Consider the following 55017-nt stretch of genomic DNA (forward strand, 5'->3'; position numbering starts at 1 on the left):
GAGCGCGCCCCTCCGGAGACCCGCGCTCACGTCGATGACCCGCGCTCACGCCAGCGCACCGCGCTGGCACCCCACCGAGCCAGGATGGGGGACGCATGGTGGCTACGGGAGCTTGACGAGCAACCCGCCGCGGTGCGCGTCGAACGCGACCATGGTCGCCATGCCGAACGCGTCGCCGTCGAGCTCCAGGTCCTGGGCCTCGTCGACCCGCACGGTCAGGGCCTCAGCACGCAGGTTCGTCACGGTGTTCCCACCCCGGCCCTCGGTGAAACGGATCATCCGTCGCCCCACGGCAGTCCGCCGCAGGACCCGGTTCTCCCACGTGACCTTCCGCCACACGAGCAGCCAGCCGAAGGCACCCTTCGGTTGCAGCACCGCGACGTCGAGGAACCCGTCGTCGAGTTCGGCGTCCGGCATGAGCTGCACCCCGCCCTGCAGCGTGCCGCAGTTCCCGACGAGCACCGAGCTCACGGTCGCCGCATGCTGACGGTGCCCGCGCAACTGGTAGTGGATGCGGAACGGCGCGGCCGTGGCGATCGAGCGGAGACCGGACTCGACATAGGCGAGCCAGCCGAGCGACTTCTTGAGGTCGGGGTTCGCGGTGGCGATCATCATCGCGTCGATGCCCATGCCGGCCATCACGACGAACGCGTGCTCCTCCTCCGACCCGTCGGCACGGGTGATCATGGCGACGCCGATGTCGATCGCGCGCGTGTCGCCCGTGAACGCCGTCCCGATCGCGGCCAGCTGGTCGCCGAGCGGCAGCTTCAGGTTCCTCGCGAGCAGGTTGCCGGTGCCCGAGGGGATGAGGGTCAGTGGCACACCGCTCCCGCGCAGGCCTTCTGCGACGGCCCGCACGGTCCCGTCGCCGCCGGCCACGAGCACCACCTGAGCGCCGTCGAGGACCGCGCGCCTCGCCTGACCGACACCGGGGTCGTCGACACTCGTCTCGTACAGGTGCGGAGCCGCCCATCCCGCCTCCTGCGACCGAGCCTCCAACGCGTTCCGCAGCCTCGTGGCGTCGACCTTCACCGGGTTGTACACGAGCGCGGCGTGCAGGGGAGTCGGCATGGCCCAACGGTACTGTCCCGGGGCCTCGTCACCGACCTCGATCGCTAGACTTGCCGGGTGATCGATCCCGTACTCCTCCGCGAACAGCCAGAAGTCCTCCGAGCGTCGCAGCAGAAGCGAGGGTCCTCCGTCGACCTCGTCGACCAGGCGATCGACGCCGACACCGCACGCCGCGCTGCGATCACCGGGTTCGAGGAACTCCGTGCCGAGCAGAACGCGTTCGGCAAGCAGGTCGCCAAGGCCCCCAAGGAGGAGAAGGCCGCACTCGTCGCCCAGGCGCAGCAGCTCGCCGCCCGCGTCAAGGAGGCCCAGCAGGTCGCGACCGAGGCCGAGGCCTACTTCGCCGACGTCGCCGGTCGCATCCAGAACCCGGTGCTCGAGGGCGTGCCCGCCGGCGGCGAGGCCGACTTCATCACGCTCCGCGAGGTCGGCGAACGCCCCTCGTTCGACTTCACCCCGCGCGACCACCTCGAGCTCGGCGAACTCCTCGGCGCCATCGACATGCAGCGCGGCACCAAGGTCAGCGGCTCGCGCTTCTACTTCCTCCGCGGCATCGGCGCCCGCCTCGAGATCGCCCTCATGAACCTCGCGCTCGACCGCGCGATCGAGGCCGGCTTCGTCCCGCTCATCACGCCGACGCTCGTGCGCCCCGAGATCATGAAGGGCACCGGCTTCCTCGGTGAGCACGCCGACGAGGTCTACCAGATCGCCGGTGAAGACCTCTTCCTCACCGGCACGAGCGAGGTGGCGCTCGCCGGGTACCACTCCGACGAGATCCTCGACCTCGAGGAGGGCGCGCTCCGCTACGCCGGCTGGTCGACCTGCTACCGCAAGGAGGCCGGGTCCTACGGGCGCGACACCCGCGGCATCATCCGGGTGCACCAGTTCAACAAGCTCGAGATGTTCGTGTACACCAAGCCGGAGGACGCCGCCGCCGAGCACGAGCGCCTGCTGTCGTACCAGGAGGCGATGCTGCAGTCGCTCGGTCTCAGCTACCGGGTCATCGACACGGCCGCCGGCGACCTCGGGTCGAGCGCGGCACGCAAGTTCGACGTCGAGGCCTGGGTGCCGACGCAGGACGCGTACCGCGAGCTCACCAGCACCTCGAACTGCACCACCTACCAGGCGCGTCGCCTCGACACCCGGTACCGCGGGGAGTCGGGCAAGACCACGCCGGTCGCGACGCTCAACGGAACGCTCGCGACCACCCGCTGGATCGTCGCGATCCTCGAGACGCACCAGCAGGAGGACGGCAGCGTCGTCATCCCCGAGGTGCTGCGTCCGTACCTGGGCGGCATCGAGGTCGCGAGGCCGATCCGATGACGGACGAGACGACCACCACCGCGACCCCGTTGCTCATCGCCCTCGACATCGACGGCACGGTGCTGCACGAGGACGGTTCGCTCAGCCTGTCGGTCGCCGACGAGGTGCGCCGCGTGGTGTCACTCGGCCACATCGTCACGTTGGCCACCGGTCGCAGCTGGGAGAGCACGCGCCCGGTGCTCGAGGAGCTCGAGCTGACGCCGCAGTACGTCGTCTGCGCGAACGGTGCGCTCATCATGAAGCGCGACGAGTCGAAGCCCGACTCCTATGAGCGCTTCTTCATGGAGACCTTCGACCCGACCGAGGTCCTCGGGCTCATCCAGCCGCACCTCTCCGAGGGCAGCTACATGGTCGAATACCCCGACGGCTTCCGCAAGTACACGGTCGGCATGGAGGACTGGAACCTCGAGAACGCGATCGAGGTGCCGTTCGAGGAGCTCGTCACGAGCCCCGTGACACGCGTCGTCGTCGTATCCCCGAGCCACGACGAGGAGGAGTTCCTCCGCATCGTCGACAAGATCGGGCTCAGCCAGGTGAGCTACGCGATCGGCTGGACGGCATGGCTCGACATCGCGCCGAAAGGCGTCAACAAGGCGACCGCGCTGGAGCGTGTCCGGGAGTGGCTGGGGCTCGAGCGCTCGCAGATGGTCGCCGTCGGCGACGGCCGCAACGACGTCGACATGCTCGGCTGGGCCGCAGCCGGAGGGCGCGGTGTCGCCATGGGCCAGGCGCCCGAGGAGGTCCTCGCGGTCGCGTCGGAGGTCACCGGCACGGTCACCGACGACGGTCTCTCTCAGCTCCTGAGGAGCATTTCGGGTTAGCATCGTCCAAAGCTCCGTGCCGATACGCCGTTTCCCGTGGGCACGGGGCGTCGGTGCGCGCCTGCTCCAGGTGTCGCCGGACGACTCGCCGCAGCCCGGTCTCCTGGGTTCCGGCCACCCCTGTTCCTGAGACGAGAGCGAGATCCATGACCCGCAACGCCGACGCGTCCAAACCGCGCGCCGCCGTCCGTCACGGCAGACTCCGCAAGTCGAACCCGTTCGTCACCGTCGCGAAGATCGTCGCCGCGACGGCCGCCGTCGTCGGCGTGAGTGGCATCGCGGTCGCCGGTGTGGCCGCGCTCGACCTCGCCAACAGCGTCAAGCCCGTCGCCCACCTCGACAACGAGACGCCGGGTGCGCCGCCGCCCAACATCGGCGCGATCGAGGGCGGCGTCAACCTGCTCCTCGTCGGTAGCGACTCCGGCGACGGCAATGCGGCGTACGGCGACCGCGAGGAGAACCTCAACGACGTCACGATCCTCATGCACATCTCGGCAGACCACTCGAGCGCGACCGTGGTCAGCTTCCCGCGCGACATGTACGTGCAGATCGGCGACTGCGCCGACGGCGGCAACGGTCGCGACAAGATGAACACCGCCCTCATGTACGGCGGGGCCGACGGCGGGCTCGCCTGCGCGGTCTCCACGGTCGAGGGCATCACCGGCCTCTCCATCCCGTTCGCCGCGCAGATCGGCTTCGACGGCGTCATCTCGATGTCGAACGCGGTCGGCGGCGTGCCGGTGTGTGTCACCGAGCCCCTCAACGATGCCTGGAGCGGCATCAACCTCGACGTCGGCACCCACGATCTCTCTGGCGCGTCCGCCCTCGCCTTCCTCCGCTCACGTCACGGCGTCGGCGACGGCAGCGACCTCTCGCGGATCTCGAACCAGCAGGTGTTCCTCTCCTCGCTCGTCCGCACGCTGAAGAGCAGCGACACGCTCTCCGACCCGATCAAGCTCTACTCGATCGCCCGTGCCGCGCTGAAGAACGTGACGCTGTCGAGCAGCCTGAACAACATCGACACGATGGTGTCGATCGCCGCAGCGCTCAAAGACATCCCGCTCGACCGCGTCGCGTTCGTCCAGACGCCGACGGCCACGGTCGAGGGCGGAGTCGAGGCGACGTCCGATGCCGACGTCCTGTGGACGGCGCTGCAGAGCGACCAGGCCGTCGCGCTGTCCGCCACCGGCAAGTACGTCGTGACCGACCCGAACGCGCCGGTCACGCCAGACCCGGCGACCACCGACGCGGCTGCCGATCCCGCTGCCACGGCGGACCCGGCAGCGCCCGCGGACCCGTCCGCCGCCGGCCCTGTCGCCCTGCCCGACACGATCACGGGCCAGAACGCGGCGCAGAACACCTGCACGGCCGGTCGTCCGGAGGAAGACCAGTAGTCACCGCGTGATCGGATGGGGCCGCTTCGTCGCTGGCCCCATCCGATACACTCGATCCTGGTCGTCAGCTGCGTCATCGCGGGCGATCGACCATCAGGAGGGCTGTCCGAGCGGCCGATGGAGCCAGTCTTGAAAACTGGTGGGCAGAAATGTCTCGTGGGTTCGAATCCCACGCCCTCCGCACGTTCTTGAGATGGCTGGTTGGGCCTGGCGGCGCAACGCTGGCGCGTTGCGGGGTTCGAATCCCACGCCCTCCGCATTGCTTTCACCGCCCCGAGAGACTCCCGCGCCTCGGAGCCCACGGCTCCGGGCTGTGCGCTTCACATGAACCCGTGGTTGAATCGACGGATGCCCCCGCATTCGACCGACATCGACGAGCCCGCCGGCGACGGCGCGGCGCGCCGAACGGCAGCTCGTGGGCCCCGCCCGAAGAAGCTCGCGACCATCGCCCGCCACGGACGACTCAAGCGGTCGAACCCGATCGCGACCGCCCTGAAGATCGTCGCCTCGACGCTCGCGGTCGCGCTGGTCAGCGGTGGCATCGTCGCCGGCATCGCCCTCTGGGACGTCGCCGCGACCGTGAAACCCGGCGTCGCGCTCGTCGACTCGCAGGGTGAGGCGGTCACCGATCTGCCCGCGATCGGAGCGTATCCCGGTGGTGTCAACCTCCTGATCGTCGGCAGCGACTCGCGCGCCGGTCAGGACCCCGTCTTCGGCGATGCCGAAGAGGAGACCGGCAACCTCAACGACGTCACGATGCTCGTGCACATCTCCGAGGACCACAGCAACGCGACCGTCGTCAGCTTCCCGCGCGACATGTTCGTCCCCATCCCGTCCTGCCCCGACCCGTCCGGCGGCTCGTTCGACTCGATGAGTCGGCAGAAGATCAACACCTCGCTCAGCTACGGCGGGCTCGCCTGCACGGCGTTGACGGTGTCGCAGCTCACCGGCCTCGAGATCCCGTTCGCCGCAGAGGTCCAGTTCAGTGGCGTGATGGCGATGTCGACCGCGCTCGGCGGGGTGACGGTGTGCGTCGCCGACCCGATCGAGGACGAGTACACGAACACCTTCCTCTCGGCTGGTGAACACACGCTCGAGGGGTACGAGGCACTGCAGTTCCTCCGCACCAGGCACGGTGTCGGCGACGGCAGCGACCTCAGTCGCATCAGCAACCAGCAAGTGTTCCTGTCGGCGATGATGCAGCAGGTCAAGAGCGCCGAGACACTGACCAATCCTGGAATCCTGTACTCCCTGGCCAAAGCGGCGGCGAAGAACATGCAGCTGTCCGACAGCCTGACGAGCCTCGACACGATGATCGCGATCGCCATGACGCTGCGTGAGGTCGACCTCGCGAACATCGCCTTCGTGCAGTACCCGAACGCCGCCGTGGAGGGTGGGGTCGAGCCGATCGACGATGCGGCGGCCGCGCTGTTCCAGGCGCTCGGCAACGATCAGCCCATCCAGCTCTCGGGCGCGACGGGCGCCGGTGCGGTGGCGAATCCTGCAGACCCCACCGCGGTCGACCCGGCCGAGGGTGCAGATGCAGGAGCCGACCCGGCCGCGACGGCTCCGCCTGCCGATGCGACCGACCCCTCCGCCGGTGGTGCAGTGGTCCTCCCGTCGTCCGTGACGGGCCAGACCGCCGACCAGCGCACCTGCTCCCGCGGTCGCACCCTCGACGACCAGTAGGCGTCCCGGTACCGCTCCGACGACGGTCTTTCAGCGAGCGCAGAAGTGGCCGCCCCGGTCCCTGCCCTCCGACAGACTCAGGAACCAGAGTCCCGGTCACTGAGCTTGTCGAAGTGTCGAAGGGCGTCTCGGACCCGGGGATTCGTCACCACGCCCATCACCGGTTATGCTGGTCGTCGTGCGTCCGCTTGCGAGCGCACATGGAGACGTCGCATAGTTCGGCCTAGTGCACCACCCTGCTAAGGTGGAGTCCCCGTAAGGGGACCGCGGGTTCAAATCCCGCCGTCTCCGCACTGGATCTCAGTTCGAAACCCTCGCCTCGGCGGGGGTTTCTGCGTTGCACCATGTCTGCCGGAAACGCCAGCGCGGTGCGCTGACGTCACCGCGCCCCGCACACGTGAGCGCGCCCCTACGGAGACCCGCGCCCGCGTCTGTGACCGGCGCTCACGTCAGCGCACCGCGCTGGGGAAACCACCAGGGGTGGTCAGGCGGAGCGACGGAGCTCGCCGTGGTGGCGGAGTTCGCGGAGGATGCTGAACGAGCCGGCGTAGTGCTCTTCGGTGAGCGTGTTGAGCGCGGCGAGCGTCCCGCGGTCGAGTCCGGAACGGACGGCGATCGACTGCAGTTCGCGGCGTGAGATCGGGAAGTCCACGGTCCTGAGGAGGGTCTTCAAGTCGGTGCAGGCCGCTGTTTCTGGCGGCTCCGCTGTGTCGGGGTAAGGTCTGGCATCCATGTCCACATTGTCGGTATCGACCCCCGAAAAGGCGACAGCCGGACTCCGTTCTGGCGCAAGAGGGCGCTAGCCTGACGTGAAATGATGCGAGGGAGCGGCACCGTGCCCGAGGACCGCGACACCGGAACGCCGGCCCCGACTGGCCTCGCGTCCGCAGCCGTCGAGTTGCTGCGCGTCCCCCTCAGCGGCTTCGTGGCGGAGCGCAAACGCCTGGCCGTCGCAGCGCGCGACGACGGGGACGACGACCTGGCGACGGCGATCCTCGCGCTCCGCAAACCGTCGGTCGCCGCCTGGGCGCTCAACGTGTTGACGGCGCACCGCCCGGACCTGCTCAGCGAACTGGAACAACTCGGCTCCGCGCTCGGCGACGCTCAACGCTCCGGCGACGCCACAGCGCTCCGCACGCTCGGCACCGAACGTCGCTCGCTGATCGCGACGCTCGTCACCGCCACCGTCGATGCCGCAGCAGCGGAGGGGGCGTTCCTCTCCGGAGCGGTGATCGAGACCGTCCGCCAGAGTCTGCAAGCGGCGAGTGCCGACGCCGACCTCGCCGCGCAGGTGTCGTCCGGGCGGCTGACCGACGCCCCGACCTCGAGCGGAGCGGGGTGGGGTGGTGTGGTCGGCGGTCCAGGATCCCCCGGTAGGCGCTCCACCGCCGACGGCTCCCTCGGGACGTGGGGCGACGGAGACGGCGACCCTTCCGACGACGACGACGACCGACGCCGACGCCTTCGGGCCCGGCTGGAGGCGGCCGAGCGCGACGAGGAGGCAGCGTCCAGCGCGAGCGAGGAGGCGACCGCCTTCCTGGACGAGTCGGCGGTCCGGCGATCGGGACTGCAGCGTGACCGCGAGGACCTCGCACGGCGGCTCGAGGAGCTCGACGCGGACATCGCCGACGCCGATCGCGAGTGGGCCCGACGCCAACGAGAGGCTGACCGGGCGCAGCGTGCGAGCGACGCAGCACACGAGGACGTCGAGCGTCTGCGGAGCGCGCTCGAGGACTGAGTCACCGAGCCGATCGAGTCACCGCGGTGCCGAAGCCCGCCGCGACGGATCGCTGCTCGAACGTTCCGGCGCACGCACCATGCGGCGCGCGCCTAGACTCACCGTGTGGGTGAAGTGCGACAACCGGAAGCATCGCGGCGGCGACGGACACAGCAGCTGGAAGCGGAGCGTTTCGAAGGCATGCCGATCCTCGCTGACGTCGCGCAGCACGATCGGCTGAGCCTCGTCGCCCCCGATCTCGCGTGCACGATCTGCACCGCGACTCTCGAGCTCGGCGACCGCGTGCTCCGCTGCCCCGCCGGTCACAGCTTCGACATCGCCCGGCAGGGGTATGCCTCGCTCGTCGTCGGCGGTCGGACGCCGAAGACCGGCGACACGCAGGAGATGGTCGCGGCCCGCGCAGCGTTCCTCGAGGCCGAGCACTACGAGCCGATCGCCGACCACGTCGCCACGACCCTGCCGCTCGCGCGCTTCCTCCCGGACGGCTCGGTCGACGACGACAGCGCCCCGCTCGTCGTGGACATCGCTGGCGGGACCGGCTACTACCTGGGCCGGATCCTCGACGCCCGGCCGGCTTGGCGCGGGTTCGGGTTCGACCTGTCGCCGCTCGCTGCTCGTCGCGCCGCCCGCGCGCACGGACGAGCGGCAGCCGCCACGGCCGACGCCTGGGCACCCTTCCCGCTCCGGACCGCCTCGGTCGACCACCTGTTGAGCATCTTCGGCCCACGCAACGGTCCCGAGATGCGTCGGGTGCTCCGCCCGGACGGCCTGCTCACCGTCGTGACGCCGCAACCCGGTCACCTGGCAGAGCTGCGCGACCGGCTCGGCATGATCGGGATCGCCGAGCGCAAGGACGCCCGCCTCGACGCGCAGCTCGACGGGTTCGAGCTCCGCTCCCGCGACACGCTCGACTATGCCGTCGAGTTGATGCCGGAAGAGGTGCGCGACGAGGTCCGCATGGGGCCGAGCGCCCACCACCTCGACGACGACGTCTTCGAGCAGGCGATCGCCGACCTGCCCGGCTACACGACGGTCACGGTCGCCGTCACGCTCAGCGTCTTCGCGCCCGCCTGACGTCACCCGCCTGACGTCACCCGCCCGACGCCGGGCCAGCCCGACACCGGCACCCGCGGGACCGGCGTCGGGGCGTCGGTGGTGCGTCGATACGATGGAGGGCACTCATCGAAAGGCGCTCATGACGATCACCGCTGCCGCAGACGGCTCCGCCCTCGGCAACCCCGGACCCGCCGGCTGGGCCTGGTATGTCGACGACGATTGCTGGGCAGCCGGGGGATGGCCGCACGGCACGAACAACATGGGCGAGCTGCGCGCCGTCCTCGAACTCTTCCGCGCCACCGAGCACCTCGACGAGGACCTCCACATCCTCTGCGACAGCAAATACGTCATCGACTCGATCACGAAGTGGATGCCGGGCTGGAAGAAGAAGGGTTGGAAGAAGGGCGACGGCAAGCCCGTCATGAACCTCGAGCTCATGCAGGAGATCGATGCCGCCATCGCCGGGCGGCGCTACCGGTTCGAGTGGGTGAAGGGGCACGTCGGTCACCGACTCAACGAGGCCGCCGACATAAGGGCCCGCACGGCGGCTGAGGCCTTCCAGCGCAAGACGCCGGTGCCGGAGGGACCCGGTTGGACCGGCGCCGGAGCTGCGGAGACCCCGTCGATCCCCGAGGCTGATGCCGACGCTGAAGACGCTCCCGAGACGACCGAGCCGGAGCTGTTCGCCGACCTCGAGGTCGAGGAGGAACGCACCGCCCCCGTGTTCGACGCGGAGGACGACGGCGCGCTGTTCTCGCTCGACGTCGAACCGACGTGGCACCAGCTCACCCTCGACCTCACGTCCGACGAGCACGAGCGCCTGGTCCGTCGCGCCCGCGAGGCCGGGACGAGCGTCCAGGAGTTCCTCCGCGGCCTCATCTGACGTCGCTTCCGAGTTCACAACTCAGGACGAGCGCGGCGTTTCCCGCGTGACACGCCGCGGAAAGAGGGCGCCGCGCCGAGCGCATCCTGAATTACGAACCGGACGGGGCGCGCGCAGGGGCAGGCGACCGCGTCAGCGGGCGGCGGACTCCGGCGCGTCGTCGTCCTCGGGCACGGCGAAGCCGTAGCTCGCGTCCACGAGGATCGGCAGGTGGTCCGAGATACCGCGGCGGAGCGTCTGCACCCGGTCGATCTTGAGGCCGACGGACGTCGCGAAGTCGAAGTGCCCACGGAACATCTTGTAGCGGGTGTAGGTGCTGCGGTCACTGAGGCTCAGGTCGTAGCCGCTCTCCTGCATCTTGGTGCCGAGACCCTTCTGGAAGAGCGGGTAGTTGTAGTCGCCGACCATGAGCGTCGGGACGTCGCCCATCGCGTGCAGCTGCTCGTGCGCGGCCTTGATCTGGTGCCGACGCAGGGAGTTGAGCGCGGTGAGCGGGGCCGCGTGGAACGAGGCGACGATGAGTTCGCGCCCGGCCTCGACATCGGTGAGGCGAGTGCCGATGAGCCGCTCGTGCGCCGGCGCGAGCACCATGTCGTGCAGCGACTTCTTCAGCGCGAACGTCTGCGTCGACTCGGCGGTGAACCGGTCGCGGCGGTAGTAGATCGCGAGGCCGAGCCGGTTGCGGTGGGTGCTGTCGGCGAGGTGCAGGCCGCCGAGCTCGGCGGGCAGCTGCAGGGTGTCGGCCTCCTGCAACGCGAGGACGTCCGGGCCGAACTCTTCGGTGAGTGCGACGAGCTCGCCGCTGGCCTTGTTCTTGCGGAGGTTGTAGCTGATGACCTTCATCCCAGCCTCACATTCTGTTGGCAGAGCCCAAGCCTACGGTCCTTCCCGTCGCCCGGTGCTCTGGAGGGGTCCGGACGACGGTGCGTCGCCGGTTGCCCACGATCAGCTCGACGAGTCGACGACCGTGAGCCGTTGGGTGGCACGGGTGAGCGCGACGTACCGGAGTGACAGGGCCGCGTGGCCCGTCCCGCCCAGCGCGTCGGGCTGCACGAGGACGACGCTGTCGAACTCGAGGCCCTTGCTCTCACGCGCGGTGCCGGTCCACACCCGCGCGCGATCGGCTCCGGCGTCGGCGAGGAGGATGTCGATCTCCGCCAGGAGCGCGCGGGGTGCGATGACGCCCGCGATACCGGCGTGTGCGGTGATCGCGTCGACGGCGGCGCGGACCGCCGTCGGGGCCAGCGCGGCGGGTTCGACCGTGAGCTGCACGGGCTCCTCCTCGCCGCGTCGGATCGACACGGGCGCCGGGGAGTCCGGGTCGAGTTCGAGCCGGACGGGATCGGCGAGCGCCATGATCTGCTCGGGCGTCCGGTAGTTGACGGTGAGCAGCTCCTCGGTCCAGCGCGGGAGCTGGGGGCCGAGCAGCTCCTGCCAGCTGGAGCGGGTGGCGGAGGTGCTCTGCTGGTTGATGTCGCCGACGAGCGTCATCGAGCGGTTGGGGCCGCGTCGCAGGACGGCCCGCAGCAGCATGGGGGTGAGCTCCTGCGCCTCGTCGATGATGACGTGCCCGTAGACCCAGGTGCGGTCGCTCGCGGCGCGTTCAGCGGGGCTGCGGTCGTCCTCCACGGTCTGGCGGTCGGCGAGGTCCTGGGCGGAACGGAGGTAGTCGTCGTCCTGGGCCTCGTCGTCGATGCTGATGTCACCGATCATCTCGAGCACACTGCGCGCGTACTCGACGTCGTGCCGGCGCTCGTAAGCGGCGCGGCGCTGCCGTTCCAGCTCGGGTCGCTGGTCCTCGCCGATGAGCTCGGCGGCCTCGTCGACGAGGGCGATGTCGCCGGGCGTGAGCCGGGCCGCCCAGTCGGTCTCACCTGCGCCGTCCGTTCCGGCGACGGGTTCGCGGAGCAGGAGGCGACGCTCCTCCTCGGTGTGGTCTGGCGCGACGCGAGCCAGCAGCTCGGGATCGGTGAAGAGGCGGTCGATGATCTCGGCCGGTTCGAGGATCGGCCACATCGTGTCGAGCAGCTCCTCGACCTCGGGCTCTTCGCTCAGCTCCTGTCGACGCTCGTCGGCGTCCTCGCCCGTGCGCGGCTCGAAGCCGTCGCGCTTCGCCTCGAGCCCGATGAGGTGCGTCAGCACGGCGCGGTCGAACCGCAGCTTCGCCTCGTTGTGCGGCGTGCCCGAGCGCTCGATGCCGGCCTTGATCCGGCGCAGGACGCCGGGCGTGACGCGGAGCGGGCCGTCACCGGCGATGCGGATCGTGACCGGCTCGTCGAGCGGCACCTGGCGCTCGCGGACGGCCCGGGCGACGACGTCGGCCATCCGCAGTCGACCCTTGAGTTCGGCGGCCTCGAGCGAGTCCTCCGCGTGTGCGTCGAGTCCGGGCACGAGGGTCGCGGGCGTGACGAGGACGACGGCGGTCTCGCCGAGCGACGGCAGCACGCGGCTGATGTAGTCGAGGAATGTCGAGTTCGGTCCGACGATGAGCACGACACTGCGCATGAGCCGCTCGCGGTGCTCGTACAGGAGGTACGCGGCGCGGTGGAGCGCGACGGCGGTCTTCCCGGTGCCCGGACCGCCTTGGACGAGGAGCGTGCCGGGGAGCGGCGCGCGGATGATCGCGTCCTGCTCAGCTTGGATGGTGTCGACGATGTCCGCCATGTGCTTGGTCCGGGCACGACCGAGGGCCGCCAGCAGCGCACCGGACTCGCCGATGCCGCTCGGCTCGTCGTCGCTGAGCATGGTCGTGTCGAGGACCTCGTCGTGCACTTCCGTGACGCGGCGACCGGCCGTGCCGATGCGGCGGCGCAGCCGGAGGCCTTCGGGGCGGAGTGGCGTCGCGGTGTAGAACGGGCGCGAGGCCGGTGCGCGCCAGTCCAACAGGAGTTGGTCGCCGCTCTCCGGGTCGCGCAGGCCGATGCGCCCGATGTGGTGGCGTTCGTCGGTCTCGCGTTCGAGGAGGCCGAAGAGGAGTCCGTAGCTGGACGAACGCAGCTCGACCATCCGCTGGCGGTGGTGGGCGACCAGGGCGTCGCGTTCCGAGAAGCTCGAGTCGTCGTCGCCGTCGAAGGCGCGGAGGGCGAGTTCGGAGCGTCGTTCCTCGAGGTCCGACTGCGACCGGATCACGTCGTGCAGCCGATCGAGATGGTCCTGTTCCTCGGCGATCGCGTCGTTCTGCACGGTGCTCCTTCTGGGTGTGGCGCGGTCCGTGTTCCGGGTTCACTGCGAGGACCGCACGAATACGGTAGTCGCTTTCCGGGCCCCTCACCGCCCTTGAGCGTGAGCTCCCAGAGAGCTGGAGGCTGCCGTCGGGGCGAGGGGTCGGGCGTCGAGCGCGGGCTGGTCGGTAGGCTGACGGGCATGAGCACACCGGACGGATCCAAGCCGCAGCCCTCTGCGCCGCAGCAGGCGTACTCGCAGCAGTCGGTTCCGCCGCAGTCGTACCCGCAACAGCAGCTCCAGCCGCAGCAGTACGGGGTGCAGCCGTACGCCCAGCAGGCGCCCTACCCGCAGCAGCAGCACTACCCGCCGCAGTACGGCATGCAGCCGTACGCGCAGCCGTATGCGCCCGTGTACCCCGCGCCGTACCCGTACCCGGCGTCACCGCCGAAGGGTCTCAGTATCTCCAGCATGGTCATCGGCCTGGTGTCGCTGTTCTTCGGGTTCACCTTCGTGCTCCCGGTCGTCGGATTCGTCCTCGGCCTCATGGGGCTCCGCCGGGAGCCCGCCGGTCGCGCGATGGCCATCACGGGCGTCGTGCTCAACGGGCTGTTCCTGCTCGGCTGGGCGGCGCTCGTGCTGCTCTGGGTGTTCGTCATGGGTGGCCTGCTCGCCGGCGTCGGCAGCGCGGCCTCCACCGGTATCGCCGCCTAGTCGCCGGTCAACCGCCGAGCCGCCGGTCAGCCGGCCGGGACGACCGTGCTGACCATCGACAGCACCACGGCGCCGTCGACGTCTTCGCGTTCCAGCCAGACGGCGATGTTCGAGAACTCGCCCAATGACGCCACGTGGGTGCCGCCGCAGGCGATGACCGCGGGGCCGCCCGGAAGCTCGCAGTGCCAGCTGCGCCGATCGGTGAGCAGCTCACCCTCGCGATCGATCCGGACGGCGGCGCCGCTGTCCAACCAACCGTCGAGGGTGTTCCGGATGCGTGACCCGAGCGCGTCGAGGTCGTCGAGGGCGGCCGGGTCGAACCCCTTCCGTCGAAGCGACTTGCCGATGCGGTAACGGTCGGTCGACGCGTTCGGAGCGATCCGCGACGACTCGCAGGCGAGCGCGTCGAAATCCGGAGCCCCGAGGGCGTCGGGGACGACCTCCTTGCGCCAGGCGTCGGCGAGCGCGGCGTTCAGGGCGAGTGATGCGAGGTGGCAACCGGTGTGTCCGGCGGAGAGCGCGTGTCGGGTGGACGCGTCCACCTCGACGCGGGCCGTCTCGCCCTCGACAGCGCTCGGGGTCGCCTCGGCGGAGACCAGGTGGGCGACGAGGAAGGCCCACCCCTCGGTGCCCTTCTTCACGGGGATGTCGGCGCCGAGGTACAACTGAGTGCCGTCGGTCGCGGCGACGACGCAGTCGGTCACGGCGACCTCCACGGCACTCGTGCCCGCACCGAAGGTGATGGTCGCCGTGTCGGCGGGCTGGTCGGGCCACGCGGCGTCGACCGGGTGGCAGGCCGTCTCGTCGAGCACGACGGCGAGGTGGTCGCCGGCGGGTTCGACGTGCAGCACCGTGCCCGTCGAAACGAGGGCTCCGGAGGGATAGGTGACGCGCGTGTCCGTGACGGGGAGGCTCATGTCCCCACGCTATCGCGACCGGCCCGGGCGCCCGTCGGCGGCTGTCAACCCCGGGAGACCGTGGAGGATCACGTCGTAGAGTCCGAGGACACGGAGCGCGACGCGTTCCGCGGAGAGGAGTGCATCATGACGGATCAGCAGAACCAGCGTTCAAGCGACGACCTCGCGACCGGTGCGGCCGGAGCGGACCAGGAAGCCTGGGAGGGTGCCGACATCGACACCGCAGAGCTCGTGAGCTCCGACCAGACGACCGCCGGACCGGGCTCGGACGGGTCGAGTCAGACCGTCGACGGCACCGGCTCGGAGGATGCGGCTCCCGACGAGGAGCAGGCGACCGAGGAGGCCGTCGAGACCCCGGAGCCCTCGACCGAGCTCGACGCACCGCTGGCCGAGGGCGAGGGTGGCGACGCCGACGGTTCGGCCGACCACCAGCCCGACTCCGGGCCGGCCTCCGAGGCCACCGACGACGCCCGCGAGGTCTACGACACCGCACCCGACTGAGTCGGACACCACACGACCGACGGGCCGTCCTCCGATCCACTCGGACGACGGCCCGTCGTGCGCTCCGGACACCGTGCTGGGGCGGAGACGGCGGCTCAGATCGGCAGGAGCGACCAGACCACCGCGAGGGCGATCAGGCCAGCGACGCCCGCGATCGCCAGCGCGTTCAGCAGGCGGTGCTCGACCATGATGGCGACGTACTCGCGGAGGAACGCGCTCGGCACGTAGTAGGCCGCCGTCGGGGAGCCGATCACCTGTGCGTCGCTCCCGATCGAACGTGCGAGGAGCGCCGCGCGGAGGACGTGGTAATTGTTCGTCACCACGATCGTCTCGCCGTCCCGCCCGGCCGACTGCTGCAGGTCCCGGGAGAGCAACAGGTTCTCGCGCGTGCTCGTGGACGCGGTCTCCGGGAGCACGTCCGTCGGGTCCGCGCCGTTCGCGACGAGGTACTCGGCCATGGCCGTCCCCTCCGGGCGCGGTTCGTCGTCGCCCTGGCCGCCGGACGGGATCAGGATCGGTCGAGTCGTCCCCGGTGCTGTCGCCCGGTAGATGCGGAGTGCCAGGTCCAGGCGACTGCGCAGTAACGGCGGGACCTCGCCGTGGATGAGGCCGGAACCGAGGACGACGAGGGCGTCGGGCATCTGGGTGTGACGGTAGCGGCTGTAGACGAGTGAGTACACGCCGAAGGCCGCGAAGGTCGCCGCCGCGTAGAAGCACGCGAACCCGAGCAGGAGACCCAGCGCGACGAGGACGATCGTCAGCCAGGAGGGCAGGGACTGCGGGTGCGCTCCGAGGACCAGCAGCACGGCCAGCACGGGCAGGACGAGGATCGCGACCCCGGCGAACAGCGAGAGCAGGTTGCCCAGGCTGCGTCCTTCGAGCCGGAGCATCGTGATGCCGTTGCCGATGAGGAGGACCCCGAGCACGCCCACCAGCAGGACCGTGCCGAACGCGGCGAGGAGCACGGTGAACGGCGTCGTGCGGGACGCCTCCGAGAGGAGCGCCACCAGCCCGCAGGCGATCGCGGAGACCAGGAAGACCCCGTTGCGCAGGCGGCGGGCGTCGCGGCGTCGGCTCGCGACGTAGAGCACCGCGAAGACGGCGGCCGGGAACAACATGATCATGCCCTCATCCTGCCCGACCGATCGTCCTGTACCGGTCGTTCGGATGGGGCATGCGGGCAGCGCGTCCGGGGTGCTATGACCGCGGCGGCTTCGGCGTCATCGCCTTGAGTGTCGCCTCCTCGGCGTCGATCGCCGCCAGGACCGCGGCGACCGCCGGTTCCTGGTAGCGACCCTCGGCGCGCGCCGAGAGGAGCGCCTCGCGTTCCGCCGCGATCATCTGGCGGCGGAGCCGGGCGAACGCGACCGTGCGGAGTTCCGAGCCGTCACCCGTGTACTGCTCGAGGGCGTTGGCCACGAAGCTCGCATTGGTCCGCAGACGGTTGAGCACCTGTTCCTCGTCCGCCTCGGTCGTCAGTTCGTCGAGGCGGTCCAGGCCGGCCGTCTGGACCTCCGCCATGAGCATCAGTTGTTCGACGCGCTCCTGGCTGTGGTTCGGCGGCGGGAGGTGCAGTGCGCGGATGATCCGGGGGAGCGCGAGCCCCGAGAGGAGCGTGCCGACCACGACGACGAACGCCAGGAACTGCAGGAACTCGCGCGACGGGGTGTCCTCGGGCAGCAGGAACACGGCCGCCAGGGTCACCACGCCACGGACGCCGGCTGCGGAGACGGCTATCCCGTTGCCCCACGACCAGCTCCGCTCACGGAGCCGTCTCGGCCCGAGCCGGTAGATCGCCGTGACCGTCATCTCCCACACGAACCGCGAGACGATGAGCGCCGCGAGGACCCCGATGCTGATGAACACGGTCGGCCAGAGCCCAGGACCGGTCTGGATCGCCCCCTCGAGGATGCCGGCCAGGTTGAGCCCGATGAACAGGAAGACGGCGTTCTCGAGGAGGAACTGGATGGTGCGCCAGTTGAGCGACTCGGCGATGCGCGCCTCGGCCGACTGCACGATGGGCGCCCGGTAGCCGAGCAGTAGCCCGGCGGTGACGACCGCGAGCACACCCGAACCGTGGATCGCCTGCGCCAGGAGGAACGCCAGGAACGGGGTGATGAGGGACAGGCAGGTGTCGAGGACTGGGGCGCGCAGGCGTCGGCGGACCTCGGAGAGCACCCAGCCGACCGCGAGACCGACGCCGACGCCGGCGACGACCTCGATGACGAACTCGCCGGCGATCATGACCGGGTTGACGACGCTCGTGATGGCGAGGATCGAGGCGTTGAGTGCCACGAGTGCGGTGGCGTCGTTGAGCAGGCTCTCGCCCTCGAGGATCGTCAGTACGCGGCGCGGGAGCCCGAGTCGTCCGGCGATCGCGCTCACGGCGACGGCGTCGGTCGGCGCGATGACCGCTGCGAACGCGAACGCTGCCGCGAGGGTGATCGACGGGATGAGGAGCCAACTGGCGAACCCGACCGACACGACGGTGAACGCGACCGCTCCCACCGAGAGCAGGATGATGCCGTCGTTACGGGCACGGATGTCGATGAGGGAGATCCGGATCGCCGACGCGAAGAGCAGCGGCGGCAACAGTCCGTAGAGGATGAGGTCGGGTTCGATCTCGACGGTCGGGACGGCGGGGATGAACGACGCGACGCCGCCGACGAGCACCAGGGCCACCGGGGCGGAGACGCCCGCTCGGCCGGACAGGCCGGAGACGATGACGGTGACGACGACGAACACGACGATCCACGAGATGAGCGCGACGGGATCCATGTGGGGATTCTCCCACCTGGCAGGCCGTGGTCGTCCGTACGATCGTCCGAACTCCGGAGCGGCCGGGATCGGCGCCGGTTCCGGCCGCACGACGCCCCCGCATGGTCAAGCCGTGCGGGGGCGTCGGTTGGAACGGCGAGGGAGCTCAGCCGCGACGGTTGGCCGTGCTGCTGGAGCCCCGCTGCTCCGCACCGGTCTCCCGGGTGCGGAGACCGAAGCGGTAGGTGAGCTTCTCGGTGGAGTGACCGCGGCCGTGGACGGCGGTGCCCGCGGAACGGTTGGAGGACGCTGGGGTCCGAGTCTGAGTGATGGACATGGTGGTTCTCGATTCTGGTGTTGCGGATGATGGATGGGCCGGTTCCAGAGGGGGAATGCGATGACGATCGGTGCTGGTCGCATGGATGGAGCGACGAGACCGTCCGGTATGCAGCTGCGCCGAGATTCGGCTGCGCTGGTCGGCTGGGGCCGTCCGGTGGATCGTTCTTCGCCGTTCTGGATGACGGCTGGTGGTGTCGTGTCGGGAGCATCGGCGTATCCGTGGAGGTGTGGACTCTGCACACGGAAGCCGGTTGTGACATCGGCACTCGAGGAACGAACGTACGCGACCAAGCTGAGAACGACCTGGGAATGTCTGGCGTCAGTGCTTGCGCGGGTCGATGCCCGAGGTTGGACCCGAGCATCGACCGGCGGTGTCGCAGAGCTTCGGGCCACCGCGCCTAGGGGAGGGGTGGCCGTATCTCCCGCGCACCCGAAGGGATATCGGGCTCGGGAGGCCGGAGGGTGATCGCGGGGGACGATCGGTTACTGGTGGAGGCGTTGGAAGAACTCCAACACAATATATATTAACAGCTCAGCGTTGCGTGTTGCTGTGGGATTGCTGGGAGTGCTCAGTCGGTCGCAAGGAGGCGCAGGATCCGCGCGGTCTCGGCCGCGACCGCGCTGCGACCGGCCCGGACGTAGGTGCGGGGGTCGACGAGCTTCGGCTGCTCGTCAAGGACGTCGCGCACCGCCCGGGTGAACAGTCCGTTGAGGTGCGTCGAGAGGTTGATCTTCGTCATCCCGGAACGGACCGCCGCGCGGAGCTCGTCGTCGGGGAGCCCGGAGGAACCGTGCAGCACGAGCGGGCCGGGCACCTCGCGGCGGAGCTGTGCGATCAGCGCGTGGTCGACGGCGGCCTCCCGGCTCGTCATCGCGTGCGAGGTGCCGACGGCCACGGCCAGGGCGTCGACGCCGGTCGCAGCGACGAACGCGACGGCCTCTGCGGGCACCGTGCGTGCGCCCGGAGCGTGGACGCCGTCCTTCCCGCCGACCTCGCCGAGCTCCGCTTCGACGGCCACGCCGCGCGCGTGGCAGAAGTCCACGATCTCCTTCGTCGCGCGGACGTTCTCGTCGTACGGCAGGGTCGAGGCGTCGTACATGACGCTGTCCACGCCGAGCTCGACACCCTCGCGCACGAGCTCGGCCGACTCCACGTGGTCGAGGTGGACGAGGACCGGGACCGTCGCTGCACGGGCGATGGCCAGCGAGGCGAGTGTGATGGGGGCGAGCGACCCGTGGTACCGCACGCAGTTCTCGCTGATCTGCAGGATGACCGGCAGCCCGGCCTCCTCGGCGCCGGCGACGATCGCCTCCGCGTGCTCGAGGAGGACCACGTTGCACGCCGCGATGCCGGCGTTCGAGGACGAGGCGTTGGCGAGGAGCGTGGTGAAGTCGAGGGCGGTGGTCATTCGGTTGCTCCAATGGGGTCGGGTGCGTCGGGTGCGTCGAGGAATCGGTGGAAGGCGGCGAGGTCGATCGCGCCGGCGATCGGTTCGAGCACGGCCGCCGCGCCTGCGGCCGCCGCCGTGCGGAGTGCCTCGGGAAGTGTGGCTCCCGCGCGGAGTGCTGCGACCAGGCCGGCCGTGGCGGCATCGCCGGCGCCGGTCGGGTTGCCGCTGACGCCGGGGACGGCCGGGACCTCGTGGGCACCATCGGCGTCTCCGGCGGTGAGGCCGTCGGCCCCACGGGAGATGACGACCGCGCGGGCCCCGAGCGCGAGGAGTGCTGCGCGAGCGGATGCGAGGTCGGCCGCGCCAGTCGCCTCGAGGGCCTCGTCGAGGTTGGGTTTGAGGATCGTCGCACCGGCGCGGGCCGCGGCGAGGAGCGCCGTGCCGCTGACGTCGACGATCACGGGGACGCCGGCGTCGTGGCCGGTTCGGACGAGGGCTTCGACGACGGTGTCGGGCGTGGCCGGCGGGAGCGAGCCCGAGATGACGAGTGCGCTCGCGTCCTGGAGGGCGCGTCGGAGCTCGGTCGTCAGGGTGGTCCACTCCTCGGGCGTCACGACCGGACCGGCCTCGGCGAAGAGGGTCGGATGGTGGATGCCGTCGACGACCGCGACCGTCGAGCGTGTCTCGGCGCGGAGCTCCACGACCCGGGTGGGGAGGTCGTCGGCCGCGAGGGCGTCCGCGAGCCAGGTGCCGGAGGCGCCACCGAGGGGGAGCACCTGCAGGGTCGGGACGCTGAGCGACTCGAGGACGCGAGCGACGTTCACGCCCTTCCCGCCGGCACGCCGCACGACGGACTGGACGCGTTGCGTGACCCCGAGCTGCTGCTCGGCGACCGTGTAGGTGATGTCGACGGCGGGGTTCGGCGTCACGACCACGACGCGACGCGGTGCGGGGGCGGTCGTCATCGGGCTGCCACCAGTCGGCGAGCGAGGATCCCCGCACCGACCGTGGCCGCCTCGTCGCCGTGACGAGCGGGCAGGAGCTGCGGGACGCGGACCACGTCGAGCCGCTCGCGGAGTCCGTGCTCGAGTGGCTCGAAGAGGGCGGCTCCGGCGAGGGCGAGCCCACCGCCGATCACGATGGCGGTGGGTGCGGCGACGACGGTGATGCCGGCGAGGGCCTCGGCGAGTGCATCGACGGCGTCGTTCCAGATGACGATGGCGGCGGCGTCACCGCTGGCGACGGCGTCGGCGACGGTCTTCGCGTCGCGGGTGCCCGCGCGTCGTGCGATGCCGCCCGCCGAGGCGAGTTCCTCGACCCGGAGCCCGCGGTGCGGGCCGTCCTGGATCACGCGCTGGCCGATCTCGCCGGCCCAGCCGCCGCCGGCGAAGGGGATGCCGTCGATGACGAGCGCCGAGGCCAGACCGGTTCCGACCGGTACGAACGCGATCGTGCCCGTGACGTCGGCTGCAGCGCCCGAGACCGCCTCCGCCAGCGCCCCGGCGCGGACGTCCTGCCCGAAGGCGAGCGGCACCTCGAGCGCAGGACGGAGGAGCTCGGGGAAGGCGAGGTCGCGCCAACCGAGGTTGACCGCGTGGATGCAGACGCCGTGCTCCTCGTCGACGACGCCGGGCACGACCACCCCGACGGCCGCTGGGGCTGCGACGCGGCTCGCGGCGCCGACGAGTCCGAGGACGATGTCGAGAGTCAGAACACCCGAGGTGTCGCCCGAAGGCGTCGCCTCGCGCCAGCGCCCGAGGACCGTGCCGTCGGCATCCGTCAATGCGGCTTTGATCCCGGTCCCGCCGACGTCGATGCCGAGGACCGCCCGCTCGGTCACGGCGTCAGGATGACGGAGCGCGTGAGCGAACGGGGGTGGTCGGCGTCGAGGCCGCGGGCCTCAGCCAACGCGACCGCGAAGCGCTGGGCGACGACGAGCCCGGCGATGGGGTCGAGGTCGTGCTGCACGAAGGTCGCTCCGGTGGCCGCGACGTCCTCCGGCAGGCCGACGGGCGTCGGGCCGAGGGACCAGACGAGTCGGCCGGGCTGCGCGATCGCGATAGGACCGTGGCGGTAGTCCATGGCGGGGTAGGACTCCGCCCAGAACTGTGCCGCCTCCCGTGTCTTGAGCGCGGCCTCGAAGGTGAGGCCCACGGCGTGCCCGAGTCCGATGAAAGAGACCTGGTCGGCGGCGAGGTACTCGTCGATCGGGATCTGCAGCGCCCGCTCGGCTTCCACGGCGAGTGCCTCGACGTCGTGGCCGAGCGAGCCGCGGAGGAGCGCGAGCGTCGTCGTGGCGAAGCGGGTCTGGACCACGGAACGCTCGTCGGCGAAGGGGAGGGCGATGACGTGTGCCGCCGGAACGGTCGCGGGGGAGTCGTCGACCGCGGTGATGAGGACGGTGGTGACCGAGTCGCCCACCGCCTCCAGCAGGTGCACGATCTCCGTGGTCGTGCCGGAGCGTGAGATGGCGACGATACGGTCGTAGTCGCGGATGCCGGGGAACTCCGAGCCCGCGAACGCGTCCGTGATGCCGAGCCCCGCCTGTTCGCGCAGCACGGCGTAGCTCATCGCGATGAACCAGCTGGTGCCGCACCCGACCACCGCGACGCGCTCACCTGGCTGCGGCAGTACGGCGGCGGCCTCCGGCACGAGGGCGGCGGCGGTGCGCCAGGATTCGGGCTGCGACGCCAGTTCGGCGGCGACGAAGGTCTCGGGCATGACGTGCCTTTCACGTGAGGGGACGCGATCGCAGCGTGGCGATACGTTGCCGCAACCATAGCGGATCGAATCTGATCGATACCAGTGCAAATCGTCAGAATCAATCAGACAGGCGCTGGCTGAGCGCCCATATGATGGTCACAGTACGCCCGACCCGACCGGAAAAGCAGGACAGATGACGCAGCAACAGCGACTCAACGCCCTGCTCGAGCTCGTGAGCGAACGCGGCAACGTGACGATCGCCGAGATCGGCGAAGCGCTCGGCATCTCCGCGGCCACCGCTCGTCGCGACCTGACGGCGCTCGCCGAACAGCGACTCGTCACGCGGACCCACGGCGGTGCCGCCGCCCTCGGCACCGGCTACGAGCTGCCGCTGCAGTACAAGATCGCCCGCCAGGCCGACGCCAAGATGGCCATCGCGAAGGCCACGGCCGCCCTGATCAACGTCGGCGACGCCGTCGGACTCAACGGCGGTACCACCACGAGTGAGGTCGCGCGCGTGATCGGGCGGAGCGAGCACCTCGTCCGTTCGGACGGCGACGCCTCGGTCACGATCGTGACGAACGCGCTCAACATCGCCTTCGAACTGTCCGTGCGCTCGCACGTGAAGATCGTCGTGACGGGTGGCGTCGCAAGACGCCAGTCCTATGAACTCGTGGGATCGCTCGTCGCGGGGGCGCTCGCCGAGATCGCCCTCGACGTCGCGATCCTGGGCGTCGACGGCCTGAGCGCGCAGTTCGGCGCCACCACCCTCCACGAGGGTGAGGCCTCGGTGAGCCAGGAGTTCGTCAAGGTCGCGAAGCGGGTCATCGTGGTCGCCGACAGCACCAAGATGACGAAGGCGACCTTCGCCCGCATCTGCCCGCTCGACCGCATCGACGTGCTCGTCACCGACCAGCCGGTGGATCCGACGCTTGCCGACGCCCTGGCCGCGGCCGGCGTTGAGCTCATCATCGCCGCCTGAGTCCTCTCCTTCCGGTCGCTGAGCCGCCCCCTCCCGGTCGCTGAGCGGCCCTTCCCGGTCACTGAGCCTGTCGAAGTGCCCCACCCTCCCGCTCGTTGAGCCCCCTCTCGGCCGCTGAGCCATCCCCTCCCGGTCACTGAGCCTGTCGAAGTGCGACTCCGCTCCCCATGTTTCCGCGCGGTAAAACCTCTCCACATCGGCCGCCCAGCACTTGTGTCGGCGCTGTGATCGCCTATTGTCATTTCATGATCGTTTTGGCATCATATGAATCAACTTCACGCAAGGAAGCTGATGTGATCGAGTGAGCACTGCACCAGCCACCACCCCAGAAGGCCTCCGGGTCGCCGTCATCGGCACCGGCCAGCGGGCCTACATCGCCGAACACGTCGCCACGAGCCCAACGTCCGCATCGGTCGTCGCGGCGGTCGACACCACCGAGATCGGTCGCGGTCGGGCACGGCAGCTGTTCGGCGACGACATCGAGGTGTTCGACTCCCACGAGGCGCTCATCGCGCAGGGCGGTGTCGACGCGGCGATCGTGACGACGCCCGACTGGACCCATAAGGAGATCACGGTCGACCTGCTGCGCGCCGGCATCGCGGTCTACCTGGAGAAGCCGCTCGCGATCACGCTCGACGACGCCGACGCGGTCCTCCAAGCCGCCTACGAGTCGCGGACGCCGCTCTACGTCGGGCACAACTTCCGGCATGCGGCGGTCGTCCGGCTCATGCACGAGGTCATCGAGCGCGGCGAGATCGGCGCGGTCAAGTCCGTCTGGGTGCGCCACTTCGTCGGCAACGGCGGCGACTACTACTTCAAGGACTGGCACGCCGACCGCTCGCGCGTGAACACCCTGCTCCTGCAGAAGGCGAGCCACGACATCGACGTCGTCCACTTCCTCGCCGGCGCGTACACGCAGCGCGTCGTCGCGATGGGCGACCTCGCGGTCTACGGCGACATCGACGATCACGAGGACCGCAGCGGCCAGACCATGGCCGACTGGTTCTCCTATGACAACTGGCCGCCCGAGGCGCAGCGCGGCCTGAACCCCGTGGTCGACGTCGAGGACGTCTCGATGATGCTCATGACCCTCGAGCACGGGATCACCGCCAGTTACGAGCAATGCCACTTCACCCCCGATTACTGGCGGAACTACACCGTCATCGGGACGCACGGCAGGCTCGAGAACATCGGCGACACCGCCGGTGGCACCGTCAAGGTCTGGAACCGTCGTCGCACCTGGAGCACCGAGGGCGACGTCGAGTACCCGATCGCGGGCGTCGAGGAGGGGCACGCCGACGCCGATCTCGACACGATGAACGAATTCCTCGCCTTCGTCGCCGACGGTACCCCGACCACCTTGTCGCCGGTCGCCGCACGCCAGGCCGTCGCCGCCGGTGCCCTCGCCGCACACTCCCTCCGCAACGGTTCGATCCCGCTCGACGTCCCGCCACTCGACCCCGCACTCGTCGAGTACTTCTCCTCCCTCACCGCCAGCACCGCACCGCACTCCCTCGACGCCGCCGCCCGGTAGCGCACCTCGAAAGGACTCCAGTCATGCCTTCGCCGTTCATGAACCGCAACGCCGCACAGGGTGGTCGCAACCGACGCCGTGCCATCCTCAGCGGCATCGGCCTCCTCGCCGCCGCCGCGCTCACCGCCGGCTGCAGCACCGGGGGCGGGGGCACCACCGGTGGCGAGTACGCCGCCGCCCCGAAGGACCTCAAGGCCGAGATCACCTACGGTGTCTGGGATCAGGCCCAGGTCGAGGCGATCGACGCCAACATCGAGGCCTTCAACAAGGTCTACCCCGACATCACCGTCAACGTGAACGTCACCCCCTGGGCCTCGTACTGGTCGAAGCTCCAGACGCAGGCCTCGAGCGACACCCTGCCCGACCTCTTCTGGTTGAACGGGCCGAACTTCCAGGTCTACGCGGCGAACGGCAAGATCGAGCCGATCACCGGCGCGGTGAAGGCGGGCGACATCGACCCGAAGAACTACCCCGAGGCCCTGAACGAGCTGTACTCGCTCGACGACACCCAGTACGGCGTGCCGAAGGACTTCGACACCGTCGGCGTCTGGGTCAACACGGCGCTCTTCGAGCAGGCCGGCGTCGCCCTGCCCGCCGACGACTGGACCTGGGACGACTTCGACACCGCCGCGCAGACGATCTCGACGAACCTCAAGGACCAGGGCGTCTACGGTGCGGCCGGCGGTATGGACGGACAGACCACCTACTACAACACGATCCTGCAGGCCGGCGGCGAGGTCATCAACGCCGACCAGACCGAGTCCGAGTACGACAGCCCCGAGGCCCAGGAAGGGCTCCAGTTCTGGACCGACCTCATCGCGAACGGCTCCTCGCCCAGCATGCAGCAGCTGACGGACACGCCGGCCGACCAGTGGTTCACCTCGGGCAAGGTCGCCATGTACTGGGGCGGCAGCTGGCTGCGACCCCTCGTCGGTGAGTCCGATGTCGCCGCCACCACGCAGGCCTTCCCGCTGCCCACCGGCAAGGAGCAGGCGACGGTCATCCACGGCGTCTCGAACGTCGTCGCGGCGGCGAGCAAGAACAAGCAGGCCGCTCAGGCACTGCAGGTGTTCCTGGCGAGCGAGGAGGCCCAGCAGCAGCAGGGCGATCTCGGCGCCGTCATCCCCGCCTTCACCGGCACGCAGCAGTCCTTCGTCGACTCCTACCCGACGATGAACCTGCAGGTCTTCCTCGACGCCCTCGACTACGCCAAGCCGCTGCCGGTGTCGGAGAACACCGCCGCGTGGAACGCGCTCGAGGTCGAGCTCCTGCCCGACGCGTTCAGCGGCGACAAGCCCGTCGCCGATGTGGCGAAGGACATCGCCGAGCAGATGAACGCAGCGCTGGCCAAGAAGTGACCGGTCAGACCGTGCTGCGCACCCCGTCGGCGCCGCTCTCCTCACGGAGAGTGGCCCGGCGGGGTGCCGCCCGCGGCGAGGGCGCCTGGCCGTGGGTCTTCGTCCTGCCGCTCCTCACCGGCATCGGCGTCTTCTTCATCTGGCCGATGATCCAGACCGCCTACTACTCGTTCACCGAGTGGGGCGTCTTCGGCGGAACCACCTTCACGGGTGTCGAGAACTACGTCCGGTTGTTCGCCGACCCGCGGCTCTACGCCTCCCTCGGCAACACGCTGATCTACACGGCGGTGGTCCTCCTCGGCATTCCGATCGCCGTCTACCTCGCGAGCCTGTTGAACCTCCCCGGCCTGCGGTTCGCGAGTTTCTACCGGGTGCTGTTCTTCCTGCCGTACGTCGCGATGCCGACCGCCGTGGCCATCGTCTGGCGGATCATCTTCAACGGTGACTTCGGCATCCTCAACTACACGCTGTCGCTCGTCGGCATCGACGGCCCCTACTGGATCAGCACGCCGGGCACCGCGATGTTCGCCGTGGCGATCGTCGGCCTCTGGTCCTCGCTCGGCTTCTCGATGATCATCCTGGCGTCCGGACTCAAGAACATCGCACCGGAGCTCTACGAGGCGGCCGAGCTCGACGGCGCCACCCGGTGGCGGCAGTTCCGCTCGATCACGGTGCCGCTGCTCACTCCGAGCATCTTCTTCGTCACGATCATCACGGTCATCTCGAGCTTCCAGCTCTTCGACCTGCTGTATGCGATCCTCGGCAGCACCAACCCGGTGCTCCCGAAGAGCATGTCGCTCGTCTACTTCTTCTACGACCAGGGCTTCGTCCAGAACGACAAGGGGTACGCGGCGGCGATCGCGATCGTGATCTTCCTGATCATCGGACTCGTGACGCTCCTCCAGTTCCGGCTCCAGAAACGATGGGTGAACAATGACTGAGCAACTCACGGCCACAGCACCGCTCACCACCCGTGCCGTCACCGTTCCGGGTTTGGGTCGTCCGTCCGCTGCGTCCGCGCGACGCCGCGAGGCCGGCCGCCCCGGCCAGCGTCGCGGGTCGCACGTCGTCGCCCACATCGTGCTCGGCGTCGGTGGCCTCATCATGGCGTTCCCGTTCATCTGGCAGATCATCATGTCGCTGTCGACGAACGCGGAGGTGCAGAGCGTGGTCCCCACGTTCTGGCCGGCCGAACTGCAGTGGCAGAACTACGCCGCTGTGTTCGAGCGCCTCCCGTTCCTCGACCAGCTGCGCACGTCGATCGTCATCACCGTGATCAGGACGCTCGCGCAGATCGTCCTCTGCACGATGGCGGGGTACGCGTTCGCGCGGATGCGGTTCCGCGGGCGCGCGGTGCTGCTCGCCGTGACGCTGTCGATCCTCGTGGTGCCGTCGCAGGCGTATCTCATCTCGCAGTACCAGATCGTGCAGGGCTTCGGTTGGCTGAACACCACGCTCGGCATCGTCGCACCGGGCCTGTTCAGCGCGTTCGGCACGTTCCTCATGCGGACGGCGTTCCTGAACCTGCCGACGGAGCTCGAGGAGGCGGCGCGGATCGACGGCGCCGGGCCCTTCCAGATCTTCTGGAAGATCATGCTGCCGCTCGCGAGGCCCAGCATCAGCGTCCTCGCGATCACGACCGTGCTCTGGTCGTGGAACGAACTGCTCTGGCCGCTCGTGGTCTCCACGTACGCCAACTCGATGCCGCTGGCCGCCGGTCTCGCGACGCTCTCGAGCGACAAGACGACGGACTACCCGGTGATGATGGCGGCGTCGATCCTCGCGATGGCACCGGTACTCATCCTGTTCATCGTGCTCCAGCGCCGGGTGATCGACGGGCTGGCGTTCTCCGGGCTGAAGTAGCAGTTCGCCCCGGTCCCTGCCCTTCGACAGGCTCAGGAACCGCTTGTCGAAGGGTGTGACCGGCGGGGCGTCACGCCTCGCCGGTGCTCCACCAGGAGGCGATCGGCGTCCCGTTCACGACGTGGTCGCCGATCGCCCTGGCCTTGAAGCGGGACGGGTTGTGCGAAGCGATCGTGCGGGCGTTCCGCCAGTGCCGGTCGAGCGCCCGGTGCGTCTCCACGGCGCTCGCGCCGCCCACGTCGAACAGGGCGGTCGCGGCGTCGAGCACGGCGGGCAGGATCACCAGCTGCGCGCGCGCCGTCGCGAGTTCGACGGCGGCGATCCGTTCGTGGACGAGATCCGGTTCGGCACCGAGGATCGCCGCGCTCGAACGCTCCAGCGCGGTCGTCGCGGCGGCCAGGGCGGCGTCGGCGGCGAACGACTTCGCCGACAGCTCACCGACGACCTCCTGCACGATCGGGTCGGCCTGTGCGGTCGACGCCGCACCGTGGCTGTAGGTCCTGGTCCGCGTCCGGACGAACACACCGGCGTCGTCGACGATGGCGCGGCCGATGCCCGTCACCGCCGCCAGCAGGACCAACTGCACGAACGCGCCGCCGTGCGAGGGGCGTTCCGGCTCGCGCCGGGTCACCGCCGACGCGTCGACGGCGACCTCCGTGAAGACGGTGGTCCCGCTGCCCGTCAGTCGTTGTCCGAACCCGGTCCAATCGTCGATCCGATCGACACCCGTGGCGTCCGTCTCCACGAGCACGGAGACGAACTCGCCGTCCTGTTCGGCGGCGACCCCGACGAGGTCGGCGAACAGGGTGCCCGTGCTGTAGAACTTGGTGCCGTTCAGTCGGAGACCGCCCGGCGTCTCGGTGAGCCGGGTGGCGAGGGATCCCACCTTCGCGGTCGACCGCTCGTGGCTCGCGTTGCCGACGATGGCTCCGTCGGCCAGCCGGGCGAGGCGCGCCTCGCGGTCCGCGGACGCCGGCGCGTGCAGAGTGCGGTCGATGTAGGAGAAGTGGGAGCGGAACAGTTGCGCGAGGTTCGGGTCACGTCTGGCCAGCTCGGCGAGCAGCTCGAACAGCTCGCCGTGCGTGGCCTCCTCGCCGCCGTACCGTCGCGGCAGCGTCACGCGGGTGAAGCCTGCTTGACGCAGTGCCTCCACCTCGGCATACGGCAGCCGGCGCTCACGCTCCCGTTCGGCGGCGTCCCGCCCGAGCTCGTCGAAGAGCGGCGCGAAGCGCTGCGCCAGGTCCCGGTCGATCGTCGCCGTCTCGCTCATGCCTGCTCTCCATCCGCCGGAACGGGCTCGGTCTCGTGTCGCGCCCCCGGAGCCTGCCACTCGGGCAGGGTGCCGTTGAGCTCGAACTGCCCGAGTGCCGCCGAACGCTGCACGGCGGGATTGTGGGAGGCGATCGTCCGGACGTTCCGCCAGTGCCGGTCCAGCGCGGTCGACCGGCCGACGGCGGAGGCACCACCGACCTCGAACAGGCGGCTGAGGGCATCGAGGACGAGCGGGAGGACGACCTGCTGGACGCGGAAGACCTCCAGGAGTGCCGAGCGCGCGGCGTCGGGATCGGAGGTCGGTTCATCCAGGGTCCGAGCGGACGCGAGGACGAGCGCGCGGGCCGTATGCACGACGCTGCTGAGCTGGCCCACGATCGACTGCACGAGCAGATCCTCGCGTGGCAGGTGCTCGCCCGCGTAGCCGACGGTCCGTCGCCTGGAGCGCACGTAGTCGACGGTGTCCTCGAGGGCACGTTGCGCGATGCCCGCCACCACACCGAGCAGGATGAGCTGTTGGAGGGCGCCCGTCCGGTGCCACCCCGCCGCGTCGCCGCTGTGGACGACGAGGTCGCGCGGGTCCACCGGTACGCGGTCGAAGGTGGTCGTCCCACTTCCGGTCAACGGTTGTCCGAAGCCGTCCCAGTCGTCCACCGAGCGGGTGCCAGGATCGTGCGCGGAGACGGTCACGGCGACGCGGTCGGTCCCGTCGAGCGCGGACAGGTAGATCCAGTCGGCGTAGATGCTGCCGGTCGTGTAGTACTTCGTGCCGGTCACCGTGAGGAGTTCGCCGTCGCGGTCGAGGACGGTCTCGAGGTGCGCGGTCGCGTGCCGCTCCGACTGCGCGTTCCCGACGAGGTCGCCGACGCTCAGCCGGGCGAACCAGTGCTCCCGATAGGCGGTGTCGGGCGAGGCGAGCAGCGCCTCGACGAACAGGATGTGTCCCCGCCAGACGTGCCCGAGGCTCGAGTCCGCCGCCGAGAGCGTGATGAGCCGCGCGAACAGCTGCTCGAGCGTGAGCCCGCCGCCGCCGGACGCGACCGGGACTCTGGCAGCGGCGAAGCCCAGGTGCTTGAGCTCGGCGACCTCGTCGAACAGGAGGCGCCGGTCGGTCTCGCGCGACACGGCGCCGCCGCGGATGGAGGAGAGGAACGAGTCGAAGTCGTCAGCGCTCATCGGTGCAGCACCCGCTTCGCGAACACGTTGCCGAGCAACTGGGCGAGCTGCACGAGCAGGACGAGCGTGACGACCACGAGTCCGACGACGATCCAGTCGAACCGCTGGTAACCGTAGGTCATGGCGAGGTCGCCGAGGCCGCCGCCGCCGAGCACACCTGCCACGGCCGTCGCATCGACGAGGGCGACGAGGATGTACGTCAGCCCGAGGATGAGCGGGCCGAGCGCTTCGGGCACGACGATCGTGAACAGCACCCGCACGGGGCTCGCACCCATGGCCGCGCCGGCCTCGATGGCGCCCGGTGAGACGGCGACGAGGTTCGACTCGGAGACGCGCCCGATGGCGACGCTCGCGACGAGGATGAGCGGGATCGTCGCCGGAAGCGGTCCGAGGCCGGTGCCGAACACGAGCCGTGTGAGCGGGATGAGCGCGATCGCGACGATGAGGAACGGTACCGGTCGGACGACGTTGATGATGACGTTCAGGACGCCGAACACGACGCGGTTCTGCAGGAGGTTGCCGGGCCGGCTCGCGTAGAGCAGGAGGCCCAGCAGGATCCCGATGACCGTCGCGACGGCGAAGGACACGGACACCATGAGGCCGGTCTCGCCGATCGCCTTGAGGAGACGCGGGAAGAACGCGTCGGGGTCGAAGTCACGCATTGGTGGTCTCCTTCAGGGAGTTGGAGTCCTCGGCGAACGGTTCGTGCCCTTCGACAGGCTCAGGGACCGGCGCAGGTTCAGGGACCGGCGCAGGCTCAGGGACCGGCGCAGGTTCAGGGACCGACGCGGTCGGCGCCGGGTCGATCGCGGTGACCGTCGCCGTCGCGCGCAGTCCCTCGATCGCGGCGTCCACGCGGTCGTCCGGTCCGAGCAGCTCGACCGTGAGACTGCCGAACAGCCGCCCCTGGAGTTCGTCGACGCCGCCGAACACGACGTTGAAGTCGATGTCGTTGTCGCGTGCGACCCGCGAGAGGAACGGGTGGTTGGTGTCGCGGTCCTCGACGTGCAGCTGGACGAGGCGCCCGTGGTGCACGGCTCGGATCTTCGCGAGCACCTCGTCGGAGGGGATGTGGTGGAGCACCGACGAGACGAAGCGTCGCGCGGTCGCGGTGCGTGGTGCAGAGAACACCTCGTACACACTGCCCTGCTCCACCACCTCGCCACTCTCCATGACGGCGACCCGGTCGGCGAGTTCGCGGATGACGTCGATCTCGTGAGTGACGAGCAGGATCGTGACGCCGTACTCCTCGTTCACCCGCCGGAGGAGCTCGAGGACCTCGCCGGTCGTCTGCGGGTCGAGGGCGCTGGTCGCCTCGTCGGAGATGAGGATCTCGGGGCGGGTGGCGAGGGCGCGGGCGATGCCGACCCGCTGCTTCTGCCCGCCGGAGAGCTGCGACGGGTAGGCGAGGGCCTTGTCGCTCAGCCCGACGAACGCGAGCAGCTCTTCGACGCGGTCGAGGATCTCGGCGTCCGGCACCTTCGCGAGTTTGAGCGGGTAGGCGATGTTCTTGTAGACGGTCCGGGACTCCAGGAGGTTGAACTGCTGGAAGATCATGCCGATCCGCTGACGGGCGGCGTAGAGCGCCTGCCCGGCGAGTGCGGAGATCTCGAGCCCCTCGACGATGACCCGCCCGCTCGTCGGCCGCTCGAGGGCGTTGACGGTGCGAAGGAGCGTCGACTTCCCGGCGCCGGAGTATCCGACGATGCCGAAGATCTCACCCCGCTCGACCGTCAGGTCGACGTGGCGCAGCGCCTCGAAGGCACGGCCCTTCACCTCGAACGTCTTGCTGACGTCCTCGAAGACGATTGCTGTGTTCATCACCTGCTCCTCTCGCGGGCGGGCCGTCCGGGAGACCCCGGACGGCCACTGCGTGGTGGCCGCCGGTCATCGGGAGGCGATGACCGGCCGCCGTGGTGCTACTCGGCTTCGGCTTGGAGCTCGGCGAGCTTGTCGCGGAGGTCCTTCACCGGGACCTTCACGAGGATCGAGTTCCCGGCGAACTCATCGTCGAGCGCCTCGGCGACGCGCGGGTCGGCGTAGGTGTCCTCGAGGATCTTCCAGGCCGGGTTGTCTTTGTCCTCTGCGCGGGTGGCGATGACGTTGACGTAGGGCAGGTTCTTCTCGGAGAGCGAGTCGTCGAGGAAGAGCGCGTCGTCCTTCGTGATGCCCTGGCTCGGGTCGAAGTAGGAGGTCCCGACGACGACGGCCGCGAGGGACGGGTCGTCGAACTGCTGCGGGATGCTCGTCGCGGGCAGTGGCACGAACTGGAGGTTCTTGTCGTTCGCGGTGACGTCCTCGACGGTCGGGAAGTTCCCCGCGTCCGCTGCGATCTCGATGAGTCCGGCCGCGGCCAGGATGTTCAGGGCACGGCCGCCGTTGGACGGGTCGTCCGGGATCGCGACGCGCGCGCCGTCGGCGAGGTCCTTGACGTCGGTGAGCGTCTTCGAGAAGACGCCCCACTGCGTGATGACGGTCGAGAACACCGGTGTCAGGTCGGCGTCGTTCTCCGCATTGAAGGCCGAGAGGTAGAGGATGTGCTGGAAGGCGTTCGCGTCGACGGTGCCGGCGACGAGTTCGGTGTTCGGGAGGACCCAGTCCTTCACGTTCACCCACTCGACGTCGAGGCCCTTCTCGGCGGCGACCTCCTTGACGGCGTCCTGGAACTGCGTGTCCTCCGACACCGCGATCTTCACGCTGAGGCGCTCGGCGGGTGCGTCGGAACCGGTCGCCGCGTCGGCGGCACCGTTCTGGCCACCGACGACGACCGAGACGACGACGGCGATCGCGGCGACGGCCACCACCGCGACACCGCCGATCAGCAGGTTCCGACGCTTCCGCTTGCCGGAGGCGATCGACGCCCGCAATTCGCTCGGTTCTGGTCCCGTGTGCTCACTCATGATGGTCCTCGGCTCTGTCTGTGGGTGCACTGGTGCGTGCACGGAGCCAGTTTCCACAGGCGTGCGGAGGGACGCCCGTTGCGTTACCGCGGACCGTCACCGTTCGAGATGAAACGTAAACGCGCAGCACGGACGGGCGATCGTCCCTACACTGCGGCACGTCGACCGGCGCTCCGCACCTCCGGTCCCTGAGCTCCTTCTCCGGTCCCTGGGTTCCTGCTCCGGTCCCTGAGCCCGTCGAAGGGCGGGGTCAGGCGGGGTGGACGACGTTGCTCCGGCGGCGGGCGAGGCGTCGGCCCGCGAGCTGATCGAAGATCGGGCAGTCGGGTGAGGGGATCGGCGACCCGTGGTGGGGCGGTGCTCCGGCCAGAGGGGTCAGTTCCGGAGGAGAGGACGCCGCCCGCGCGTCGAACCCGTGGGTGAGCGTCGTGAAGATCGGGGACGCGGAGCGCGGCCGGCGCGCGGACGAGCTGGGCACGGGGTCCTCTCGGGAGTCGGCGGCGAGGGCTTCGCGATCACGGTGAGTACGTCGCGACAGCGGTGCTCATATTCTAGAACATGAATGCTGAGTGTCGGCCGCCACCTGTCAGGCGGCCACCGTCACCCGACGTCGTATCGCGCCAATGCATCGGCGTCCTGGGCGATCCGCGATGCCCGGCGGGCGGCGTCGAGCGCCTCGACCGGATCGTCGACCGCTGCCGCCTCCGCGAGCGCGAGCTGCCGCTGTGCCTCGGCGAGGCGCGTCCTCGCGTCGGCACCCACCCTCCCTCGGTGCGCGGAGATGACGTCGACGGCGACGCGGATGTTGCTGTCGGCGGTGAACAGTGCCCCGCGCATCGCCTCGCGTGCGTTGTCGAGGCGCTGCTGTGCGCTCCGGGCGGTCGCGAGGGCCGCGTCGAGATCGATGTCGGCGGCGCGAACCGCCTCCAGGCGTCGCATCGGATCGGGCAGGACGCGGTCGCCGTCCGTGGACGTGGTCGACTCCGCCTCCAGGAGCGCGCGGTTCGCCCGCTCGACGGCAGCCGCGATGACGGCGGCCGTTTCCGCGCGTTCCACCGTCGCGCCCAATGCTTCCGCTTCGGCGATCACCGTGCGGAGCTCCCGCCCCGCTGCGGCGAGTTCGGTCTCCGCTGCAGCGATGCCCGCGAGCGAACGCTCGACGGCGTCCAGCCGGTCCTCCGCCTGCTGCAGCTCGCGCCCCAGGGCGTGCAGTGACGCGGCGGCCGGCCGGCCGGTGCCGATCCGATCCTTCGTCTTCGCCGCATCGGCCGTCGCCTGGTCGACTGCGTCCTGCGCGGTCCGGCGGAGCACCCGGGCGTCCTCGACGGCGCTCGCCGCATAGCGATCGGCGGCCGAGGCGATCGCGAGGCCGGTGGTGGTGAGTCGTTCGCGCGCGCGGTCGATGCGTCGCTCGAGCTGGTCGAGGAGGTCGGGGGCCGAGCGCTCAGCTCCACGCCGCTCGTCGAAGCCGCGCAGTCGCGCGCTCAGCGTGCGCTCGACGTCCTCGCAGACGCTGATGATCCGCTCGTTCCAGGTGCGACGCTGCGCCTCCGTGTCGGCGATCTCGTCCTCGAGCGACTGACGGAGCCGGAACGCCTCCCCGAGCGCCGAGCGCGCCGAGGCGACGTCGGCCGCATACCCTCGGGCGGCTTCGCGTCCGAACTCCGCTTCGGCGAATCCGACCTCGTCCTCGGCCTCGCGGACCGCGTCGTCGGTGCGGACGAGGGCGATGCCCGCGCGGCGGTGGAGGTCGTCGATGGAGGCGACGGGGGTCTTCGGGTTGCGCCGACGCAGCAGGGTGGCGAGCAACCAGACGATGATGCCGACGCCCCCAAACACGATCAGCGAGGGGAGCCACCACAGGTCGTCCATGGGCTCCAGTCTACGAACGCGGGACGGGCGTCGGCTGGGAAGGACGTGGCGTCGGGCGTCGGTCGTCGACGGCGTTTCGACGCCTGTCGAGCTTCCTCGGGATCGAGTTCGACGCGTCGGTCCGCGGGGCTACCCTGAACCCATGACCCGCCAGCAGCGCCTCGTGCTCACGATCGCGATCCTCTCCTCGTTCGTGGCGTTCCTCGACGGCTCGGTCGTGAACGTCGCGCTCCCCGCGATGACGAAGGAACTCGGCGGCGGCCTCATCGTGCAGCAGTGGGTGGTAGACGCCTACCTGATCACCCTCGGGTCCCTGATCCTGCTCGCGGGCTCGCTCTCCGACGCGTTCGGGCGCATCCGCATCCTCCGCATCGGGCTCATCGGCTTCGGCGTCACCTCGATCCTGTGCGCGGTCGCACCGACCGCCGAGGTCCTCATCGTCGCCCGGCTGCTCCAGGGTGGCGCGGCCGCGCTGCTCGTGCCGAGTTCGCTCGCCATCATCATCTCGACGTTCAGCGGCGTCGCGCAGGGCAAGGCGATCGGCACCTGGACGGCATGGACGGGGGCCGCGGGCATCACCGGCCCGCTGCTCGGCGGGGTGCTCGTCGACACGCTGTCCTGGCGCCTCATCTTCGCCATCAACATCATCCCGATCATCGTCACCCTGTGGCTCATGATGCGCACCGACCGCGTACCCGAGCCCGAACACCGCCCGCGGATCGACGTCGTCGGCGCGGTGCTCGGCGCCGTCGGGCTCGGCGGCCCTGTCTTCGCGCTCATCGAGCAGGAGCGCTACAGCTGGTCGAGCCCGATGCTGCTCGTGCCGCTCATCGGCGGGGTCGTGTCCTTCATCGCATTCCTCTGGTGGGAGCGCCACCACCCCGACCCGATGCTGCCGCTGTCGCTTTTCCGCGTGCGCAACTTCGGCTACGGCAACATCGCGACCGTCTTCATCTACGGCGCCCTCTCGCTCGGCTTCTTCGCCATCGCCGTCTTCATCCAGCAGACGGCGGGCTTCAGCGCCACGCTGGCAGGCATCGCGACGCTTCCGCCGACGCTCGTCATGCTCGCGTTGTCGTCCTGGTTCGGCAAGCTGGCCGGCAAGCACGGACCGCGGCTGTTCATGACGATCGGGCCGATCGTCGCCGGCGTCGGCTTCCTGCTGATGATGGGTGCGCAGCAGGACCTGAACTACTGGGTGCAGCTGTTCCCGGGCATCCTGCTCGTCGGTCTCGGCCTCGCGATCACGGTCGCGCCGCTCACCGCGGGCATCCTCGGATCGATCGACCCGGCCCATGCCGGCATCGGATCGGCGGTCAACAACGCGGTGTCGCGCGTGGCCGGCCTCGTGTCGATCGCCCTGGTCGGCATCATCGCCGGTGGCGCGCTCGGCGTCGACGGGTTCCCACGGGTGGTCCTGGCGACCGCCGTGTTCATGTTCGTCGGCGGTGTGGTGTCGTTCGTCGGCATCCGGAATCCGCGGACCGCGACCGCGCCGGAGACGACGACCTCGTCGCCGGCCTGACGCTGTCGCCTGGCGGCGAGCCCTCGGTCAGCGCGGGTCGACACCCGTGACGGCGGGCGCGGTGGTGGCCGCTCCGATCACCGCGTGGAGCATCTCGCGGAGCTGGGTGAGATGCTCGGCGTCCATCCGGAGCTCGTTCATGACCCGGTGCGGGATGGCCTCCGCCTGGGTGCGGAGCTCACGGCCGGCGGTGGTGAGCGAGACGTCGAGGACGCGCTCGTCGAGTCGGCTGCGGTCGCGTCGGACGAGCCCGGCGGTCTCGAGGCGCTTGAGGAGCGGGGACAACGTCGCCGGCTCGAGCTGCAGCGCTCCGCCGAGGTCCTTGACCGAGCGCGGGCTGTGCTGCCAGAGGGCGAGCATCACGAGGTACTGCGGATGGGTGAGACCGAGCGGTTCGAGGATCGGCCTGTAGAGCGAGATGACGCTGCGCGACGCGACGGCGAGCGCGAAGCAGACCTGGTTCTCGAGCTGGAGCAGGTCATCGGCCGTGGCGACGGTGGTGGATTCGTTGGCGGTCACGGTCCCATCGTACCCAAATGATTAGTACACTCATCAATATGAGCGAGAAACGATCCTTCCGGGAGTCCGTGCGCGAGGCCGGTGGTCTGTACGGCTGGGTGAACGGCCGCATGTGGAAGGTGCTCGGTCCGCCGCCCCTCGGTCCCTACAACGAGGAGCCGTTGCCGCCGGCCGCGCAGTCGGGGTGCCCGATCTGCGGCCACGCCATGTCCGAGCACATCGTCGACCGCACGACCGGCCCGCGCACGCAGCTGCACTGCCCGAAGGCGCCGGCCGCCTGAGGGCGGTCTCCATCCCGGGTGGCAGGACGTCATCCTCCAGGTGCATGCGGGCTTCCGCCACGCCTGCTGAACTGGTGATATGCCTCAGGTCAACATTTCTTCCACGCCGCCGGTCCCGTCCACCGGCGACGCCACCTCGCGTCGCTGGCACCTCATCGACGCCCTCCGCGGGTTCGCACTCGTCGGCATCGTCTTCGTCAACGTCCCCGACATCACCCGGCTCGGTAGCGACATCCCGTTCGACCAGCGACAGTCCACGCTCATGGACACCGTGCTCGAGTTCGCGGTGCAGACGCGGTTCGTCCCCATCTTCGCCTTCCTCTTCGGGCTGAGCTCGATGCTCGTGATCCAGGGCGCCCGCCGTCGCGGCACCGGCGCGCTCGTCCCGATGCTGCTGCGTCTCGGAGCGTTGCTCCTGATCGGTGTCGCGCACGGGTTCCTCTACCCGGGCGAGATCCTCCGCGAGTATGCGATCTGCGGGATCCTCATGCTCCCCCTCATGCTGTGGTTGCCGCGCTGGGCGCTGCTCGGGTCCGGCGTCGTGCTCACGATCGCCGCCTACGCGCTCACGGGCGGTGGGCTCGCGACCCTGCCCGGACTGTTCCTCGCCGGCGCGGGGGCGGCGGCGTACGGCTTGCCGAAGGTGCTCGACGCCGGCGGGCGGCCCGTGTGGACCACCTTCCTCGTGGCGACGGTCCTCGCCGTCCCGGCCATCGTCTGGCAGACCACCGAGCCAGGCGACCCGCGGTTCACGAACGCCGGTGGGATCGCGGGCGGGATCCTCGCCGTCGTGTACGTCACCGGATTCGCGCTGCTCTGGCAGACGCCGGTGCGTCGGGTGCTCGCGGCCGTCTTCGAACCTCTCGGTCGCATGGCCCTCACCAACTACCTCGCCGCGAGCGCCGTGTTCGCGGTCGTCGGGCTGGTCGTCCCCTTCCGGGAGATCGACGACCTGGCCGCGGTGAGCGTCGGGGCGCTCGCGCTCATCGCGGTGCAGTCGGTGCTCAGCCGCCTCTGGCTGCGACACTTCCGCTACGGGCCGGTCGAGTGGGTGTGGCGGATGGCCACCTGGCGTCGCGCCGTCCCGCTGCGGGGCGCTGCGCTGCCGGCCGCCTGAGCACTGAGTCGCCCGGAACTGCACGGTTTCGGCTCGGATTCGTGCAGATCCGGGCGACTCAGCGGGGCGGGAGTGAGGCGGTGGCGGCAGCGATCGCGACCGTGTCCGCTGGTTCGCGTCCGAGCAGAGTTCGGAGGTCGTCACCCCTGCCGTCGAGGAATCCGTGCCGGACGCTGCTGAAGATCGACATGAGCATGGCGGGCTGGAATGGCTTGAGCGCGGCCTCAGCCAGCGTCGACCGCTGCTCGGCGAGGGAGACGCTGCGAAGCGGGACGGCCAAGCGATCGGCCACCTGCGCGGCCGTGATCGGTTCGCCCACGAGGTCGTAACTGCGACCGACGTGGTCCGACGGTGACATCGCGACGACGGCCGCGGCCTCGGCGAGGTCGGCTCTTGCGACGGCGGCGAGCGCGCCGTCGCCGAACGCCGAACCGAGCGAGCCGCCCGACCACGCCAGGAGCGACCCGAACAGCTCGGCGTACAGGCCGTTCCGCAGGATCGTCCAGGCCAGGCTGCTGTGCTGCAGCCGACGCTCGGTCCACCGGTGCGCGAGCGCGAACGCGAGGTGGTCTCCGGCCGAGGTGAGGCTCGTGTACACGACGTGCTGAACCCCGTCCCGCTCGGCCGCGGTGATCGCCGTCTCGTGTCGGGCGATCACGACGTCGTCCTCGGCTTCACCCGCCGATACGAGGACGAGCGTGTCGAGCCCGACGAAGGAGACGGTGTCGGGGTCGTCGAAGTCGATCCGTCGCGTGCCGTCCTGTCCGCTGCGGTTGCTCGCGAGCGGTGCAGCCCCACGGGTGGTGAGCGCATCGAGGATCGCGCTGCCGAGTTGGCCGGTGGTTCCGGTGACGAGGATCATTTCAGGGCCTTTCGGTGTTCGGACTGATGACTCGGACGAGTCTGCGTCCCCTGTTCCGGCCCCACAAGAAGGCACTTCCATGTCACTCACGCACACCGCGGTAACCGCCGACCTCGAACCCTGCGGCAAGGAGGACCACCCGGACTGCGGCATCCGGGATGTCCTCGACCGCATCGGCGACACCTGGTCGGTCCTCGTCGTCGTCGAGCTCGCGTCGGGCGACCGCCGGTTCCGCGAGCTCCAGCGGGCGATCGACGGGATCTCCCAACGCATGCTGACGCTGACCCTCCGCCGCCTCGAACGCGACGGCCTCGTCGACCGGACCGTGTACCCGACGGTTCCCGCGCAGGTGTCCTACGCGCTCACCTCGTCCGGTGCTGGGCTCTCCCACCTGATCAAGACGCTCGCCGACTGGTCGCTCGAGCAGCGGCCGGTGATCGCGGCGTCGCGTTCGGCGTACGACGCCGCCCACCCGGGGCATGCCATCCGGTGAGCACTGTCGCGTGACGCCCGCGCGGAGTAGCGTCGGCGCATGGAGCATCCGATCGTGCATGATCCCGACGATCCGTTCGTCGAACGCGTCAGGCGGTTGTGCCTCGCCTACCCGGAGGCCGTCGAGACGTTCGGGCACGGACGCCCGCGGTTCAAGGCGGGCAAGCGCGTGTTCGTGACCGTCGGGTCGGAGATGCGCATCCCGCACAGCGTCACGTTCACGCCGGCCGAGGAGGAGCGCGGCGCCTGGCTCGAGGACGACCGGTTCTGGTCGCCGAAGTACGACGGCCCGTCGGGCAAGCTCGCGTTCGACGCCGGTCTCGACGGCGACGACGGCCGCACGCTCGACGACGTCGACTGGGCACTCATCGCTGAGTTGATCGACACCTCGTACCGGCAGGTCGCCCTCCAGCGGCAGCTCCGGGCGCTCGACGCCCGCTGACGACCACGACGATCTCGCCCTGGCGAGTGGCGCCGTGCCAGACTGACCAGCGGGGGAGCCGTGCGCTGCGGTTCGAGGACGGGGAACGGTGAGCGACGACGGATCCGGGATGCGCATTGCCGATCCCGAGCCCGACGCGGCGTCGTCCGGGAGTCCGACGCCGGCCGGTCGAGCCGGAGTCGGAAGCCTCGCCGTGTGGCTCCCGCGCATGAGCGCTTACCTGCGACGCAGCGCCGTGCTCGCCGCATCGACGACCGTCGTGGTCTCCGTCGTCGTCGGTGCCATCGCCGCGTGGGGGATCCTCGGCCGACAGGTCGAGTACCGCGACGGTGACGGATACCGGATCACGGGAGGCGCCAACCCGGCGGCCTGGTCCGACGCCGTCTCCTTCTCGCCGGTAGGGGAGTGGTACAGCGTCCTCGGCACCATCGGAACGTACCTCTGGTTCGCCCTCGCGGTCGTGCTCCTGCTCGTGCAACCGGCGACCGAGCTCGGCGGACGATGGACCAGGTCCCGGGGATTCGGCGCGTTCTTCGGACTCGTCCCGGTGGCCGTCGTCGGCCTTGTGTTCTGCGTCATCGCGTCGGTCAGGATCACCGGTGGCAACTCGCCAGCCTGGCTCGTGGGCTGGACCTCGTTCGGGACCGTCGTCTGGTTGGCGGTGGTCTACGGGCTGCCGATCCTGCTCGTCGTCGCGGCGATCGTCGGCCTCGCGAAGCTCGCCGACCGCGGGAGGCGGCGTCGGTTCCTGCTCGTCCTCGGAGCCGTCCTCGCGGTCGCGGTCGTCGCCGGATCGCTCGGACTCTTCCGTCCGCCCGCGGTCGAGCCGGTGGCCGGGCCACCCGTCGGTGGGGAGGCCGCGGCGTTCACGCAGGCCCTGGAACCACTCGACGGCGTGGCGTCCGTCGAGGTCGTCGGTGCGGGGGCGACGGTCCTCATGGCTGCCGGTGCCGGAACCGACCAGGTGCTCGCAGCCGCCCTCGCTGCGCGGCAGGTCTCGGAGGAGCAAGCCGCCGCAGCTCAGGCTGCCGAGGTCCAGCCCGCCATCGTCATGGTCGTCCTGGCCCGCGAGTCGAGCACCACCGATCAGGCCGCCGACGACCCGCAATCAGCGCCCTGGCGGTTGCAGCTCGTCCCCTCCGAGTTCCCGGCGGACACCCTGCCCGCCCAGGTGGATCGGCTGCTGCGGGCGGAGGCCCTCGGCATCCAGATGGTCATCACGGGCGATCGGCCGGCGATCACCGTCCCCTCGATCGCCGCGTTGCCGGGCGTGGTCGCCGTCTTGGCCGAGATCGCCCCTGACGGAGCCTACGTCTCGGTCCCGGAGCGGTTCTCGATGGTCTTCGACCCCCTCGACCTGAGCCCGGCGATGGTCGACGCGATCGTCGGGGTCGTCGTCGCGAACCCGAACGCGGAGTTCGAACTCACCGCACAGCCGAAGCTCTACGTGAACCACGTGACCCCTGAGGCCGCAGCCGCGATCGACGCGATCCTCCGCGACCCGGCGCTCGCGGGGACGAGCCCCTCCGGGTACCCCGCCGAGTACCAGATCCACACGATCGGCCCCGACGGCGACGTCTACCTGGAGGGCACCTTCGGTTGAGCCCCTGCCGGTAGCGTGAGGGGATGACCGCCGCTCAGCCCTCCCGCCTCCAGTTCGGTGCCTTCGTGATGAACACCGGCTCCCACATGCAGCACGGCCTCTGGCGCCACCCGGATGCGAAGCAGCACACCTTCGACGACGTGAACCTGTGGGTCGACCTCGCGAAGACGCTCGAGCGCGGACGCTTCGACACGATCTTCTTCGCCGACGTCGTCGGGGTCTACGGCGGTGCCGGAGCGTCCTTCGACGTGAACGCCCGCGAGGGCATGCAGTTGCCGAGCAACGACCCGTCGATGCTGCTGTCGGCGTTGGCGATCAGCACCGAGCACCTCGGCCTCGCGTTCACCTCGTCGATCCTGCAGGAGCACCCGTTCACCTTCGCCCGGAAGATCTCGACGATCGACCATGCGTCCGGTGGGCGGGTCGGCTGGAACATCGTCACGAGCTTCCTCGAGAACGCGGCGCGCAACTACGGGCTCGACCGCCTCGTCGAGCACGACGAGCGGTACGCGTGGGCCGAGGAGTACGTGGCGGTCGTCGGCAAGCTCTGGGAGGGGTCGTGGGACGACGGCGCGCTCCGCGCCGACAAGGCCAGCGGCGTCTTCGCCGACCCGACCAAGGTGCACCGCATCGACCACGTCGGCGAACGGTACCGCGTGGAGGGCCCGCACCTGTCGTCGCCGTCGCCGCAGCGCTCACCGCTCCTGTTCCAGGCCGGGTCGTCCGGCGCGGGGAAGGCGTTCGCCGCGAACTACGCCGAGGTGCAGTTCATGATGGCGCCCAGCATCGAGGCCGCGCGGGCGTCCGCGGAGTCCACTCGGGCGCTCGTCGCCGAGACCGGCCGCGACCCGCGCGACGTCAAGTTCTGGCAGGCGATGTCGTTCATCGTCGGCAGCACCGAGGAGGAGGCGAAGCGCATCGAGGCCGAGTACGACGACCTCCTGTCGGCCGACGCGTTCCTCGCTCACTCGAACCTCGGCACCGACCAGGCGACCGGCAAGCCGATCGACCCGGACACCCCGCTGAAGGACGTCGAGACCCAGGGCGGGCACAGCATGCTCGAGGCGCTGAAGGCCCTGTCGCCGGACCGGGAGCCGACCGTGCGCGACCTCGCCAAGCTCACCGCGAAGCTGCGGGGTCGCGTCGTCGGCACGCCGGAGCAGATCGCCGACCACCTGGCCGAGTGGCGCGCGGCCGGGATCGACGGGATCAACGTCGCCAACTGGATGATCCCGCACTCCTACGAGGTCTTCGTCGACGAGGTCGTGCCGGTGCTGCAGGAGCGTGGGCTCGCCCAGCGCGAGTACGCGCCGGGCACGCTCCGCGAGAAGCTCTTCGGTGCGGAACCCACCCTGCCGGAGACGCACCCGCTGCGTGCCTACCGCGGCGCCTTCGCCGGCCGCTGACCCGCACCCGCTCGGCAGCAGGACATCCGCCCGAGAACCGGACGTTTCGACGTGGAATGTCCTGCTCTCGGGCGGATGTCCTGTTCTCGTGCCGCGGCGGGCTACTCCGGCTTGGCCGTACCGACGGCCCAGACGAAGGGCGGCGGCGTTCCGTTGATGGACCAGTCGCCGACGATGCGCGTCTTGTAGATGACGGGGTTGTGCGACGCGACCGTGCGGGCGTTGCGCCAGTGGCGGTCGAGGGCGCTCGTGCGGCTGACGGCTGAGGCGCCGAGCGTGTTGAACAGCAGCGTCGCGGACCGTGGGACGAGCTCCGAGAGCACCACCTGCGCCTGGGCGGAACGGATCTCGGCCTCGATGTTCGCCTGCACGTCGTCCGCGGAATCGCGGTCGGCGGCGGTCTCCGACGCCCGCTCGATCGCAGCGGCGACCCCGAGCACGGTCTGCTTCGCGACGAACGCGATCGACGAGATCTCGCCGACCACCGCCTGGATCTGCCCGTCGTCCTTCACGAGTGGCGCGAGACCGTGCGTGTAGACGCGGGTGCGGGCGCGGATCTGCTCCCCGGCGTCGCGCTCGACCGCCGCAGCGATCCCCGCGTGCACGGCGATGAGCACGTGCTGGTAGAGCGCGGTCTGGTAGCGGAACCGATCGGTGAAGGGGTGCAGCTGGTCGGCGTCGACGACGGCGTCCTCGAAGACGATCGTCCCCGTGCCGGTGAGCTGCTGCCCGAAGCCGTCCCAGTCGTCGGCGATCGTCACGCCCAGCTGGTTCGTGCGGACGAGCACGGTGACCTCGGCGTCGGGCTGGCCCTCGACGACGAGTCGCGCGGTGGCGTCCGTCCAGTCGGCGTAGATGCTGCCCGTCGTGTAGAACTTGCGGCCGTTCACGACGTAGCGGCCGTCGCGCTCGGTGACGACCGTTCCGGAGACGCCGAGCGCGCCCGAGCCGACCTCGCTCCAGGCGTTGCCGACGATCTCACCGGCGACGAACCGCTCGAGCCAGGCGGTGCGTCGATCGCTGGGGGCCGCGACCAGCTGGTCCTCGACGAGGGCGATGTGGCCGCGGAAGATCTGCGGGAGGTTCGAGTCCGCCGCCGCGAGCTCGAGCAGGAGCTCGGTGAACTCCGGGAAGGTGAGTCCCGAACCGCCGAACTCGGCGGGGACCCTGAGTGCGCCGAAGCCTGCGGCAGCGAGCTTCCGCACCTCCTCCCGCGGGAGCCGGTGCTCGAGTTCGCGCTCCACGGCGCCGGCCTGGATCTCGGCGAACAGCGGCAGGAGCAGCTCGCGGGCGGCCGCGAAGCCGACCGGGCGGGCGGTGGTGGAGGGTGCGGAGGTCATCTGGTTCCGTTCCGGAGGCGGCGGTGGGCCGGTCTTGTGGTTGGCCCTTCGACAGGCTCAGGGACCGGTGGAGGTGCTCAGGGACCGGTGGAGGTGCTCGGCGACCGGGTTGGGCAGTCTGGGTTCGGTCCCTGAGCCTGTCGAAGGGGGGAGTGGCGTGAAGGCCTAGGTGTAGAGCGAGATCGGCTGCAGCTCGCCGTTCAGGTGGTTCGCGCCGACTTCGAGCTTCTTGTAGTCGACCGGGTCGTGGAGGGAGTGCGTGCGCACGTTCCGCCAGAACAGGTCGAGCCCCACGGAGGCCTTCGCCGAGCTGGAGCCGGTGACCTCGAAGATGCGGTTCGCGACCTCGATGCCGAGCTCCGTGGAGACGACCTTGAGCTTGGCGATCTCGATGGCGATGGCGCCGCGGTCCTCCGCGGTCACCGCCGCTCCCCGCTCGATGATGCGGTCGAAGCTGGCGTTCGTGCGGTCGGCGAGCGCCTCGACGGCGGCGATCGACGACACGAACTCGCCGACGACGCGCTGGACGAACGGGTCGTCGCGGTAGGTCTCGGCGTGGCTGAGGAACCAGGCGTTCTTCCGCGCCCGGACGAGCTCGGTGCCCTGCGCGAGCGCGCCCTCCGCGATGCCGAGGTAGAGGTTGCCGAAGGCGAGCTGGATGCCGGGCGTCACGAGTGAGGAGAACGGTTCGTCGCCGACGGTGCCGAGGATGTCCGTCTGCTCGACGAGCACGTCGTCGAACCGCACGGAACCCGACGCGGAGAGCCGCTGGCCGAGCGCGTCCCAGTCGCCGAGGTAGGTGATGCCCGCGCGGTCGTGGTCGAGGACGAACTGGAAGATCGTGCCGTCGTGGTCGCCACCGCGGACGACCGCGTTGACGAGGATGACGTCGCCGGCCGAGGCGCCCGTCGAGAACCGCTTGAGTCCGTTGAGGCGGAACGCGTCGCCGTCCTGGGTGAGCGAGAGGTCGGGGTCCGTCGGGTTGACGGAGTCGCCCCAGATCCAGCGGCCCTCCACGGTTTTGCGGTGCCACTCGGCCTGCGTGGCCGGGTCGGCGGTGAAGCCGATGTTGCCGGCGTTGATGTAGTGGTAGGCGAGCAGCTGGCCGATGGAGGCGTCGACGCGCGACAGGATGCGGACGACCCGGAAGGCGCTCTCCCAGTGTCCGCCACCCCCGCCGAACTCGGCGGGGTCGAGCAGGTTGACGAGGCCCGATTCGCGGAGGAGGTCGAGCTCGGTGGTGGGGTCGAGGTTCGCGCGGTCGCGTTCGAGGACGTCGACCGCGAGCTTGGCGGCGACCTCGGTGGCGACGGCGTCCCAGTGCGCGAGCTCGGCGTCGTCGGCGGTGCCGGACCAGTACGTACGCTTTTCGGGGACCGGCTGCCCGGTCACTGGGCCTGTCGAAGTGCTGATCGTGTCGATGCTCATGCTGAGGCTCCTTCTGGGGCGTAGGCGTTGGTCTCGTCGGCGTTGTCGGTGTCGAAGAGGGACGGTGCGGTGTCGTCGGCGGCGGACGGCTGCCCGACGTACGCACCGCGGTACCGGTGGGCCGGGTGCCACTCGGGCACAACGGGGGAGCCGGTGCCGTTCAGGCGGCCGCGCAGCGTCCCCTCCGGGTACTCGTCCCAGACCCGGCCACGGCGACGCAGCTCGGGCACGAGCAGGTCGACGACGGCCTCGAAGGTGCCGGGCGTGATGACGTAGGCGAGGTTGAAGCCGTCGGTCCCGGCGACGTCGATCCAGCGCTCGATCTCGTCGGCGACCGTCGCGGCGCTACCGACGAACACCGGTCCGATACCGCCGATGCCGATGTAGTGGGCGATGTCGCGCGGCGTCCACTCGCGCTCCGGATCGGCGAGCGTGAAGATCGCGAGCGCCGAGCGGGCCGCGTCGGTGTCGACGTACTTGAGCGGCTTGTCGGGGTCGAAGGAGGAGAGGTCGAGGCCGGACCAGCCGCCGTAGAGGGTGAGGGCGCCGTCGAGCGAGATGTACTGCTGGTACTCCTCGTACTTCGCCTGCGCCTCCTCGTCGCTCTCGGCGACGATCGCGGTGGCGAGGGTGAGGATCTTCACGCTGTCGCGCGGGCGTCCGAGGGCCTCGGCGCGGTCGCGGATGTCGTCGGTCGTCTTGCGCGTCAGCTCCGGGACGAGCCCGTTGATGAACACCGCCTCGCCGTGGGTGGCAGCGAACTGGCGACCGCGGGCCGAGGCGCCGGCCTGGAAGATGACGGGGGTGCGCTGCGGCGACGGTTCCGAGAGGTGGATGCCGGGCACCTGGAAGTGCTCGCCCCGGTGGTTGATCGGGTGCACCTTCGTGGGGTCGGTGTAGACGCCGTTCTCCCGGTCGATGACGACCGCGTCGTCCTCCCAGGAGCCCTCCCACAGTTTGTAGGTGACGTCGAGGAACTCCTCGCCGATGCCGTACCGGTCGTCGTGCTTGATCTGGGTGGTGAGCCCGAGGTTGCGGGCGGCGGAGTCGAGGTAGGAGGTGACGACGTTCCAGCCGACCCGACCCTTCGTGAAGTGGTCGAGCGTCGAGAAGCGGCGGGCGAGGGCGTACGGCAGCTCGTAGGTGGACGCGACGGTGACGCCGAAGCCGAGGTGCTCGGTCGCCTTCGCCATGGCCGACACCTGGATGATCGGGTCACCGACGGGCAGCTGCGCGGAGTCGATGAGCGCGGGCGCGGAGGAGTGACGGTAGACGTCGTAGATGCCGACGACGTCCGCGATGAACAGGGCGTCGAAGGTGCCGCGCTCGAGGAGTCTGGCGAGGTCGATCCAGTAGTCGATGTCGTTGTAGCGGTGCGCCTGGTTCTCGGGGTGCTTCCACAGGCCGGGCGCCTGATGGGTCACGCAGCTCATGTCGAACGCGTTGAGGATGATGCGCTTGCTCACAGGGATACCACCGGGTCGTCTCGTCGAGGCTGGGTCCGACGGCGATCACGGCGCCGTCCAGCACGACGGTACTCGGGGGCTCGGGTGCTCGCGAGGGGCCCGAAACAGAGCGTCACATGGGCCGCTGGGCGTCCGTTCCTCACGGTTCCTTCCCAGAGTTACTTCACCTTACGTAAGGTAAAGTAACTTCCATGAGACCCAGTGCGCGGAACGAGATCCTCGATGCGGCCGTCCGTGTCGTCGACGCCTCCGGAGAGGCCGACATCACCTACGAGGCGGTGGCGCAGGAGGTCGGTCTGACGAAGGCCGGACTGCGCTACCACTTCCCCTCACGGGACGCGATGATGATCGCGGTGATCGAGCACGTGGTCGCCCGCTGGCAGCGCGAGCTCGAGGAGGAGTTGGGGGCGCCGCTCGAGACGTCGACACTCGAGGAGCGTGTGCGGGCCTTCGTCGCCTTCGCCGGGGAGGGCGGGGCGAGCCAGGGCGAGTTCGTCGTCTTCGCCGAGGCGGTCAGGCGTCCCGAACTCGCCGCTCCCTGGCTCGAGTACCTCCGCACCTGGTTCGGGTTCGGTGAGGACACCGATTCGACCTCCCTCCTGCTCGTCTGGTTGGCGGCTAACGGCCTCTGGATCGCCGAGGCGACCGGCATCCTCGACGTCGGCCGCGACCAGCGCGCCGACCTCGTCTCGCGACTCCTGGCCCTCGCTGGAGGTGAAGCCCGATGAAGAAGTGGCTGATCCTCTCCGCCGCCATCCTGTTGGAGGTCACGGCGACCCTCTCGCTCCGCGGCGCCATCGAGAACCCCTGGTGGTCGATCCTCGCCGTGGTCGGATACGCGGGTGCGTTCATCGCGCTGTCCCTGCTGCTCCGCATGGGGGTGCCGATCGGGGTGGTCTACGGCATCTGGGCCGCTGCGGGCGTCGCGCTCACCGCGGTGCTCGCGTCGCTCGTGTTCGGCGAGCAGTTCACCTTCACGATCGGGCTCGGCATCGCGATCGTGATCGCCGGCGTCGTGCTCGTGGAGACGGGCCACGCGCCGGAGTCGCCGACGCCCGCCGCGACCAACGAGGAGGTCGGCGCATGACCTGGTTGCTCCTGGCCGGCGCCATCGTCACCGAGGTCGCCGCGACGCTCTCCCTGCGCGCCTCGGAAGGCCTGCGGAAGAAGCGGTGGATCGCTCCCGTCGCCGTGTTCTACGTGACCGCCTTCGGACTGCTGACCATCGCACTCGCAAACGGGATGCCCGTCGGGATCGCCTACGGGATCTGGGCCGCCTGCGGGGTCGCCCTCACGGCCATCGGTGCGCGCGTGCTCTTCAAGGAGAAGCTGACGCCGAAGATGATCGTCGGCATCGGCCTGATCGCGGTCGGTGTCCTCGTCATCGAGCTCGGTTCCCAGGCGCACTGACCCGCGCAGGTCGTCGCCCCACACCCACTCTCCGCCCGAAAGGAAACGCGTGTTCACCATCGCTCCCGCCTCGCCCGCCGACCTCGAGGAGGCCGCGGCCGTGCTCGCGACCGCCTTCCGACTGGACACGGTCACCTCGACGCTCGTCTCCGGTTCCGATCGTGAGCGCCGGCTCGCCCTCCTCTTCGAGGCGATGCTGTGCTCGGGTGCGGCATCGAGTGGCCGCGTCGACCTCGCTCGCCGGGACGCCGACGGCGTCCTCCTCGGTGTCGCCGTCTGGGAGACGCCGGACGCCCGCCACTCCGTGCTCGACCAGGTGCGGCAGCTGCCGAGGTTCGCCCGTGCGCTGGGGCTGCGCGGCCTTCCGCGAGCCATGCGCCTGCAGCGGACTCTCGCGCTGCACCGTCCGGCCGAACCGCACTGGTACCTCGCACAGATCGGCGTCGGCGACGGCGCTCGCGGGGCCGGTGTCGGGGGTGCGCTCCTCGAGTCACGCCTGCGCACCATCGACGCCGACGGCCTCCCCGTGTACCTGGAGTCGTCAAACGAGCGCAATCGCGCGCTGTATCGGCGAAGCGGATTCCGGAGTATCGCCTCCATCACGGGCATCCCGGGCGTGACGCCGGCTGCGATGTGGCGGGACGCCGCGCGGTCCGCTCCTGCGTCGACCGTCTCGGCGTCGACGCAGGCGTGGATCGGTGGCCGTTGACGCTGGACTCCCGTCGCCGGCCTGACCGTGGCCTGACGGGGTGGGGAGCTGTACCCATTGAACGGCTGTCGGGTCTGCGGCATCCTCGTCGAGAGCGATACCGCTCGTGACCGACCGCCTTGGGGGGCTCCTGTGGACAGCAACGTGCTCGCGATCATCGCCATTCTCATCCTGCTCGCCATCGTCGGGCTGGGGGTGTTGAAGGGACTCGGGCGCCGGAAGATCCGGGAGGCCGGCGAGAGCAAGCAGGCCAGGATCCCCGCGACCCTGCAGGAGTTCGGTCGCTCCGTCATCCTCGGGACCGACACCGCCGGTGCGGTCGCGCTCATCGAGGCCCTGCCGAAGAGCCGGTTGAAGTCCCTGCGTCCGGGCGTCTGGGGCCTCAACCAGATCTCCAAGGAGGACGCGGTGATCGAGGTGTGGCCCGCGGGATCCGGCGCTGAGGTGCTGGTCACCTCGCTGGAGGAGAACTTCGGGTTCCCGCAGGGGCTCGACGGCTGGCAGCGCTTCACCGGTCAATTGGAGGCCGCTGCGACGGCGCAGGGTGTCTCCGTCCAGCGTGGCGCGCGGGCCTTCCAGTACCAGCCGGCACCCGCGAACTCCCTCGACCGCGCGCACTGGGTGCTCGCGAAGGTCGTCGCGCAGTAGCGCTGCCGGTCGCTCGACGAGTCCGCTGAGGCGGTCGCCGACTCGCCGCCGCGGTCACGCCAGGCGTCGCCGGTAGACGAGCATCGCGAACCCGTACGCGACCACGAGCAGCCCGACGCACCACGCGAGTGCGATCCAGATCTCGCCGCCGACGGCCTCGGCCGCCAACAGTCGTCGGATGGTGTCGACGATCGAGGTGACGGGCTGGTGCTCGGCGAACCAGCGCACCGGGCCCGGCATCGTGTCGGTCGGGACGAACGCCGAGCTGATGAACGGCAGGAAGATCAACGGGTAGGCGAACGCGCCCGCACCATCGGGACTCTTCGCGGCGAGCCCGGCGATCACCGCGACCCAGGTCAGCGCGAGGGTGAACAGCGCCAGGATGCCGACGACGCCGAGCCAGGCGAGCGGACCGGCCGGGGATCGGAACCCCATCACCAGGGCGACCGCCACGACGATGACGAGTGACAGGCCATTGGAGACCAGTGACGTGAGCACGTGCGCCCAGAGGATCGCCGACCGTGAGATCGGCATGGAGTGGAACCGCTGGAAGACACCGCTCTGCAGATCGGTGTACAAGCGGAGCGCCGTGTACGCGATGCCGGAGGCGATCGTGATGAGCAGGATGCCCGGGAGCAGGTAGGTGACGTAGGTGTCGGTGCCCGTCGCCAGGGCTCCGCCGAAGACGTAGGTGAACAGGAGCATCAGGGCGATCGGGGTGATCGTGACCGTGATGATCGTGTCGAGACTGCGCGTGATGTGCCGCATGGATCGACCCGTCAGGACACTCGTGTCGCTGAGGAGGTGCGAGCGTCGTCGGGCGACGGCGGGACGGGCTGTGGGTGCTGTGAACGTGGTCATGATTGCTCCCTGTCGGTGTCGGAGTGCGTCGTGGAGATGTCGTTCCGGGCGTCGCGACGGCCGATGATGGCGAGGAACACGTCCTCGAGGCTGGGCTGCTTCTCGACGTACTCGACCGCGGCCGGCGGCAGGAGTCGCTTGAGTTCGGACAGGGTCCCGTTCGCGATGATGCGGCCCTCATGGAGGATGGCGATGCGGTCGGCGAGGTGCTCTGCCTCGTCGAGGTACTGGGTGGTCAGGAGGACGGTGGTGCCGTGTCCGGCCAGCTCCGTGATGACGTCCCAGACCTCGAGTCGTGCTTCCGGGTCGAGCCCCGTGGTGGGCTCGTCGAGGAAGACGACCGAGGGGTCTCCCACGAGGCTCATGGCGATGTCGAGGCGGCGCCGCATCCCTCCCGAGTAGGTGCCCGCTCGTCTGGTGCCGGCATCGGTGAGAGAGAACCGCGCGAGGAGTTCGTCGGCGATCCGTTTCGGCTGCGGGAGGTGACGGAGTCGGGCGACAAGGACGAGGTTCTCGCGCCCGGAGAGGGTGTCGTCGACGGCGGCGAACTGGCCGGTCAAGCTGATGGTCTCCCGCACCCGGGCGGCTTGCGAGACGACGTCGAACCCACTGACCTGTGCGGTGCCGCCGTCTCCGCGGAGCAGTGTCGAGAGGATGTTGACGACGGTGGTCTTGCCCGCGCCGTTGGAGCCGAGCAGGGCGAAGATGCTGCCGCGTTCGACGTCGAGGTCGACGCCGCGCAGGACGTCGAGTGTGCCGAAGGACTTGGTGAGTCCGCGGAGGTGGATCGCGGATGTCGGCGCAGTAGCGGGTGGTGCGGTGGTCGTGGGCATGGTGTCCGGCCTTTCGGGGTCGCTGATGGACGCGCTCTGAGGGGCGCGAGGTGCGTGTGGAGGAGCTGCCGAAGCGGTCGCGGATGGGCGCGACGAACAGCGCTACCCAGGCGCTGCGTCGATGGCCGAGGGTTGCGGCGTCGACCTGGTGCCTGTGGTGCGATCTGCAGCGGGTGGTGCGGTGTGCCTGGCTCCGCGGGGGTCAGTGCGGTGGCGTCGGGGAGGTCAGCGAGGGTCGCTGCCGGGACCGGTGCCGTGCGCCGCGGAGTCGATCGCGCTCGTGAGGCGTGCGCGTTCCTTGAGGATCCACTCGCCGGGTGCGTAGTTGCGGATGAGTTCCTCGATGAACTCGATCGGGTCCTCGCCGACGATGCTGCGGACCGGCATGTCGTTGGCTGCGGCCTCTTCGAAGAGCTCGGTGAGGTTGTCGAGGAGTGGGAGCAGGTTCGTGCTGCGCGCGGAGGCGAAGTAGTACACGTAGTGCTCGAGCGCCTCGACGGTCGTCCGGTAGTTGGGCGGAAGCGCCCGGGTGCGTGCGCGGAACCGCTTGTATTGGCGTTTCTCCTCGATCATGCGGCTGAGGAACATGGTCAGGACCTTTCGTCTCGGAGCTGTTCGAGTCGCTCGGACAGGAAGCTCCAGGTGTTCCAGAACTCGGCGAGATAGCGCTCGCCGTCGGGGTTGAGGGCGTACACCTTGCGGGGTGGGCCCTTCTCGGAGGGGCGCTTCTCGATGCTGACGAGCCCCTTCTGCTCGATCCGGACGAGGATCGCGTAGATGGTGCCTTCGGCGATGTCGGTGAAGCCCTTGTCGCGCAGGCGGGCGGTGATCTCGTAGCCGTAGGCGGGGGAGCCGGCGAGCAGCGCCAGGACGATGCCTTCGAGCGTCCCCTTGAGCATCTCGGTCATCTGCTTCGCCATGGCACTCCTTGCCGACTACTGAGTGATACTAGGTACTGGTAGATAGTAACACTGAGTACCGATTGCGCAAGGGGTGTTTTCGACCCAGGTTTGCGGGATCTCGTCCGGCCCCTGAGCTCGTCGAAATGGGTGGATCCCCTTTCTGGTCCCTGAGCCTGTCGAACGGACTGCCGGCCGCCCGCTCGCCTACAGGTTCCCGAGGTACGCCAGGCGCTCGCCGCCGAGCTCGATCGCCAGCGCCCGCTGCCGCTTGACCCGCCGCCAGCGCACGATGAACAGCACCGTCCCGACAGCCGTGAGCACGAGGCTGACGCCGAGCATGATCGGCCCGGTCGCGCCGAGCTCCTCCGGGTCGACGGAGAGGAGGGCGCCCGCGAGGACACCGACGCCGCCGAGGCAGGTGCCGGCGTAGGCTCCGACTGCGAACAGGCGCGACGCTGGGATCGGGCCGAGGAAGTGCTGCAGGAGCACCGGCGGAAGTCCGCGGCGGCGTTGTTCCGGGCCGCGCCGGTCGAGCCAGTCGAGGGAGAAGCGCTGAGCGATGTGGATCTCGCGTGCCCGCGCGATGCCGCCGACGATCCACGCGACGAACGCGAGCAGTGCCGAGCCGACCACGGCGACGGCGACGAGCGCGTTCGCGTCGGACGGCAGGAGGCGGTCGATCACCCCTTCCGCGATGGCCGCGCCGAAGATCGCGAGCAGGCCGATGCCGGCGAGCGCGATGAGGATTCGGTCGCAGACCTTCCGGAGGGTGCGTGCGCCGACCGTCTCCGGAATCGGTTGCAGGTGGACGACCGCGTCGTCGTCCGCGAGCCAGGACCGCACCCGAGCCTGGTCCTGTGGCGGAATCCACGACGGCAACTCGCGTCCGTCGTCCGGGTCGCCGCGCTCCGCGTCCCGATCGCCGCGCTCCGCGTCCCGCTTGACGCGCTCCGCATCCCGATCGCCGCGCTCCGCGTCCCGATCGACGCGCTCCGCATCCCGATTGCCGAGCGCCCCATTCCGGTCACCGAGCTTGTCGAGGTGCACTCGGCCGACGATCTGCTCCGCGGCCAGCCGGGCCGGGTCGTCCGGTCGACGGAACCGGTCGTCGTCCGTGTCGTTGTCGTCGACCGCCGTCACCTCGTCCTCGTCCGCGATGACCGACCCGTACTGCGGCGCAGGCGGCACGAGGGGAGTCGGGTTCGGGGCGTCAGGCGCCGCTGGAGCCACGTCCTGATGCGCGCGCTCGACCTCCTCCACTGCGCCCTGTGCGGCCCGCATCGCTTCGTCCCGGATGCTCCGGCCGAGCGGCCCCGCGGCCTGGACCACCGCGTCGAGCAGCTTCACGTCGCCGGTGGACTCCGCCACGGCGATGCAGTCGCCGATGAACCCGCGTCGACCGATCGCGACGTCCGAGCCCTTCCCGGCGAGGGATCGCGAGATGCGTTCCCGGCCGACGTCGAGCGGATCCTGACCGGTGTCATCGGGGATGCCGCTGCCGGCGATGAGCGCGACGAGTGGCACGAGGTCCGACGTGGGGAGGCTGCGAAGCCAGCCGCCGTTCATGATGATGCGGGCGCGTGCGCCGGTGTCGGTCGTGAGTCGCAGGCTGAGGGCCGGCGTGGTCGCGGCGGGATTGCGGGTGAGGAGCTCGCCGCTCACGATCGAGCGGAGCGGGACCGTCTGGCCGCCGAGGAGGGCTGTGCCGCGGACGGTGTCGACACCGACCGGGCGGAAGGCGGTCCGGAGGTAGGACA

The 55017-nt window shown here is 69.9% G+C and carries 55 protein-coding genes and 2 tRNA genes (1 of these 57 only partly in view); 28 read left to right on the top strand and 29 right to left on the bottom strand.

Annotated features, from left to right (window positions below; translation table 11 throughout):
• Positions 1 to 102 precede the first annotated feature (102 nt).
• Positions 103 to 1071 (bottom strand): diacylglycerol/lipid kinase family protein, encoded by a 969-nt coding sequence (locus tag ACQG07_RS04270; RefSeq protein WP_426737355.1) that lies wholly within the window; start codon positions 1069 to 1071, stop codon positions 103 to 105.
• 57 nt (positions 1072 to 1128) lie between these two features.
• Here ACQG07_RS04270 and serS point away from each other — a divergent pair, with 57 nt between their 5' ends.
• The 6 genes from serS to ACQG07_RS04300 all read left to right on the top strand — a co-directional run bounded on the left by serS (position 1129) and on the right by ACQG07_RS04300 (position 6589).
• The gene (gene serS, locus ACQG07_RS04275; protein WP_426737357.1) at positions 1129 to 2394 is read left to right on the top strand and encodes a serine--tRNA ligase; all 1266 of its coding nucleotides are present in this window, start codon (positions 1129 to 1131) and stop codon (positions 2392 to 2394) included.
• Entirely contained in the window at positions 2391 to 3215 is an 825-nt protein-coding gene (locus ACQG07_RS04280; RefSeq protein WP_086475291.1) for an HAD family hydrolase, read from the top strand. The genes serS and ACQG07_RS04280 overlap by 4 nt, the downstream gene beginning before the upstream one ends.
• Before the next feature lie 146 nt (positions 3216 to 3361).
• A complete protein-coding gene (locus ACQG07_RS04285) occupies positions 3362 to 4609 on the top strand; it encodes an LCP family protein (RefSeq protein ID WP_274500201.1) in 1248 nt (415 codons plus the stop codon).
• Positions 4610 to 4705: 96 nt separating this feature from the next.
• Positions 4706 to 4790 (top strand) — tRNA-Ser (locus ACQG07_RS04290).
• 167 nt (positions 4791 to 4957) lie between these two features.
• Positions 4958 to 6298 carry an LCP family protein gene (locus ACQG07_RS04295; protein WP_426737360.1) on the top strand — a complete coding sequence of 447 codons (1341 nt, stop codon included), beginning with the start codon at positions 4958 to 4960 and terminating at the stop codon, positions 6296 to 6298.
• Positions 6299 to 6500: 202 nt separating this feature from the next.
• Positions 6501 to 6589 (top strand) — tRNA-Ser (locus tag ACQG07_RS04300).
• A 193-nt stretch (positions 6590 to 6782) separates the two neighbouring features.
• On the opposite strand, the gene ACQG07_RS04305 is transcribed toward ACQG07_RS04300, so the two are convergent.
• On the bottom strand, positions 6783 to 7031 hold the full coding sequence (locus ACQG07_RS04305; protein WP_139382499.1) for a DUF2795 domain-containing protein: 249 nt from the start codon (positions 7029 to 7031) through the stop codon (positions 6783 to 6785).
• Positions 7032 to 7133: 102 nt separating this feature from the next.
• Here ACQG07_RS04305 and ACQG07_RS04310 point away from each other — a divergent pair, with 102 nt between their 5' ends.
• From ACQG07_RS04310 to ACQG07_RS04320, 3 genes are all read left to right on the top strand, one after another.
• Positions 7134 to 8036 carry a hypothetical protein gene (locus ACQG07_RS04310; protein WP_426737362.1) on the top strand — a complete coding sequence of 301 codons (903 nt, stop codon included), beginning with the start codon at positions 7134 to 7136 and terminating at the stop codon, positions 8034 to 8036.
• 180 nt (positions 8037 to 8216) lie between these two features.
• Positions 8217 to 9110 (top strand): putative RNA methyltransferase, encoded by an 894-nt coding sequence (locus ACQG07_RS04315; RefSeq protein ID WP_274500205.1) that lies wholly within the window; start codon positions 8217 to 8219, stop codon positions 9108 to 9110.
• Positions 9111 to 9231: 121 nt separating this feature from the next.
• Positions 9232 to 9975, top strand: coding sequence for an RNase H family protein (locus ACQG07_RS04320; protein WP_426737364.1), 744 nt, complete (start codon positions 9232 to 9234; stop codon positions 9973 to 9975).
• Between the two features lie 132 nt (positions 9976 to 10107).
• On the opposite strand, the gene ACQG07_RS04325 is transcribed toward ACQG07_RS04320, so the two are convergent.
• Together ACQG07_RS04325 and ACQG07_RS04330 are read right to left on the bottom strand one after the other, a co-directional pair.
• Positions 10108 to 10818 carry an endonuclease/exonuclease/phosphatase family protein gene (locus ACQG07_RS04325; protein WP_079706474.1) on the bottom strand — a complete coding sequence of 237 codons (711 nt, stop codon included), beginning with the start codon at positions 10816 to 10818 and terminating at the stop codon, positions 10108 to 10110.
• Between the two features lie 102 nt (positions 10819 to 10920).
• Positions 10921 to 13158 (bottom strand): HelD family protein, encoded by a 2238-nt coding sequence (locus tag ACQG07_RS04330; protein WP_426737367.1) that lies wholly within the window; start codon positions 13156 to 13158, stop codon positions 10921 to 10923.
• 180 nt (positions 13159 to 13338) lie between these two features.
• Between ACQG07_RS04330 and ACQG07_RS04335 the strand changes: the two genes are divergently transcribed.
• Positions 13339 to 13851 carry a DUF4190 domain-containing protein gene (locus ACQG07_RS04335; RefSeq protein ID WP_426737369.1) on the top strand — a complete coding sequence of 171 codons (513 nt, stop codon included), beginning with the start codon at positions 13339 to 13341 and terminating at the stop codon, positions 13849 to 13851.
• A 26-nt stretch (positions 13852 to 13877) separates the two neighbouring features.
• On the opposite strand, the gene ACQG07_RS04340 is transcribed toward ACQG07_RS04335, so the two are convergent.
• Positions 13878 to 14768 carry a metal-dependent hydrolase gene (locus ACQG07_RS04340; protein ID WP_426737371.1) on the bottom strand — a complete coding sequence of 297 codons (891 nt, stop codon included), beginning with the start codon at positions 14766 to 14768 and terminating at the stop codon, positions 13878 to 13880.
• 126 nt (positions 14769 to 14894) lie between these two features.
• Here ACQG07_RS04340 and ACQG07_RS04345 point away from each other — a divergent pair, with 126 nt between their 5' ends.
• On the top strand, positions 14895 to 15269 hold the full coding sequence (locus tag ACQG07_RS04345) for a hypothetical protein (protein WP_194644957.1): 375 nt from the start codon (positions 14895 to 14897) through the stop codon (positions 15267 to 15269).
• Between the two features lie 95 nt (positions 15270 to 15364).
• Here ACQG07_RS04345 and ACQG07_RS04350 read toward each other — a convergent pair whose 3' ends face one another.
• The 7 genes from ACQG07_RS04350 to ACQG07_RS04380 all read right to left on the bottom strand — a co-directional run bounded on the left by ACQG07_RS04350 (position 15365) and on the right by ACQG07_RS04380 (position 22477).
• Entirely contained in the window at positions 15365 to 16393 is a 1029-nt protein-coding gene (locus ACQG07_RS04350) for a YdcF family protein (protein WP_426737373.1), read from the bottom strand.
• A 73-nt stretch (positions 16394 to 16466) separates the two neighbouring features.
• Positions 16467 to 18047: a cation:proton antiporter gene (locus tag ACQG07_RS04355; RefSeq protein ID WP_064296856.1), complete on the bottom strand. Its 1581-nt coding sequence runs from the start codon at positions 18045 to 18047 to the stop codon at positions 16467 to 16469.
• 145 nt (positions 18048 to 18192) lie between these two features.
• Entirely contained in the window at positions 18193 to 18363 is a 171-nt protein-coding gene (locus tag ACQG07_RS04360) for a hypothetical protein (RefSeq protein WP_159876045.1), read from the bottom strand.
• 571 nt (positions 18364 to 18934) lie between these two features.
• Complete coding sequence (locus tag ACQG07_RS04365) at positions 18935 to 19774, bottom strand: class II fructose-bisphosphate aldolase (RefSeq protein WP_426737376.1); 840 nt, start codon at positions 19772 to 19774, stop codon at positions 18935 to 18937.
• Complete coding sequence (locus ACQG07_RS04370; protein WP_426737379.1) at positions 19771 to 20721, bottom strand: 1-phosphofructokinase family hexose kinase; 951 nt, start codon at positions 20719 to 20721, stop codon at positions 19771 to 19773. The genes ACQG07_RS04365 and ACQG07_RS04370 overlap by 4 nt, the downstream gene beginning before the upstream one ends.
• On the bottom strand, positions 20718 to 21596 hold the full coding sequence (locus ACQG07_RS04375) for an ROK family protein (protein ID WP_426737381.1): 879 nt from the start codon (positions 21594 to 21596) through the stop codon (positions 20718 to 20720). Before ACQG07_RS04375 ends, ACQG07_RS04370 begins: the two co-directional genes overlap by 4 nt.
• Complete coding sequence (locus ACQG07_RS04380; RefSeq protein ID WP_191941948.1) at positions 21593 to 22477, bottom strand: SIS domain-containing protein; 885 nt, start codon at positions 22475 to 22477, stop codon at positions 21593 to 21595. The genes ACQG07_RS04375 and ACQG07_RS04380 overlap by 4 nt, the downstream gene beginning before the upstream one ends.
• 175 nt (positions 22478 to 22652) lie before the next feature.
• On the opposite strand from ACQG07_RS04380, the gene ACQG07_RS04385 reads away from it, so the two are divergent.
• From ACQG07_RS04385 to ACQG07_RS04405, 5 genes are all read left to right on the top strand, one after another.
• Entirely contained in the window at positions 22653 to 23441 is a 789-nt protein-coding gene (locus tag ACQG07_RS04385; RefSeq protein ID WP_079706484.1) for a DeoR/GlpR family DNA-binding transcription regulator, read from the top strand.
• 301 nt (positions 23442 to 23742) lie between these two features.
• The gene (locus ACQG07_RS04390) at positions 23743 to 24975 is read left to right on the top strand and encodes a Gfo/Idh/MocA family protein (protein WP_274500214.1); all 1233 of its coding nucleotides are present in this window, start codon (positions 23743 to 23745) and stop codon (positions 24973 to 24975) included.
• Positions 24976 to 24998: 23 nt separating this feature from the next.
• Entirely contained in the window at positions 24999 to 26333 is a 1335-nt protein-coding gene (locus ACQG07_RS04395) for an ABC transporter substrate-binding protein (RefSeq protein ID WP_426737384.1), read from the top strand.
• A complete protein-coding gene (locus tag ACQG07_RS04400) occupies positions 26330 to 27274 on the top strand; it encodes a carbohydrate ABC transporter permease (protein ID WP_236555274.1) in 945 nt (314 codons plus the stop codon). The genes ACQG07_RS04395 and ACQG07_RS04400 overlap by 4 nt, the downstream gene beginning before the upstream one ends.
• Positions 27267 to 28196 carry a carbohydrate ABC transporter permease gene (locus ACQG07_RS04405; RefSeq protein WP_426737387.1) on the top strand — a complete coding sequence of 310 codons (930 nt, stop codon included), beginning with the start codon at positions 27267 to 27269 and terminating at the stop codon, positions 28194 to 28196. The genes ACQG07_RS04400 and ACQG07_RS04405 overlap by 8 nt, the downstream gene beginning before the upstream one ends.
• Positions 28197 to 28266: 70 nt before the next feature.
• Here ACQG07_RS04405 and ACQG07_RS04410 read toward each other — a convergent pair whose 3' ends face one another.
• The 7 genes from ACQG07_RS04410 to ACQG07_RS04440 all read right to left on the bottom strand — a co-directional run bounded on the left by ACQG07_RS04410 (position 28267) and on the right by ACQG07_RS04440 (position 35416).
• Complete coding sequence (locus ACQG07_RS04410; protein ID WP_426737389.1) at positions 28267 to 29466, bottom strand: acyl-CoA dehydrogenase family protein; 1200 nt, start codon at positions 29464 to 29466, stop codon at positions 28267 to 28269.
• Positions 29463 to 30644, bottom strand: coding sequence for a hypothetical protein (locus ACQG07_RS04415; RefSeq protein WP_426737391.1), 1182 nt, complete (start codon positions 30642 to 30644; stop codon positions 29463 to 29465). Before ACQG07_RS04415 ends, ACQG07_RS04410 begins: the two co-directional genes overlap by 4 nt.
• On the bottom strand, positions 30641 to 31306 hold the full coding sequence (locus ACQG07_RS04420) for a methionine ABC transporter permease (protein WP_426737393.1): 666 nt from the start codon (positions 31304 to 31306) through the stop codon (positions 30641 to 30643). The genes ACQG07_RS04415 and ACQG07_RS04420 overlap by 4 nt, the downstream gene beginning before the upstream one ends.
• The gene (locus ACQG07_RS04425) at positions 31299 to 32465 is read right to left on the bottom strand and encodes a methionine ABC transporter ATP-binding protein (protein ID WP_426737395.1); all 1167 of its coding nucleotides are present in this window, start codon (positions 32463 to 32465) and stop codon (positions 31299 to 31301) included. The genes ACQG07_RS04420 and ACQG07_RS04425 overlap by 8 nt, the downstream gene beginning before the upstream one ends.
• 98 nt (positions 32466 to 32563) lie before the next feature.
• The gene (locus tag ACQG07_RS04430) at positions 32564 to 33544 is read right to left on the bottom strand and encodes a MetQ/NlpA family ABC transporter substrate-binding protein (protein WP_159876028.1); all 981 of its coding nucleotides are present in this window, start codon (positions 33542 to 33544) and stop codon (positions 32564 to 32566) included.
• A 250-nt stretch (positions 33545 to 33794) separates the two neighbouring features.
• Positions 33795 to 34022: a hypothetical protein gene (locus tag ACQG07_RS04435; protein ID WP_426737398.1), complete on the bottom strand. Its 228-nt coding sequence runs from the start codon at positions 34020 to 34022 to the stop codon at positions 33795 to 33797.
• 122 nt (positions 34023 to 34144) lie between these two features.
• Complete coding sequence (locus ACQG07_RS04440) at positions 34145 to 35416, bottom strand: hypothetical protein (RefSeq protein WP_426737401.1); 1272 nt, start codon at positions 35414 to 35416, stop codon at positions 34145 to 34147.
• Positions 35417 to 35558: 142 nt separating this feature from the next.
• On the opposite strand from ACQG07_RS04440, the gene ACQG07_RS04445 reads away from it, so the two are divergent.
• Positions 35559 to 36941 carry an MFS transporter gene (locus ACQG07_RS04445; protein ID WP_426737403.1) on the top strand — a complete coding sequence of 461 codons (1383 nt, stop codon included), beginning with the start codon at positions 35559 to 35561 and terminating at the stop codon, positions 36939 to 36941.
• A gap of 27 nt (positions 36942 to 36968) precedes the next feature.
• Here ACQG07_RS04445 and ACQG07_RS04450 read toward each other — a convergent pair whose 3' ends face one another.
• Positions 36969 to 37460 carry a MarR family winged helix-turn-helix transcriptional regulator gene (locus tag ACQG07_RS04450; protein WP_191941939.1) on the bottom strand — a complete coding sequence of 164 codons (492 nt, stop codon included), beginning with the start codon at positions 37458 to 37460 and terminating at the stop codon, positions 36969 to 36971.
• Positions 37461 to 37498: 38 nt separating this feature from the next.
• Here ACQG07_RS04450 and ACQG07_RS04455 point away from each other — a divergent pair, with 38 nt between their 5' ends.
• Both ACQG07_RS04455 and ACQG07_RS04460 read left to right on the top strand, forming a co-directional pair.
• On the top strand, positions 37499 to 37741 hold the full coding sequence (locus ACQG07_RS04455) for a hypothetical protein (protein ID WP_064296841.1): 243 nt from the start codon (positions 37499 to 37501) through the stop codon (positions 37739 to 37741).
• Between the two features lie 79 nt (positions 37742 to 37820).
• Entirely contained in the window at positions 37821 to 38858 is a 1038-nt protein-coding gene (locus tag ACQG07_RS04460; RefSeq protein ID WP_426737406.1) for a DUF418 domain-containing protein, read from the top strand.
• Positions 38859 to 38916: 58 nt separating this feature from the next.
• On the opposite strand, the gene ACQG07_RS04465 is transcribed toward ACQG07_RS04460, so the two are convergent.
• The gene (locus tag ACQG07_RS04465) at positions 38917 to 39720 is read right to left on the bottom strand and encodes an NmrA family transcriptional regulator (protein ID WP_426737408.1); all 804 of its coding nucleotides are present in this window, start codon (positions 39718 to 39720) and stop codon (positions 38917 to 38919) included.
• Positions 39721 to 39799: 79 nt separating this feature from the next.
• Between ACQG07_RS04465 and ACQG07_RS04470 the strand changes: the two genes are divergently transcribed.
• The 4 genes from ACQG07_RS04470 (at position 39800) to ACQG07_RS04485 (ending at position 43663) form a co-directional block, all read left to right on the top strand.
• Positions 39800 to 40213, top strand: coding sequence for a winged helix-turn-helix transcriptional regulator (locus ACQG07_RS04470; RefSeq protein WP_191941936.1), 414 nt, complete (start codon positions 39800 to 39802; stop codon positions 40211 to 40213).
• Between the two features lie 39 nt (positions 40214 to 40252).
• Complete coding sequence (locus ACQG07_RS04475; protein ID WP_426737410.1) at positions 40253 to 40654, top strand: MmcQ/YjbR family DNA-binding protein; 402 nt, start codon at positions 40253 to 40255, stop codon at positions 40652 to 40654.
• A gap of 88 nt (positions 40655 to 40742) precedes the next feature.
• Positions 40743 to 42257, top strand: a complete 1515-nt coding sequence (locus tag ACQG07_RS04480) for a hypothetical protein (RefSeq protein ID WP_426737413.1) — start codon at positions 40743 to 40745, stop codon at positions 42255 to 42257.
• A 23-nt stretch (positions 42258 to 42280) separates the two neighbouring features.
• The gene (locus ACQG07_RS04485; RefSeq protein WP_426737415.1) at positions 42281 to 43663 is read left to right on the top strand and encodes an LLM class flavin-dependent oxidoreductase; all 1383 of its coding nucleotides are present in this window, start codon (positions 42281 to 42283) and stop codon (positions 43661 to 43663) included.
• Between the two features lie 101 nt (positions 43664 to 43764).
• On the opposite strand, the gene ACQG07_RS04490 is transcribed toward ACQG07_RS04485, so the two are convergent.
• The 3 genes from ACQG07_RS04490 to ACQG07_RS04500 all read right to left on the bottom strand — a co-directional run bounded on the left by ACQG07_RS04490 (position 43765) and on the right by ACQG07_RS04500 (position 47897).
• On the bottom strand, positions 43765 to 45003 hold the full coding sequence (locus ACQG07_RS04490; RefSeq protein ID WP_426737417.1) for an acyl-CoA dehydrogenase family protein: 1239 nt from the start codon (positions 45001 to 45003) through the stop codon (positions 43765 to 43767).
• Positions 45004 to 45168: 165 nt separating this feature from the next.
• Positions 45169 to 46431: an acyl-CoA dehydrogenase family protein gene (locus ACQG07_RS04495; RefSeq protein WP_426737419.1), complete on the bottom strand. Its 1263-nt coding sequence runs from the start codon at positions 46429 to 46431 to the stop codon at positions 45169 to 45171.
• Positions 46428 to 47897, bottom strand: coding sequence for an LLM class flavin-dependent oxidoreductase (locus tag ACQG07_RS04500; protein WP_426737421.1), 1470 nt, complete (start codon positions 47895 to 47897; stop codon positions 46428 to 46430). Before ACQG07_RS04500 ends, ACQG07_RS04495 begins: the two co-directional genes overlap by 4 nt.
• Before the next feature lie 191 nt (positions 47898 to 48088).
• Here ACQG07_RS04500 and ACQG07_RS04505 point away from each other — a divergent pair, with 191 nt between their 5' ends.
• The 5 genes from ACQG07_RS04505 to ACQG07_RS04525 all read left to right on the top strand — a co-directional run bounded on the left by ACQG07_RS04505 (position 48089) and on the right by ACQG07_RS04525 (position 50664).
• Positions 48089 to 48625, top strand: coding sequence for a TetR/AcrR family transcriptional regulator (locus ACQG07_RS04505; protein ID WP_426737423.1), 537 nt, complete (start codon positions 48089 to 48091; stop codon positions 48623 to 48625).
• Complete coding sequence (locus tag ACQG07_RS04510; protein WP_137244092.1) at positions 48622 to 48984, top strand: DMT family transporter; 363 nt, start codon at positions 48622 to 48624, stop codon at positions 48982 to 48984. The genes ACQG07_RS04505 and ACQG07_RS04510 overlap by 4 nt, the downstream gene beginning before the upstream one ends.
• Positions 48981 to 49307: a DMT family transporter gene (locus tag ACQG07_RS04515; RefSeq protein ID WP_071260538.1), complete on the top strand. Its 327-nt coding sequence runs from the start codon at positions 48981 to 48983 to the stop codon at positions 49305 to 49307. The genes ACQG07_RS04510 and ACQG07_RS04515 overlap by 4 nt, the downstream gene beginning before the upstream one ends.
• A 49-nt stretch (positions 49308 to 49356) precedes the next feature.
• Positions 49357 to 50016 carry a GNAT family N-acetyltransferase gene (locus tag ACQG07_RS04520; protein ID WP_426737425.1) on the top strand — a complete coding sequence of 220 codons (660 nt, stop codon included), beginning with the start codon at positions 49357 to 49359 and terminating at the stop codon, positions 50014 to 50016.
• A 132-nt stretch (positions 50017 to 50148) separates the two neighbouring features.
• Positions 50149 to 50664: a hypothetical protein gene (locus ACQG07_RS04525; protein WP_426737427.1), complete on the top strand. Its 516-nt coding sequence runs from the start codon at positions 50149 to 50151 to the stop codon at positions 50662 to 50664.
• A 54-nt stretch (positions 50665 to 50718) separates the two neighbouring features.
• On the opposite strand, the gene ACQG07_RS04530 is transcribed toward ACQG07_RS04525, so the two are convergent.
• From ACQG07_RS04530 to ACQG07_RS04550, 5 genes are all read right to left on the bottom strand, one after another.
• Positions 50719 to 51525: an ABC transporter permease gene (locus ACQG07_RS04530; protein WP_426737430.1), complete on the bottom strand. Its 807-nt coding sequence runs from the start codon at positions 51523 to 51525 to the stop codon at positions 50719 to 50721.
• Positions 51522 to 52358, bottom strand: a complete 837-nt coding sequence (locus tag ACQG07_RS04535) for an ABC transporter ATP-binding protein (RefSeq protein ID WP_426737432.1) — start codon at positions 52356 to 52358, stop codon at positions 51522 to 51524. Before ACQG07_RS04535 ends, ACQG07_RS04530 begins: the two co-directional genes overlap by 4 nt.
• A gap of 225 nt (positions 52359 to 52583) precedes the next feature.
• Positions 52584 to 52946: a DUF1048 domain-containing protein gene (locus ACQG07_RS04540; protein WP_426737434.1), complete on the bottom strand. Its 363-nt coding sequence runs from the start codon at positions 52944 to 52946 to the stop codon at positions 52584 to 52586.
• Between the two features lie 2 nt (positions 52947 to 52948).
• Positions 52949 to 53278, bottom strand: a complete 330-nt coding sequence (locus tag ACQG07_RS04545; protein ID WP_079706510.1) for a PadR family transcriptional regulator — start codon at positions 53276 to 53278, stop codon at positions 52949 to 52951.
• 186 nt (positions 53279 to 53464) lie between these two features.
• A protein-coding gene (locus ACQG07_RS04550; protein WP_426737437.1) for a hypothetical protein crosses the window boundary here: on the bottom strand, positions 53465 to 55017 show its 3' portion. The gene runs 214 nt beyond the window's last position; only the last 1553 of its 1767 coding nucleotides appear in the window; its start codon lies beyond the right edge, outside the window — the gene reads right to left on this strand; the stop codon is at positions 53465 to 53467.

It is taken from the genome of Plantibacter sp. 2H11-2 (assembly GCF_050031945.1).
In the GTDB taxonomy this organism is placed as follows: Bacteria; Actinomycetota; Actinomycetes; order Actinomycetales; family Microbacteriaceae; genus Plantibacter; species Plantibacter auratus.

Bases quoted from the DNA above. Each gene is read 5' to 3' on its own strand.
- ACQG07_RS04405 (WP_426737387.1), top strand. From the start codon at position 27,267: ATGACTGAGCAACTCACGGCCACAGCACCGCTCACCACCCGTGCCGTC.
- ACQG07_RS04440 (WP_426737401.1), bottom strand. From the start codon at position 35,416: ATGGACGACCTGTGGTGGCTCCCCTCGCTGATCGTGTTTGGGGGCGTC.
- ACQG07_RS04350 (WP_426737373.1), bottom strand. From the start codon at position 16,393: ATGATCATGTTGTTCCCGGCCGCCGTCTTCGCGGTGCTCTACGTCGCG.
- ACQG07_RS04305 (WP_139382499.1), bottom strand. From the start codon at position 7,031: ATGGATGCCAGACCTTACCCCGACACAGCGGAGCCGCCAGAAACAGCG.
- ACQG07_RS04270 (WP_426737355.1), bottom strand. From the start codon at position 1,071: ATGCCGACTCCCCTGCACGCCGCGCTCGTGTACAACCCGGTGAAGGTC.
- ACQG07_RS04530 (WP_426737430.1), bottom strand. From the start codon at position 51,525: ATGACCACGTTCACAGCACCCACAGCCCGTCCCGCCGTCGCCCGACGA.
- ACQG07_RS04340 (WP_426737371.1), bottom strand. From the start codon at position 14,768: ATGAGCCTCCCCGTCACGGACACGCGCGTCACCTATCCCTCCGGAGCC.
- ACQG07_RS04535 (WP_426737432.1), bottom strand. From the start codon at position 52,358: ATGCCCACGACCACCGCACCACCCGCTACTGCGCCGACATCCGCGATC.
- ACQG07_RS04495 (WP_426737419.1), bottom strand. From the start codon at position 46,431: ATGAGCATCGACACGATCAGCACTTCGACAGGCCCAGTGACCGGGCAG.
- ACQG07_RS04295 (WP_426737360.1), top strand. From the start codon at position 4,958: ATGCCCCCGCATTCGACCGACATCGACGAGCCCGCCGGCGACGGCGCG.
- ACQG07_RS04410 (WP_426737389.1), bottom strand. From the start codon at position 29,466: ATGAGCGAGACGGCGACGATCGACCGGGACCTGGCGCAGCGCTTCGCG.
- ACQG07_RS04455 (WP_064296841.1), top strand. From the start codon at position 37,499: ATGAGCGAGAAACGATCCTTCCGGGAGTCCGTGCGCGAGGCCGGTGGT.
- ACQG07_RS04445 (WP_426737403.1), top strand. From the start codon at position 35,559: ATGACCCGCCAGCAGCGCCTCGTGCTCACGATCGCGATCCTCTCCTCG.
- ACQG07_RS04425 (WP_426737395.1), bottom strand. From the start codon at position 32,465: ATGAACACAGCAATCGTCTTCGAGGACGTCAGCAAGACGTTCGAGGTG.
- ACQG07_RS04280 (WP_086475291.1), top strand. From the start codon at position 2,391: ATGACGGACGAGACGACCACCACCGCGACCCCGTTGCTCATCGCCCTC.
- ACQG07_RS04395 (WP_426737384.1), top strand. From the start codon at position 24,999: ATGCCTTCGCCGTTCATGAACCGCAACGCCGCACAGGGTGGTCGCAAC.
- ACQG07_RS04515 (WP_071260538.1), top strand. From the start codon at position 48,981: ATGACCTGGTTGCTCCTGGCCGGCGCCATCGTCACCGAGGTCGCCGCG.
- ACQG07_RS04465 (WP_426737408.1), bottom strand. From the start codon at position 39,720: ATGATCCTCGTCACCGGAACCACCGGCCAACTCGGCAGCGCGATCCTC.
- ACQG07_RS04505 (WP_426737423.1), top strand. From the start codon at position 48,089: ATGAGACCCAGTGCGCGGAACGAGATCCTCGATGCGGCCGTCCGTGTC.
- ACQG07_RS04475 (WP_426737410.1), top strand. From the start codon at position 40,253: ATGGAGCATCCGATCGTGCATGATCCCGACGATCCGTTCGTCGAACGC.
- ACQG07_RS04415 (WP_426737391.1), bottom strand. From the start codon at position 30,644: ATGAGCGCTGACGACTTCGACTCGTTCCTCTCCTCCATCCGCGGCGGC.
- ACQG07_RS04540 (WP_426737434.1), bottom strand. From the start codon at position 52,946: ATGTTCCTCAGCCGCATGATCGAGGAGAAACGCCAATACAAGCGGTTC.
- ACQG07_RS04365 (WP_426737376.1), bottom strand. From the start codon at position 19,774: ATGACCACCGCCCTCGACTTCACCACGCTCCTCGCCAACGCCTCGTCC.
- ACQG07_RS04335 (WP_426737369.1), top strand. From the start codon at position 13,339: ATGAGCACACCGGACGGATCCAAGCCGCAGCCCTCTGCGCCGCAGCAG.
- ACQG07_RS04355 (WP_064296856.1), bottom strand. From the start codon at position 18,047: ATGGATCCCGTCGCGCTCATCTCGTGGATCGTCGTGTTCGTCGTCGTC.
- ACQG07_RS04315 (WP_274500205.1), top strand. From the start codon at position 8,217: ATGCCGATCCTCGCTGACGTCGCGCAGCACGATCGGCTGAGCCTCGTC.
- ACQG07_RS04345 (WP_194644957.1), top strand. From the start codon at position 14,895: ATGACGGATCAGCAGAACCAGCGTTCAAGCGACGACCTCGCGACCGGT.
- ACQG07_RS04380 (WP_191941948.1), bottom strand. From the start codon at position 22,477: ATGCCCGAGACCTTCGTCGCCGCCGAACTGGCGTCGCAGCCCGAATCC.
- ACQG07_RS04490 (WP_426737417.1), bottom strand. From the start codon at position 45,003: ATGACCTCCGCACCCTCCACCACCGCCCGCCCGGTCGGCTTCGCGGCC.
- ACQG07_RS04285 (WP_274500201.1), top strand. From the start codon at position 3,362: ATGACCCGCAACGCCGACGCGTCCAAACCGCGCGCCGCCGTCCGTCAC.
- ACQG07_RS04470 (WP_191941936.1), top strand. From the start codon at position 39,800: ATGTCACTCACGCACACCGCGGTAACCGCCGACCTCGAACCCTGCGGC.
- ACQG07_RS04485 (WP_426737415.1), top strand. From the start codon at position 42,281: ATGACCGCCGCTCAGCCCTCCCGCCTCCAGTTCGGTGCCTTCGTGATG.
- ACQG07_RS04430 (WP_159876028.1), bottom strand. From the start codon at position 33,544: ATGAGTGAGCACACGGGACCAGAACCGAGCGAATTGCGGGCGTCGATC.
- ACQG07_RS04545 (WP_079706510.1), bottom strand. From the start codon at position 53,278: ATGGCGAAGCAGATGACCGAGATGCTCAAGGGGACGCTCGAAGGCATC.
- ACQG07_RS04370 (WP_426737379.1), bottom strand. From the start codon at position 20,721: ATGACGACCGCCCCCGCACCGCGTCGCGTCGTGGTCGTGACGCCGAAC.
- ACQG07_RS04510 (WP_137244092.1), top strand. From the start codon at position 48,622: ATGAAGAAGTGGCTGATCCTCTCCGCCGCCATCCTGTTGGAGGTCACG.
- ACQG07_RS04385 (WP_079706484.1), top strand. From the start codon at position 22,653: ATGACGCAGCAACAGCGACTCAACGCCCTGCTCGAGCTCGTGAGCGAA.
- ACQG07_RS04420 (WP_426737393.1), bottom strand. From the start codon at position 31,306: ATGCGTGACTTCGACCCCGACGCGTTCTTCCCGCGTCTCCTCAAGGCG.
- ACQG07_RS04320 (WP_426737364.1), top strand. From the start codon at position 9,232: ATGACGATCACCGCTGCCGCAGACGGCTCCGCCCTCGGCAACCCCGGA.
- ACQG07_RS04360 (WP_159876045.1), bottom strand. From the start codon at position 18,363: ATGTCCATCACTCAGACTCGGACCCCAGCGTCCTCCAACCGTTCCGCG.
- ACQG07_RS04325 (WP_079706474.1), bottom strand. From the start codon at position 10,818: ATGAAGGTCATCAGCTACAACCTCCGCAAGAACAAGGCCAGCGGCGAG.
- ACQG07_RS04460 (WP_426737406.1), top strand. From the start codon at position 37,821: ATGCCTCAGGTCAACATTTCTTCCACGCCGCCGGTCCCGTCCACCGGC.